Genomic DNA, 57,671 nt, shown 5'->3' on the forward strand with positions numbered 1-57,671 from the left:
TTATGCAACTTGAGAGCAGCGGCATCCCCCTTAATCCTGTGAGCCTGCTCCGCAATGACACCTAACTTAGAGCGAATTTGAGAGCTGCTTGAACCTCGCTCTTGCAATGTGTTATTAATTTCGTTTAAAGCAGCCTCAGACTCAGAGTAAAAGCGTGACAAACTGTCTTTATCTAGATGAAGGATATTCATCAACAAATCCAATTGGGCTTCTTGCTCTTCTTTATTGGACTGTAGCTCTTTCTCGAGCACCACTTCGCGAGTCACGTCGGTGACGGAGCCCAGAAGGTGTTGCAATTCACCGTCCACCATCACGCGCGCAAATTTAAAGTCAAGGTAACGACTCTCATTCGAACCGTCGCGCCGCGTAATCGTTATTTCGACTTGATTTAACGGATTGAGGTCCTTGACGAGCTTTTCTTTCACTCGGTCACCATAAAGAAGATCAAGGTAATCCTTCGCCACTGACACAGAAGAATCAGGCACGTACTGCCCAATAAAATCTAAAAAGCCGCCCTCTAAATCTCGCTCCATGCGAAACATCTGCTTAAGAGACTTGGATTGCTCAACGCCAATCTGCCCTTCTTTATCCAGTAGAAATAAACCTTCAGACACGGTGTTAAGAATATTTTCCGCTTGCTGATTGGATTCGACCTGCACTTCTTTATCTTTGCTCAATCGAAGCAACTGAGGTATTACCGCCAGCAAAAATATCATTCCAGCAATCAAACTAACGGCGATAGGCGCGATTTTGAGCAACCGATTGCGCTTGTTATCTTCGTTAGCGACGAGGCCTGTCAGCTCAGCGAGCGCCTTTGAATACGCCTCATTATCACCAGCGGTGATAGCGGACTTTAAATTAGCCAACGGAGAAGCGGCCACGCTGTTCAACCAACTCAATTCGGCTGGTTGAAACTTTTTTTCCCACTCATCAACACTGGTGGTCGAGGTTAATCCTTGATCGGCTGGAGATAACCACTCCAAGGCCGTGACGCGCTCCAGAATCGCAGTGGAAGTTCTTGCTTTACTTTGCAGACCACTGCTGACCAATGCCGACAGCACAACAAGCAACACTAAAACAAACGTCGCCACAAGCACACCCTTGTAGCGAGCTAATTCGCCCAAATTCATATAATCCCCTTGGTTTTGACGCGCTTATTTTTTGCCCACGCACGCCATTCCTATCCAAAGCAATGTGACTATCAACCACACTGCCAATATGCCCAGATGGGTGTCGACATCAATTTAAGGCCGCCACCAATCTGCAATCAAAATTTTTATGAAACTCAGTTACCACGTCGTTTATCAGACGAAGCGTTCGGCAACTGCCTTTTAAAATAGTATGGCTACCCCCAAACAATTGTAACCATGGTGACATTATAGGGCTAAATCACTGTAAATTAACAGTTTTTCAAAATGTATGACTAATATTAGTTAATTATTAGCTATTAGTGACTGGCAACCCGAAGATTTATCGTCCAATATGGGGTTGGGTCAATACAGTCAGGGGTAAGTAGCATGAGCTTAAAACATGGCTTTGCTGAGAGGAAAGGAGTGCCTCTTGATGCAGTATCTTTAAATTTGATAGCGAGGTTTGTCCGCATTGCTCGCCAAAATGGCGATCGCGACATTCACCTTCAAGACGACGATATTCTAAAGAAAGTATCAATCATTGCGCATCAATCTCACGATAGGCGATTGAGAACGATCTACGTCCGCTTACTTCAAGAAATGTATCCTGAACAGTCGACTGAAACCAAAAATCAGGCCACGGGATTTTTAAGAGGAATGGGCGATAAGTTCAAAGGTTGGACTAAAATTCTGTAGCTCTATAGCGTGACTTAAGTCTGGATCGGTAAGCAGCTACAGACAGAACCACGTTACGTAACACGATTGAGAGTGGTCCCCATCCTTGGGGGGACACTCACCTAAGAATGTTTCCCTCTTTTTGACTCAATCCTCTTACGAGGTGAGTTAACTATACGGCATTAGCGCTTTACAGCGCCTCCCCCAAATGGGTGAATTTTCAATTTATTCTAACCATCACTTATCGAATGTGAACATCTGGCCAATTATCGTTCCCGGTATGAAACGTCAGTCTGGTTGCCTTTGATGAGTCTGAGCCCACCTTCCACAAAAATATCTCGTAATCTTTAGTATCGTGCTCATGATCCTTCTTTCCTCGACTTGCTCCAAACACAAAATAATCTCCATTTGATGACTCTTTGGGCCAATACTCGTGACTAAACTCACCGGCTAAATCGATCATTGTTTCTGACGCCAACGTGTTTGCGTTCAGCTTCATTATTCGAAGGGTGTCAGCATCAGGGTTAACTTGATATAAGTAACTGCCGTTATTGGCCCAGGCCAACTCACACCCATTCATGACGCCTTGATGCTTGGATGACGATGTTAAGGCGGTTCCCCAATGCCCCGTATTTGTTCCAATATGAGACTGCCTTGCCGTGTAGGTGGTGCTTGAATTACGTGGATTGAAGGTCGGGTTTTGTAATTGAGCACCTTTAGGTAAGGGGTTGCCTACTCCACCTTCAAAAACAACCGTTGACGTCAAACTGTCAACATCAACTAGGGTCACTTTGACACCATCTTGTAAATAAGTGATTTCATTATCATTGAGCCACCTGGGCGCGGTGCCATTTTCACCCAGTTTTACCTCCTCCATCGTATCAAGATTTAGCATGTAAACATCCCATGCAACGGTATTACGTTGCGACACCCACTCTTGATGGGCTCGAGCAAATACCAGGCGCTCACCATTAGGGGAAATTCTTGGGTAGGTTTCGGTATGTGCGTGGGTAGTCAGCTTATCGAGCTCAAACGACGCCAAATCGAGTCTAAAAATATCATGATTGCCATCACGATTAGAACTGAATACAACAAAACCATCGAGACTACTTACATGGCCCTTAGACAGCTCCCGCCATTGTTCGACATTGTCCGCGACTCCTCCAGCTTGAGGAGCACTTAATGAACCAAGTTTGCTCGCCGCCCACAATTGATAGGCTAAGAAACCAGACCCCAGCGCTAACACTGAACCTGCACCGATAAAAGACACAAACGCGATGGCCTTTGCACGAGCAGGTGAGCCCGTCGCGGTTGCAAGCAATTCAGACCGTTTGCCTCGGCGATTAATCCAGATAAACAGGGCCAACAAAAGTCCCCCAATCGTATACTCCATAACTTGACTCCAAATGTGAACGCATAAAAGAGTAACCGCAGCAGCGGCCTGATCCGCAACGCCTAACAGCTGAAAGATCAACAAGCCTCCGGCTTCGTATGCCCCAAAACTCATGAAGGTAGGCACAGGCAAGCTGGCCCCGACCTCCCCACCAATTAATGCGCCAATTACATGCCCGGTTGGCAGAGACGCCAAACTCTCAAAGGAAGGCACGGCAACGGCGGTAAACAATAGATAGAATCCTAAGTACTTTAACGCTCGAATAATCACTGATACGCCGAGCACTTTGAGCGTTTGGCCAGAATCACGTACCTGCACCAAGCTGGTGGAAAACTTATTGAGCAATTCTAGAGCTTGCCCCATTCTGGTGTCAGGCCGCCACTTGGACGAAAACAACCGGTTCATTTGACCTGTAAACCAAGGTGCGATTGTGAACAAGCCCATGATGGCGAGTACTGAGACGATCACAGCCATAAACATGATTCCCCATGCCCAGTCCTGGATCCCAGCACCTGCAAATTGAGAAGTCACTATGGCAAGCACCACAACTAACAAGGCAACGAAATCAAAAGCAACACTGATGGCCAATGAACTGACGCAGTGTTCAAGTCGCACCCCATACCCACGATTGAGCAAGGCGACGTACCCCAACTCACCCAAGCGCGCCGGCAACAAATCAACCACCATGTTTCTGATACCCGTGACCAACCACATCTGACGTACTGTGGGTACGTTCGTCTCACCGCTGAGCTGTATCAATAAACGATAGCGGTAAGCTCGAATAATCAATGTTATTAAATACAAGCCCAAATACGCCGCAACCAGTGCCAATGATGTATTTTGTAATGCGGCCATGACACTGGGCCGCTCGGCGTCGTCCACCCCGGTACTAACCATCTGAAGCAGGAGAGCCAAAATAGCGAATGAGACCCCAACCGACAGGCCTAATTTGAGAATTTTTTTAAACATAAAGTGTAATAATTGTTTTTAGGTACGTCGGGTCGGCTAAATGGATGAACCAAGGTTACCTGAAAGAGATGAATGAAAGCTGAACCTAAGCGAGAGTTAAGTAAGTACAACCGAAAGATCATGACATGGGCATTACACACAGCAGGATGATTTACCAGAAAGCAGACTACTTATCCTTCCTTGACTTTAACTTCTTCATTGGCACACCCGCCACCACCTCATAGTCACCTACGTTCTTGTTGACGAGCGTGCTAGCACCAACGATGGACCCCGTCCCAACCTGAACGCCATCAAGGACCTGCACATGACTGCCAAACCACACGTTACTAGCGATGGAAACTCCACCTTGCGGAAACATACCCTGCTCTTTGAACGGCAATTCCAGGCTGTCAGTTCCGTAGGGGCCACTGCCTATAAAATAGCAGAATGCGCCAATCAATACGTCGTCACCAATTTTCACGTCACTGCCTTCTAAGGCATGCACTAAGGTACTGATCCCTACTGTGCAGTGTTTGCCAATGGTTATATCACCATTTTTACAGGAGAGAACAACACTTCGACTGATAATAGTATCGTCGCCAATGGCGATACCGCCGTTAGATCCTCCTTTAGCATCCAACACGGCTTGATCATCAATAATGACATTGTCGCCAATTATAATTTTCTCTCCATGACGAATTGCTACTCCTTGACCAAACACAACGTTGCGACCCACCGAACCGAGAATAAATGGGTAGAGAATCTTGCGTAGGACAAGGCCTAAGGCCCCTGGCACCCATGACGAAAGCAACATTATCATTTCATACTTAAATAGGTACCAAACACTGCTACTGCCTAAAGCCAGGTCTTGGTATTTACTAAATGCGGATTTGCTTGAGTCCGTTAACTGTTCGTGCAGAGTTCCCTCTGACAAGCCTTGTTTAGCCATTGTGATCGGTTCTAATTAAATAGTCTTTGCCCATTTTAGCCTATTAAGATGGTAATGTGGTGGCGCTTGTTGTTAATCACAACGTGTATAAAAACGACTCATCATGGGTTAACATCCCGACTTTAAAATCGATGTTCCAGTTTGCCCTGCAAACTAGGCGGAACAGCCAACCAAACAAGAAGATTACATGGCAGACGTTAAAAACCGAGTATTGGTCACTGGAGCAACAGGGTTCACGGGTGGTGCTCTGGCAAAAAAGCTTGTTGAGCAAGGCAATCACGTCGTTGCATTGGTACGTAAAACAGGCAATGTCTCAGTGCTAAAGGAACTGGGAGTAGAATTGGTTTTCGGTGATATCACTGACCGCAAGGCCGTCATGTCAGCCGCTAAAAACTGCCATATTATTTACCACATTGCCGCCGTCTATAGAACGGCCGGACACCCGGACTCTTATTATGAAGACGTGAATATCAAAGGGGTTAAACACGTTATTGATGCCGCCCTTGAGCATTCTGTGGGCCGCACGGTACATTGCTCAACTATCGGGGTTCATGGCGATGTTGAAGAATTACCTTCAAATGAGGATTCGCCATTTAATCCAGGCGATATTTATCAGCGCACAAAACTCGCTGGAGAAGAACTTTTCGCTGCCGCAATGGACGACGGTCTGACTGGCTCTATTTTTCGACCTGGTGCGATCTATGGCCCCGGAGACCTTCGATTACTGAAGATGTTCAAGCAGATTAAACGCGGTTTTTTTCCTCTATTTGGTGGCGGAAAAAACCTCTATCATCTTTCCTATATAGATGATCTCACGGATGGAATAATCTTATGCGCAACTCACCCAGCGGCAATCGGGCAGCGCTTTATATTGTGTTCAAATGAATACAGTTCAATGAAAGATCTAAGCGCAACCATCGCTCAAGAACTGGGAGTGAAAGCGCCAACGTTTGCACCGCCTGTCGGTCCCTTGATGTTGGCAGCCAAGCTATGCGAAGCACTTTGTAAGCCGTTCGGCATCGAACCCCCATTGCATACCCGACGGGTGGAGTTTTTCGTTAAATCCAGGGCCTTCGACAACAGCAAAGCGCGATCGCTGATTGAGTTCGAACCGAAAATAAGTACACGCGAAGGCGTCAAACGAACCATCAAGTGGTACGAAGATAACAACTTACTTTGATTCTAAAGACATAGACACGTTAATTCTGGAATTTGATCACCTAATATGCAACAGCGAGACATAAGCAAGCTGACTCAAACCGAGTTTGATGTCGTTATCATCGGAGGCGGTATCAGTGGCGCATGGCTATCTCTTCATTGTGTACAACAAGGATACAAAACGGCGTTAATCGAACGGGCCGATTTTGCGTCATCAACGTCCTCGGCGTCCTCTAAATTGCTGCATGGGGGGATTCGCTACCTACAACAATTCCAGTTTGATAAAGTGCGTGAGTCAGCGCTCGAGCGGGCGCAATATATGTACGCGGCGCCGCATCTGTCAAAAGCAGTGCCGTTTGTGGTTCCAACCTACCCTGATTTTAAACGTTCAAAGTTCTTCCTTAACTGTGGAATGATCGCTTATCGCCTCCTGTGTTTAGGAGAAAATCGCCTCATTGGCTCAAGACAAGAAAATTTACCCAGCATCCACTCCATCAAGGCTGACGCGCTCAACACACTCTGTGACCTTAGTCAGGAGAAACACACCGGCGCCGTGGTTTTTTACGAGCGGCATATGCTAGACAGCGAACGTATGGTGTTGTCCATACTTCAATCCGCTCAAGAGCTAGGAGCTCAGACGTTCAATTATGTCTCAGCCGAGGGCTTTACCGGTGAGGATGACGAAATCACGGGTATAGCAGCCAAAGACCAGCTAACTGGGAACAAATTGACCATTGCTAGCAAATTAGTAATCAACGCAGCCGGTCCATTCATTGACAACCTTAACTCGAAGCTAAAATCCGCTCGACATGCGCCGAGCATTAACGGTTTTGCTGTTGGATCACATATAGTGACTCGACAACTATGCGACCATGCCATTGCATTGACCACAAAACATCAAAGCAATGCTAAAGTCGACCGAGGCGGTCGCCATGTGTTCGTTATCCCATGGAGAGGTCATTCTCTAATTGGCACCAGCTATGATGAAATTGATTCACCCAATGGAGACATATCCATACAAGCGGACCACGTGGAGCAGCTACTAGAGGCGGTCAATGACGGCTGGCCAAGCGCCAAACTAACGCGCAGTGACATCGTCTCTGGGTATTCAGGCTTATACCCTTTGCATACCGAGAACATCAAAAACACGGTTTATCAAGGTTCGGGGGAATATCAGATTATCGATCATCAACAGGCCAATGGCGTGTCTGGCATGATAACTGCGTTAGGTGCGAAGTTTACCACTGGGCGTAAAATATCAGCGCTTACGATGACGTTGATTAACCGTCGATTGGGCGGCAGTAAAAAGATCTCCAAAACCAGATTGTGTAGCGCAGACTACGAAAACTTCACTGCCTATCGACAGAACAAGCTGAATGAATATCAAGATCAATTGGGTACCGAGTTGATTGACCACCTACTTATGCTCTATGGAAGTCAATTCGATCAATTTGTGGAAACCATCAAATCTGAACCTGCGTTACGACAAAAGATCTGCTCCTCGCAACCTGATATTCTGGGTCAGGTCACGTGGGCCATCACGCATGAGCAAGCATTGACCCTTGATGATGTTTTGTACGGCCGCACCTCGCTGGGACTGTTGGGGATTCACGCCGACGAACTCTTGCCAATCGCCGACACCATGGCTGAGCTTTTGAGGTGGAGTGAACAGGAAAGAAAGCAACAATTAGAAAGGTCGGTAAAACGCTTATTGTCTACTGATAAGGCAATCCATGGACAGCAAGCATGAGTCATTCTAGGTTAGTATTGCACATTGCTCCGACCCCTTTTTTTGCGGATAGAGGTTGTCATATTCGCATCGAAGGGATAGCAAACTGCTTAACGTCTTTGCAGTACGACAACTTAGTTTGTACTTATCATCATGGTCGCGATATTAAGGGGATTAACACATCTCGTATATCTCAGATCAAGAACTATACGCAAACCGAAGCGGGCCCGAGCAAGTTTAAGTTGTGGGCCGATTGGAAACTTCTTTGGCTCGTAGTAAGAGAATGCCTTCGAACAAAACCCGACGTAATCCACGCGCACCTGCACGAAGGACTGATGATCGGATTAATTGCAAAAGGCATTTTATTTTGGCGCCGCACTCCGTTGGTCGCTGATATGCAAGGCAGCTTATACGGAGAACTTGAGACGCATGGGACGTTCGAAAAATACTCGTTTCTCAAAGGTCCGGTTAAATTAATTGAACGCATTTTGATGATGTGTGCCAAAACCGTCATCTGTTCCTCAGAGCATGCTTTAAGCAAACTTCAATCGGAGTTCAATTTATCCAAACAAAAGCTTTCATTGGTCCAAGACGGCGCAAACCTAATCGCGCCTTTGCCGGACAAAGCCATCGCTGAACTCAAAACTAAATGGTCAATTCCCAGCACAAAAACCGTCGTTGTTTACTCTGGGGCACTGCTTGATGGCAAAGGCCTCAATGAACTCAAAGCACTCATTTTGCAGAATCAAGAATCAACCGACCTTTATTTTTTAATAATAGGCTACCCAACGGAAAATCTTGATGGTTTTTTGGCTGAACATAAAGTTAACCACCTGTGTACACTCACCGGGCAAATTCCCTTTGAGTCTCTTCCAGACTTACTCGGCATCGCTGACATCGCCGTGGACCCCAAATTCAATGAAGCCGGAGAAGGCAGTGGCAAGATGCTTAACTACCTCGCAAACGGGCTACCTGTTCTCGCTTTCGACACCCAGAATAATCGCCGTTTTCTCCCGGACGGGGCAAAACTAGCTAGCTCTGTCGAGGCAATGAATGAGCTACTCAATGACTGGATTAAGAACCCTCAACAGCTAAGCAAAATAAGCACAGACAACTTAGCTCACTTCATTCGAAATCATTCATGGAAACAAACTGAATTGCAGCTTAACGGAGTTTACCAACGGTTATACGCCGATCATTCCACGCCTAGTTAAGGGCTCCCGGCGCCCGAACCAACCATTAACTCAGCAATACTGGGTTACAGAAATCGCGCTCTTTAAGGCCATAGCCAAGCAAATACACCGGCGGTAACGCCAGCATAAATCAACGCATCGATGAGATATCGAACACAATTCGACCATGGCTGCCCCATCCAAATACTATAGGGTACTTGAGCCCACCCATAGGTTAAAAAAGACGCTAAGAACACAAGTTTAAAAACCGACATATAGTCAGCATCGGCCACTAGGGACATTGACGCTAGTACGCCGATCATCACTGAGCCAATAAGAAAAAACACCACTTGCTGAGAGAGCAGCTTACCCATCGCAGGAAGTCCGCTTGGCAGAATAGAAATCATCGCTACCGGACCGTCACTGAACTTTTTCTGCATACTCTCGCTTCCCATGTCCTTCATGTCGGCACAGTAGGGAACCGTATAGAGTGCTGGTTTAGGGCTACGAGACCCGAGTGCTTGCATGACTTCTTGCTCATTATCTAATTCTGAGTAGTCTGAATTATGATACTTAATCAACATATGAATAAGCGCACTCGCAAACCAACACATGACTCCGGCCAACAATATTGGTAGCCACAAACTTGTTACAGAAACCATCATAAGCATCTCCTTACAGTCTTAATAAGTGTAAGTCATTATGCGCCAGTCTTCGCTTCTGTCAAATAACGCTACAAAGTGGACCTCGAAAGGCACACAAACTTGAGACATTTTCCAAGAGAAGCTCTCAATCAAACTTGCTGTGAGAGCCTCAAAATAGAGCCGCTAGAATGGCTACTGATTTGCAGCCTGATATCTTTGTGCTGCCAAGGGATAAGAATCCCACACAACCCGGTCCGACAGAGACCTAAGTAGCTTAACGTACTCAGCGTGAGTCCAGGCAAGAGGAGTAGCTGAATTAGTTCCCTCACCGATGGTGTATCTACCTTTAGGGTTGACACCAACGCCGTCAAAGACTTGCTCTGGCAGCATCAAGCCTTCATTGGCGAAGTGCTCCAGGGCTTTAACGTAGGTCTGTCGAATGGATTCAACACTATCGCCATTTGCCAGCTGATAGTGAGCCCTTTCGCCGGTAAAAAATGGCCATACTCTACCACGTTGGTCTGGACTCATTCCGCCTCCGATGCCACCGTAACTGCCAGTGGCACCATAGTTCTCACCCGTCACAAAGTCCTCTCCATAGCCATCCAAACCATATCGACGCCATCCAGGGTAACGTTGGTCGTCGCCCGCAAATTCAAACTCATACTTAACTCGAACAGGATGGTTGACCGTTTGATCATCTAACTCCTCAAGTGAATCGACGATGTATTTATCTTTTGCAGACCGAACCCCATAGCGCACTAATTCTAAAAACCCACCATCGACCACGTCCTTTTCTTGCAGTACACCCCGACCATTGCGATCGTGTAACTCCCCGTTATCATTTGGATCGGTATTTTGCGTGATTCGCAAATAGTACTTACCATTCTTGTTGTGTTTACCGGTGGTAGTAAACATAAATTTTTCTATCGTTTTTTCGTAACTATCAGCCGCAGCTAAATAACGTTTGGCCGATTCGGTATCACCGGAAAAAGTCGCGATATCTGCCGCCGAAAGTAATCCGGCAATGACCGCCGCCGTTGTGGAGGGCGAATAGCCTTCTTGTTCCTCCCATCGCTCTTGCTGTGTCCATGGCAATGTCATCTCACGCTTATTCCAATCCAAATTGGTGGTTCCTCCATCAGTAAGAAAACCCGCCGCGGGCTTAAGCATCAACGCGTACCATTGCTTTATTTCATCATCATTTAGAACACCGCTCTTCCATAGTTTCCACCCCAACATAATGGGCATTCCCGTTTGGTCTGCTTGAACCGAAAACCACTCCAATTCGCCATCCACATGAGTCTTCTGCAAAAACCAACCGCCGACGCCGTTGTTTCCTGGAGTCTGATCATTAACTTGAATTTTTTTCAAATATTCAAAGGCGACCTTAGGCGTTTCTCTGTCACCGAGAGCCAATAGTGCCATCGCGCACTGATAGAAATCACGCGGCCAAACGGCTTTATATCCCGTTGCACCGCGCGCGGCGGACACGGTGTCGCCCCAAGGATTAGACAATGAAGCTATCAACGCACCGGCGTGAGTCTTGTCTTCCTGTACCTTCAATACCAGGGCACTACTGTGAGCTAACGCGCCGCCGTCCCCAGCCATTTCTGCAATCTTAGGTAATGCAGACAAGCTAGCCAGATAATCTTCCCAACCGACGTGAGCTCCCTCACCATTGTATTTTGCAAGTACACGTCGGTACCCCGTAGCCAAAGTGCTACTGGCAGCAACCTGGGCCTCGACTTTAGAGTTCGCAAAACCAAAAGCCAAATCAGTCGTCACTTTGTTGCCAGCGGGCAACTCATCCAACGCCGCTGTCAATGTAACATTCCCGCGATCTAGACCCGTAGAGGAATAGGAGTCGTTGAGTTGAAAGTCGACCGCATCTGCGATGGCATCGGAAACACCAACAAAGCCAACCGATGTCAAAGCGAATGATCGACTGCTTTGAAAAGACATGAACTTTCCAGAATCACTGGCATAGAGTGCACCATCCTCACTCCAGGCCCGATCGTTAGAGCCGTCATTATTCATGTGTGGGTTAACCGTGAACACGGGCCGTATGCCCTTTTCCCTTGCACTAAATACATAGCGCACCATCAGACTTTGCTGATCAGGGTCGGTAAACACATGTTTTTCGATACTGTATTTACCCTCTTTGTCGCTGTTCACAATTTTATACGCTGGCGACAAAGGTCGACCTTTATCATCGGTATGCAAATATGAAATTTCACTGTTCATATCATGCTGTTCAGAGTCAACAAAATCCGGCCCAATCATCAGCACCTGCATATCCTTGATTTGAGCTTCATGAATCATGCCAAACATGGTCTCAGTAATGATCCCCTCAGCCAACGAAAACCAAACTTTAGAAACGGCCCCAGTACCAGCGGCTTCAGAATATGCCCCATCGGAGTATTGCTCATACGAGCTGCCGATCCCGGTTTTACCGGAGTATGCCCAAACCGGGGCCTGACCTGGCGCACCAGGAGCCACTTTCGGATCAATTTGAATATCATTCACAGAGCCCTGAGCTCGGCTAAGCTGAGTTTGCCCAGCACAGGCAGTTAGCAAGGCTAGAGACGAAATTACGACTATTTTTTTCATGATTGTTTTCAGTTACCGTTTTTAATCTTGATACTTAACAAAAGATACCGACACCGCCGCCAACACCCACATAGCAGACGCTAGGCCTAGGACGTAAATCGCCTGCCCGTTGAATAGGTATTTCAAAAGCAACCCAAGAACACTGGCCGCCACCAATTGCGGAATCACAATAAAGAAGTTGAAAACCCCCATATAGATTCCCAGCTGTTTAGTCGGCAGTGCATTTGAAAGCATGGCGTAAGGAACCGACAGAATTGATGCCCAAGCAAAGCCCACACCAATCATTGATACCATCAAATACTTAGGATCTTCGATAACTAAAAAAGAGGCGAACCCTGCAGCCCCCAGCATCAAACTCAATTGATGAGAGCCCTTGAGGCCGATTTTTCGAACAAATACCGGAATCAATAGTGCGGCAAATATTGAAACGAAGTTATAGCCCGCAAACAACAGCCCAACCCAATTTGCCCCTTGATTGTAGAGTTCACTTGACGTGTCTGAGCTGCCGAAATGATGCGCGGTAACGGCTGGGGTTGTAAAAGTCCACATAGTGAACAAAGGGAACCAAGAAAAGAACTGAACAAAGGCCAACTGTTTCATGGTTTTAGGCATCAAGATGACACTTCTGCAAGCCTCATAAAACCCGTTATAACCATTCTTCGACTCGATATTAACAGCGTACAATTGAATCAAACCTATGACCGCAACGGCGATGGTTAAGATGTAAAGCTGGTATTCCCAGTCACCGAAAAAAACCATTGCAGACAAAACCAATCCAGCAATAAGCCACAAGCACGCTTTAAGAGCGTCAAACACGGGCTTACCTTCAAGCTCAATTTGACGCTTTATTGCCGCAGAAGCATTTTCCGGCTCTTCAAATTTTTCCAGCTCCTCAGGGCTATACTCTCGGCTGCGAAGAATTGTCCAACCAACCGAAAGCACAATAGCCAAAGCGCCCAAATAGAAGGAATAACGAACGGTATCAGGGATTACTCCTTCAGGAGCAGTGTTTGCCACACCCAGCTCGGTAAAGACATACGGCATGGCGGAGGCCACCACCGCTCCTATACCAATAAAGAACGTTTGCATGACATAGCCGAAGGTACGCTGTTTTTGCGGTAACATGTCACCAACAAACGCTCGAAATGGCTCCATAGTGACGTTAATCGATGCGTCTAATATCCAAAGCATTCCAGCCGCTACCCATAGTGACGGAGAGTTCGGCATAAACACTAGAGCTCCTGTGGTCAGTATAGCTCCCCATAGAAAATATGGTTTGCGACGCCCTAAACGATTCCAAGTCTTATCACTGAAGTACCCGACGATCGGCTGCACCAACAACCCGGTTAACGGAGCGGCGATGAACAGAATTGGTATGGTCGCCATATCCGCACCGAGGGTTTGAAAAATTCGACTAACATTGCCATTCTGCAAGGCAAAGCCGAACTGAATACCTAAAAAGCCAAAGCACATATTCCATATCTGCCAAAAATGAAGTTCAGGCTTAACCACTCGATTACTTGCTTGCTGCATGAGTTTATTCTCGTGTATTTTCTAATTCTTGTTAATGAAGTTCGTAGATCGAAGCCTTTTTACCAGGCACCGTCAGGTCACCAGACAATCGCTGTTCAACCTGAGAAAAAGCATCTTTAGCAACGTTGTAATTGGCAATCACTTCGGTAAATCTAGATAAGTCTAAGCTGAGTGGCTCTTCGTTCTTATTAACGACCACCATTACCGCCTTGTTTTCTGTGTAGCGAAAATAGACATAGACACCTTTTTTAGGCGAAAAATGCTTTAGCTTACCGTTGTGCACGGGGTCGGATGTTTTCCGCCAGTTAAGTAGGCTTCGAGTAAAACGTAAGGTTGATATCTCAAGTGCTGATAACCCAGTTTTAGTAAACACATTCTTACCGTCATCAGCCCAACCACCAGGGAAATCGCTGCGAATCAGTCCGTGCGCATCACTGCCTTTATTGCTCATGGCGATTTCAGTTCCATAAAACAATTGAGGGATACCGCGCGTTGTCATCAATACGGTTAAGGCAATTTCAAGAAGCGCTTGATCTTCACCTAGTTGGGTAAATATCCGGCTCATATCGTGATTATCACCAATAACTACAAGACTGTTAGAATCTGGGTACTGAAAATCATTTGCGATTGTCTCGTACAACTCTATTAGCCCTGAGCTCCAGCCTTCTTCATTTAGCAGAGAATTCACCAAAGCCTCTTGCAGCGGAAAATCCATTAGGCTCGGAACACCTCCATCAAAGCCATCTTGATTACGCTTTCCGCTCTGCCAATAGGATACGATGGCGGGATTAGTAGACCACTCTTCACCAACGATATTCAGGCTAGGAAATTCGGCAAGCAGGCGGCGATTGAATTCCTTCGTGAAATGCTTATCTGCATAGGGCAACGTATCTACTCGTAACCCTGAAAGACTGGCGTATTCCACCCACCAAATATTGTTTTGAATGAGATAGGTCGCCAATTCAGGGACGTGTTGATTTAAGTCCGGCATGGTGGGTACGAACCACGCATCGTTAAATTCGACTTTATCAGCATCAGACGCGTGTGGGTCCTGAATCGTTTCTCTACGATGCGATGTCGGCGTAAACTTAGTGTCGTTATTAATCCAACTTTTACTAGGTAGATCGTCCATCCACCAATGGTTCACTCCAATATGATTGGGAATCGTGTCCATGATTAACCCAATCCCCATACCATTGGCTTTTTCAACCAAACTCAGAAGTGCTTTATTGCCCCCCAATCGATCATCAATGCGATAAAGGTCACTGATCGAGTAGCCGTGATAGCTGTAAGCAGGCTCATTGTTTTCTTGCAATGGATTCAGCCAGATTTTTGTAATACCAAGGTTTCTTAAATACGTCAGACTATGTTCAAGTCCTTGCAAGTCACCGCCGTGACGCCCATCTTTATTATCGCGATTTGCTATTTCACTTAAGTGTGAAAGCGAATCATTGCTTGTATCGCCATTAACAAAACGATCTGGTGTAACCAAATAAATGACGTCTTTTGACGAGAACCCTGCCTGCTTATTCTCACCCGTGTTTCGTGCTTTTAACTCATAACTGGCCGCAACTGAGGTGTCACCCTTAGAAAAGTTTAAAGTAAACGTCAATTGGCTGTCCACGGCGCCAACATCCAAGTCTACGAATAGGTAATTCGGGTTATCCAGGCTATGGGCTCCGATCACTTTAATGTCGGTTGAACTTGAAGACACCTCACTACCTGCAAGCTCATTGCCGTGCACCATTAATTGCAGTGAGTGCTCATTCATTCCAGCCCACCAGAATGGGGGTTCTATTCTTTCGATCGATTGAGCGGATAGTGCCCCTACTTGGAGGCAGCACGTTAAGAACAATAATATTAGTAATGTTTTCATACTTAGCTTGCGTAACGAGTTATAAAGTCAGAATGAGACCCAAGTTTATTGGCCTCGCGCTTAAAAATTTGTTTTAAATCATCTAGATATTTGTCGACCTTAACAGCCTCAATTGTGTCGGCTATGGGGTGGAAACCTTTTGGGCTAATTTCTTGCCCAATAAGCACCTGAAGCCAACCAACATCGGTGAAAAGTTCGTCATTATTACGAAACAACCTTCCGTTTTCTCTAAACAACTCAATTTTGTTACTGAGACTTTCAGGAATGGTCATGTCAGCGCAGTCGCGCCAAAAATCAGTATCTGTGCGACTGTTTGCTTTGTAGTGCAAAATCAAAAAATCACGAATAGATTCAAACTCAAATGCGGTTTGGCGATTAAATTCATCGATCTCAAGCTGAGAAAATTCTTTATTCGGGAACAAGGTAAGTAGTCTGCTGATGGCTGACTGAATCAAGTGAATACTGGTGGACTCTAAGGGCTCCATAAAACCATTCGATAAACCAATCGCAACGCAATTCTTCACCCACGCCTCTCTGCGCATGCCTGTGGTGAATTTAATCAACTTAGGTTCCGCTGTCGGAGCGCCATCTAAATTCGACATCAATTGGGCCTGAGCCTCATCGTCGCTAATATACGAACTGCTGAACACGTGGCCATTCCCGATTCGATGTTGCAACGGTATGCGCCATTGCCATCCGGCAGACCGAGCCGTGGCTTTGGTGTAAGGAAGAAGCTCTCCCGCGGATTCGCAAGGCACTGCAATCGCTCTGTCGCAGGGCAAATAGTGAGTCCAATCTTCGTACCGGGATTTTAGAGCGTCATCAATGAGCAAAGCCTTAAAACCAGAACAGTCAATAAACAAATCTCCCTTGATAATGTCGTTATTCTCTAGGGACACTGACTCGATAGATCCGTCTTCGCTATTTAACGTTACTCGGTTTACTTTACCCTCAAGTCTTACCACACCTTGCTTCTCGGAGTGCTCCCTAAGATAGCGCGCGTATAAACCAGCATCAAAATGAAAAGCATGAGTCAAGCCACTTAGAGGTGTCCCTTCAATATGCTCAATTCGCTCAAATCGATTCAACCTCGCTGCCTGAGCATTAAATGAATAGTCCCATAAACTGCAATCGCGCCCTTGGTGTTTCTGCTTCAACCAATATTGATAGAACTTGGCCATTCCCAAATCCAGGCCAAGGTTGCCAAAGGCGTGTAGGTAGCTGCTCCGTAGGCGCCCCCAATTAGTAAATTCGATACCTAACTTGATCGTACCTTTTGTCTTTCTCAAGACTTCATTTTCATCCAAACCTAACAACTGATTGAAAAGTCGTATGCTTGGTATGGTGGCCTCGCCAACACCCACCGTGCCGATTTGCTCAGATTCAACCAGAGTTATCTTCGACAGAGGCCCTATTATCTTTGCCAGCGCTGCGGCAGTCATCCAGCCAGCGGTTCCACCACCGACGATTACGATGTGTTGAATATTTTCCATAACGGCCCAATGATAAAGTGATCAAACCGCCAGTTTGACACAGTTTATACCTACCTGAAAAACGGCCCCCGCTATCGAGTGATAACGGGGGCCAAACGAAGGAGATTCAGATCAAGAGTTCTTGATTAGAACTTATAGCTAGCACCAACCAAATAGGTAGGGCCATATTTTTCATAATTGACTATCTGACGAGCGTCATCCTGTGTGTTGTAAGTCACAAACGGTTCATCATTTAGATTATTGCCTTGCAAATAAAACGTAAGACCTGCGTATCGGCCTTCTTGGATTTCATAACTTAGCTGCGCATCCACAATGGATTCCTCAGCTACGGTTCTGAACTCGCGACCGGCACCAAAACCTTGAATTTCGCCCAAGAAGTCCGAGCGATAACGTTGGCTGACACGCGCTGAGAAACCGCCAATTTCATAGAACAAAGTTGCATTCCATACTTTGTCCGACAAGCCAGGCAATGTGATCGTATCTTCGTCAGTAGGGTCAGCCTTAACAGCCGAATCCGTACTAGTGTAATTGATCGTTAAGCCCAATCCAGGTAGAGCCTCTGTGAACATTTCACTGGTCACGGTGAGAGCCGCTTCAAATCCATCAACCGACCCGCCTTCACCGTTAACTGGCCTATTCAGAAAACCCGTTGTTTGCACTGGTTGGAAGTTACCGATGGTACCCAACAATGGAGTGAAATCCACCTGCTCATTCGTATTAAAGACATAGCTGTCTAAGTCTTTGTAGAAATACGCCAAGGCGAAATATCCTGCACGGTCAGCAAAGTACCACTCGTAGGAAAGGTCTAACGAGTTAGCTAACCAAGGATCTAACTCAGGATTTCCGCCACTGCCTCCCCAAGGAGACATATTGGGATCCGTGGAGTTTACCAATTGAGGATTGAAACTGAACTGGCGACTCACGCGCATCTCGTCCATACGAGGGCGAGCCATGGTCCGAGCAAGCCCAAGTTTCAAGTATTGATTGTCAGCGACGCTGTAGATCAAATTCAAACTGGGTAAAACTTCAGTGAATTTTTTGCCACCAACCAAAGGCGCCGCGATCGCAGCGTTTGCGCTGTCCGCACCTAATGCCCGTGATTCTTGGTCGGTCCGGATAACTTGAACCCCAAAATTACCAGCGAGTGATTTCCCAAAAAGCTCAGTATCCAATCCAACCTGGACGTAACCAGTCAACACATCTTCTTCGACAACCCAGCTTTTAATGGCAACATCGGCATTGGTATTGCGCAACAGTTGAAAACCACCTGAATTTAGAACGTCTCGAGGGTCATAGGTGGCCAAATTGCCAAGACCTAAAAAGCTCAAATCCGCCACTCCGCTTTGCGTTGGTAGCGCACCGGTTCTAACTGGGTTATCACGAGTATTGCCGGGTAAATCAAGAATAAATTCATCCGCTATCTTAGACTTTTCTCGATTTTTAAAATTCGCACCGATTTCGATTGAGCTAAATGGCCCATCCAAACTTCGCTCAGCACTAATCGTTATTTGATTCAAAGTGTCTTCAATTGAAGGTCTATTTAGGTACCCTACCTGTTGACCCTGTGGTGCACCCCCGCCCCAACCAAGTGGGTCGGTGAGCGAGAATTGAGATCGATCGCTGTAATTAATGTTGTTTCCGGAGAAGAACGCACCGCGTTCATTCACACGAAAATTAGCAACCCCAACGTAACCTTGGTCACTAGGTCCTAAGCCAGAATAGCTCTCTAAGATTTGGTCATCTCGATCGACGCTTGAATGACTTAAATCAACGGTAGCAGCCCATTGGTCATTAACTTGATACTCAAATTTATACCCAACGGCGAAAAGATCGGCATCTCGGCTCTCAACGTCGTTACGCACAACGTACTTTACGCCCGTGTAAGTTCCATTATTTATGAACCCATCAGTCGCATTGAAACCGGGTTGCAGCTGCGCACCAGACCATTGCAATCCACCTTCAACACCACGTAAAAGATCGGTTTCTTCAAACTTCGAATAATACAAATCAAACGTATGTGCAACACGATCTGTAGGCTGATATTCAACCACAGCCATCACAGCATCTCGTTCTAACGTTGATGTGCGCACCAATGAGTCATGGCCACCGAGCACTAAATTACCATCGACATCAGGGTAGCCCCAGCCTCGAAACTCAGTTCCTTGACTTGGGCTATTCAGGCTTGCAAAACCGACAGCAACGCCTAACGTATCGTCTAGAAATTTATCCACGTAGGTGGCATTCAGACGATACCCATCGTCATCACCATCAGAGTTAAGCGCTTCGTCGGAAACGATGTAACGCAAATTCAATGCCAATACACGCTCATTCTGAGAAAGAGGACGAATGCTTTGAAGGTCTGACGTTCCAGCTAAGCCCTGCCCTAACAGTGACGCATCTGGTGTTTTGTAAACTACGACGCCACTCAATAACTCGGAAGGGTATTGATCAAACTCAACACCGCGGTTATCGCCGACGGACACTTGTTCTCTGCCATTGAATAATGCCGTTGAAAAATCAGGCGACAGCCCACGAACTGAAATTACTTGACCACGACCATTCAACCGTTGAGCGGCTAAGCCAGGCAAACGTGCCAATGACTCCGCAATACTGACATCAGGTAATTTACCGATGTCTTCAGCCGTAACCACTTCGATAATTTGTTGTGAATCTTCTTTTAATGCAAACGAATTTTGCAGGCTACGACGGTAGCCCTTAACGACCACTTCATCCAGCTCGCCACTTTCAGATACAACATTGCTTTGTGCGTTTACAACAGCAGGAGCCGAAGCCATCAAAGCTGCCGCCACACCTAGAGCAACGCTGGTCGCACGGAAACGCTTCTTGGTCGCTTCTGCTTGAACATGAGTTATGTGATTTTTCATCATCTTCCTCTCGACAGGGTTTAATAATTATGAGGACTACATGCTATTTCATGGGGATATATCAAAGGAAGCCGTTACATACGTATTCATAATACTCGATTCAGAATGCATACGTATTCAACTGTTTTACGACTCCAAATTTTCATCAACTAGCACTAACATCAAGTGACAGCGGGGAGCCTTTGCTATTCAAAAACCACCTAACACATTGTTTTAGAACAATTTATAGGCTTTTGAGCTCACATTTCAATGACTGTAATGCGAAAGTTAGATGCAATTTTTAGCACGACTTAAACGCAACAATAATTGGAAAGACTAACCTCGCATACATAAAAGACATGTAATTATATATATAAGTAGCGCAGATATTTCTTGCTCGCCATCAATAGTCGAAATCGTATTTCATGATTTAGATCTATTAGGGTGTCACTGGCTTAACGCCAAAAACGAATGAGAATGGATGGGCTACGCAATAAAGAAGCTGTTATCGTGACTGAATTATCAAAAGTAGCAATTAAGCTTGATGCAAAGCAAAGCACCGAAACTCTGTATATTGGCGAGAACAGCCAATGGTGGCGTGGTGCCGTCATATATCAGGTCTACCCAAGAAGCTTTTGCGACACCAATGGGGATGGAATCGGCGACATTCGGGGCGTAATCAAGAAACTGGATTACATTGAGTCTTTAGGAGTCGATGCTTTATGGTTATCTCCATTTTTCAAGTCACCGATGAAAGACTTCGGTTACGACATAAGTGACTATCGAGACGTAGACCCAATATTTGGCACCTTAGAAGACTTCGATGAATTAGTGGCTCAAAGTAAGTCTAAAGGGATTCGAATAATGATTGATCAAGTGTTGAGTCACACATCAGACCAACACGCATGGTTCACAGAAAGTCGCCAGTCAAAAACTAACCCCAAGGCCGACTGGTATGTGTGGGCGGACGCGGATAGTGACGGAAATCCGCCTAATAATTGGATTTCAATTTTTGGTGGTGGCGCATGGGAGTGGGATGAAGGCCGTCAGCAATTCTACTTTCATAACTTTCTCCGATCTCAGCCCGACCTAAATTATCACTGCCCGCAAGTCAGAGCACAAATACTAGAAGAGATGGAGTTTTGGCTAAAGCGCGGAGTGGACGGATTTAGGCTGGACGCCATCAATTTTTGCTACCATGACAGCCAATTAAGAGACAACCCGTTCAAGCCTGAGAAGGAGCGCACCGGACGAGGTTTTTCTTCCGACAACCCATACGCAGCTCAATATCATCTCTACGATAATACACAAGAGGAAAATCTAGAGTTCATGGAATCGATTCGAGAATTGCTGGATCGATATGATGGGTCTGTCGCTCTCGGAGAAATAAATTCAGAGACCTCTCTCAAAACCTTAGCTGAGTACACACAAGGCAATAAACGCCTACAGATGGGCTACAACTTTGAACTCTTAGCCGATGAATTTTCGTCGAACCATATCAAAAACACGGTAAACGAACTCGAAGCCGTTATCGGAGAAGGCTGGCCTTGTTGGGCAGTAAGCAATCATGATGTCACGAGAGTGGTAACTCGTTGGGGCACTGGAGAGCATCGTAACGAGTTTGCCAAAATGATATTGGCAATGGCGGCATCCTTGCGCGGCACACTTTGCGTGTACCAGGGAGAAGAACTGGGTTACACCGAGTCTCCAATCGAGCAACATCAACTACAAGACCCATTTGGCATCGAGTTTTGGCCCGAGTTTAAAGGCAGAGATGGCTGTCGTACCCCTATTGCTTGGAATCGCGATGAGCCTCTCGCTGGATTTTCAGATAAAGCGTCATGGCTGCCAGTCGCGAAATGTCATATCGATAATTGCGTTGAGGTGCAGGACGCTAATCCTGATTCTGTCTTGAACTTTTACAGAACCTTTCTCGCGTGGAGGAAAGGTGAGCAGACCTTATTGGTTGGTGACATAGAATTTGTCGATGCCCCTGAACAACTATTGGTTTTCAAGCGCACGCACAATGCCCAGACCACCCTGGCTATTTACAATCTTAGTGACCAACCACTCGTCTGGCGCTGCAATAGTAATATTAAACCTCTGCCGTCCAGTCCTTCTCAAGGGGTCGAGAATCTTAATGGCGAGTTAACGGTTTCTAAATTTGGTTTTGGATACTTTTCTATTTGAAGTTACGCTTATCTCACAAAGACAAGCCTTCGACTCGCATCGATTCGAAGGCGTTTTGGATAGCTAACTAATGTCATATGTTTGCACTCAGCCTACCAACAATGTCTTGCTGGCAGTGATGCAACTTTAGTCGATACTTAGCTTAGCCCCAATGAAAAATATCCGAACGAGTTAAGACAGGAGAAACCTAAGTGAACCTTCTTGAAATAAAATAGCATCCTTGCTAACAACACGTCCATTCCACGAAAAACGGTCTATTTAGTTCTTATCTAACTAAATACCTGTATTTGAGAGCCCATATTGGGGAGCCCGTATTGGGGGCCCCGCAAACAACTTAATCGACCAAGTAAGAGCCTACCAACAAGCGCTCTCCAAGCTCAACTAACTGGCTTTTTGCAATTCAACAGCAGACCCTAGCTCAAGCATGCGCGCAGCGGTATCAATCATACGGTTAGAAAAACCCCATTCATTGTCATACCAAGCCAAAATTTTAACCATGTCACCAAACACACGGGTCTGTGTAATGTCGGCGATGCTAGACGCTGAGTTATGATTAAAATCGCTTGAAACTAAAGGCAACGTGTTTACCTTGAACACGCCTTTATCAGCAGAGGCCTCAGCAGCTCGCGTCAAGATGTCATTCACCTCTTCAACCGAAGTCTCACGCCCGACGGTTACCGTTAAGTCTAATAAAGAAACATTCAATGTTGGAACACGAACAGACAAGCCATCCAGCTTGCCATCTAACTCAGGAACCACCAAACCAATGGCCGCCGCCGCACCTGTCTTTGAAGGAATCATCGAATGAGCCGCAGCACGTGCTCGGCGTAAATCGGTATGATAGACATCGTTAAGGCGCTGATCATTGGTATAGGCATGGACTGTATTAGCAAGCCCCTTTTCAATACCCAGTGAGTCATGCAATGCTTTAGCGATAGGAGCCAGGCAGTTTGTAGTGCAGGACGCATTCGACACCAAACGGTCATTAGCACTCAAAACATCGTCATTAACACCAAATACCACTGTCGCATCCAAGCCCTTTCCTGGGGCCGAGACTAACACCTTGCCAGCGCCGGCATCCAAATGAGCTTGCGCGCCATCTCGAGTTGTAAAAAAACCAGTACACTCGAGCACCAAGTCTACACCCAACTCTTTCCACGGCAGCTCAGCAGGATTACGCTCTGCTAATACCTTGATGCGATCACCAGCAACGACTAAATCATCACCGTCGACTGTTACTTGCTCGGCAAATTCACCATGCACGGTATCGTACTTAAGGAGGTGCGCGTTAATCGCAGCCTCACCAAGATCATTAATTGCCACTACTTTAATGTCTGCGTGTTTCTGATACTCATACATAGCACGTAGTACATTGCGGCCAATCCGACCAAAACCATTAATAGCGATTTTATACATATCTCACCTAAAGAAAATCCGTCTTGCTTGCACTCTGTGTGAGTCACAAACACGTAGTTTAATTACAAGAACAGTGATTACTGGCCTTAATAACAGCACCCAACGAGTGCGTCGATCGAGATGAAGATTTCATCTCTGATCTTTAATTCAAGCTAAACTTTAACACAAAATGTAACTAAATTACAATTTAAAGGAAGCATTGTCTTCTTAATGTAATCTTACTACAGAGAAAGGCATTAATTATCATATATATAATATATTGAATTGAAATGTGAATCCAAACAAAAGCGCTTTTTTATTTATCAAAACTTGGTTTGTCGTTTATTATTGAAAGAAGATTACAAAAAACGACTTGAACTCAGCTTCGAGCAAAGATTGAACCAATTAATTCGTCGCCAAAGTGTCAGCATCGGACCTTCGGCTTCGAGCAAGGCTATTCGTCACGAGTAAGTGTCAGTGGCAAACAGGATATTTTGATATGCATGCTAAAGCATCATTACTACAGTTAATGCAGAGCGACACCATTCGCCTAAGCAAATCGGATAAAAAGCTATCTGCAATAATTTTGGCTGACCCGGCATCCGTAATTCATCAATCCATCGCGTTACTGGCATCAACCGCTGAGGTCAGTGAACCCACCGTTAACCGGTTTTGCCATAAACTTGGCTGTGATGGGTATCCTGATTTCAAGCTGCGTTTAGCACAAGAGATTTCATCAAATGGGCAGCTCTTTGTCGAAAACCTCACCCAAGGTGATGACAGTACGATGGTGATCCAAAAGATCATGGGGTCAATTCAGGGCAGCATTCAGTCTCTCGCGAACAGCATTGATCCAGAATCTCTAGACAAGGCCGCTGATTCCATCGCTCACTGTAAGTCTGTGAACTTTTTCGGCATGGGCGCATCCAGCTCTGTCGCGCTAGATGCGCAACACAAATTCTTTCGATTCGGAATGCCAGTCAGTTCTCACACAGACTTTATAAATCAAAGAATGATGTGTTCCATGCTAGAGTCTGACGACGTTGCGGTGTTTATTTCCTATACAGGGCGCACCGACGCGATGATCGTAAACGCGGAAATAGCACAAGATCGAGGAGCTAAACTGATAGGAATCACTTCCAATGGCTCTATATTATCGAATCAATGCGATATCGTATTGAATGCCGTTACCGCTGAAGACACAGACCTGTTCACCCCAATGACCTCAAGGATTATTCATTTGGCTGTGATTGACATGCTTGCGACTAGCGTCGCACTGAAGCTGGGCACATCAGTGGAAGACAATATTAAATCAATAAAGAAAAACCTAGCATCGACCCGTACTGATCGGTTCTAATAGCGCTCATTTGAGTGTCAAAAGATGAGCCTTTCAAACATCCGTATTGTATTAGTTCGTACGTTTCACCCAGGCAATATAGGGTCTGCTGCCAGATCAATGAAAACCATGGGGCTCAATAGTTTACATCTAGTAAACCCTAAAGAATTCCCATCGCCTGAAGCCAATAAGATGGCAGCTGGTGCTCTTGATGTTCTTGAAAATGCTCGAGTTTACGACAGCTTGGAGGAAGCCATAGCAGAGTGCACGGTTGTTGTCGCTTGTACGGCCAGACCACGCGGATACGATCTTCCCACGCTCTTGCCAGCAGAAGCAGCCGTCAGTCTAAACAGCGCGGCGCAATCCTCTCCTGTCGCGGTAATATTTGGGCCAGAGCGCATGGGTTTACATAATGACGATATTCGGCTAGCAAAATACCGCCTGACAATTCCAGCTAATCCCGATTACAGTTCGTTGAATATGGCCGCAGCGGTTCAAACTTTGAGCTATGAAATTTTCAAAACCGCGCAAACCGTGACGGCGCCTATAGCGCCGATGAGAGACCTCCCTTCATCTGAAAACATGGAGCGACTTTATAGTCACCTCGAAACAGTTCTAAAAGAAATCAGCTTTCTTCGACCGCATCAGGGTGAAACCATGCAACGCATTCGGCAATTGGTGACGCGCGCCGAGCCAGACAACTTGGAACTCAATATTTTGCGCGGTATTTTGAGCGCGATCGAACGTTACGCAAAAAAAGATTAAGCCAATCTCATGTCTAAATACGACAATTTTATGCAGACGTCGTAAGTGGTCACCAGGTTCTCTAAAAAGCGACATTAATATCACCCGTATGGGGGATGATGAATTATCAAGACCTCGCTATTATATTGGCAGTTGAATTCAAGTTGCTAAACTCGAATTCTCAAACAACAAAAACCAACCTAACCACCCTGTCATGACGACCATCTAACGTGACAAACACCTTCATATAATCGGGGAGAACCATGAAAAAGATCGGCATTATTTGTTCTGCAATTCTAATCAGTTTACTCAGCAACATAGCCACGGCGGCTGAAAAACCAACCATGGCAGTGTTGGACTTTCGCAATACGACAGGCGCCTATTGGTGGGGTTCAAATGTCGGTAGAGAGCTTGGTGGAATGCTGACTAATGAACTCGCAAGTGGTAAAAAATTCAGGATGATCGAGCGTGAAAAGCTCGCCTCAGTTCTGGGCGAACAAGACCTTGCCGCCTCCGGTCGCGTCAGTGGAAGTAAAGCCGCGAAAATGGGGAAAATGGTTGGGGCACAATATTTGGTCACGGCCACAGTAAGTTCTTTCGAATCGAATGTAAACAGCACCGGCGGCGGCCTTTCTTTTAAAGGTGTCTCGCTGGGTGGAAAACGCAAAAAAGCCTACATCGCGGTTGACCTGCGAGTTGTAGATTCTTCCACAGGAGAGATCGTTGAAACTCGCACGGTTGAGGCGCGCTCAGGTGGATTAGGCCTTAGTGTTGGCTTGAATCGAGGTGGCTTTGGCGGCTCTTTGGCGAACGAAAAGAAAACACCAGCAGGTAAAGCAATTCGAGCCGTTGTCGCCGAAATTTCAAACTACCTAGAATGCTCAATGGTAAAACGAAACAAATGTCTAGATAAATTTGAAGCAAAGGAACGCAAACGCAGAGAAGGACTAAGCAAAGGTATTTCTCTGGACTAGAAGTAAGCGCTTAACAACGCCTATCAAGGCTCGAGCCGATAACGGTTCGAGCCTTTTTGCATTATTAGATCTTTGTTTCTACCCGTATTGCTTGCGTATTTTAGCTTCGTGCTTAGGATCAATATTCACTTTATCAAGATCCCCGTTGATGTGAGGCACATTCAGTACACGCTCGTTCATCACCCTAAACCACAATGGAGGAATGTATGCCAGCACGTACATCCCGAAGTAGCTGGTAGGTAATTCAGGCAATGACTCCAAACTACGCAAACTCTGATAGCTTCTGGACGGGTTCGCATGATGGTCAGAGTGCCTCTGAAGTTGAAAAAGCAACAAGTTACTGACGTAATGGTTTGCGTTCCATGAGTGATGCGGTTGGCAACGCTCATATCGGCCATTCGATTTCTTCTCTCTCAGTAAACCATAGTGTTCTATGTAATTTGCGCTCGTTAACTGAAACCATCCGAAGAAATTATGCACTAGAAAGAACGGAATCAAAATCCAGCCAAACAAAATAATAAGACCGCCTTGTAGAACCAGTGTCATCAAATAGGATTGCAAGATATGATTGTCTAAACTCCATACTTTTTGATTGCGTTTCTTTAAACGCTTAGACTCTTCTAACCAACCTCGCTTAGCCGCCCCCGGAATTTCCCGTAATATAAACCGGTAGATCGATTCCCCCATTCGCGAGCTAGCTGGATCCAATGGCGTTGCCACGTCTCGATGATGCCCGACATTGTGCTCAATGCAAAAGTGCCCGTACCCTGTTACCGCTAACGCGACACGTGAAAGAAACCGCTCTGCTTTTGTGTTTTTATGCCCAATTTCATGCGCCGTATTAATGCTCAACCCGCTGTACATTCCCATTACGGCAGCGAAAGCAAGCACAAAAACAATTCCGATATCTTGCGTTCCCACCAGCCAAGCACTCGCTACCAAAGCAATCACGTGCGCAGGAATGCATAACCTTAACAAGGTATTGTAATGAGGGTCGGCTTCAAGCTTGGCAACTAACTCTTCAGGCGGGTTATTCTTATCGGTCCCCACTAGAAGATCCAATACAGGCAGTAATAGATAAGTGACGAACAAAGGCGCAATCAAGACCCAAGGGGTTTCATACTCTAGGTAAATGGCGATAACTGGTAACGGCATCATTATAAATAGAATGACCAACGACCAAAGCCATCGTTTGGATTCACGATACTCGATAAGCCCCTTATCAGAATGATTGACGGTGTAAAGCATGGATCTCTGCCTGTGATTAAATTCTCATGCAATCACTATAAACGCCGTTCTCAACTCCCCAAATTCAATAACTGACAAATTTATTGTCATTAATTGCCAATTACTGATTCGCGAGGTACTCTCTAATTAATGAGTTCAAACGACTACGTCATTGCCACAACCTATCTGCGCCTGTTATTAAACGAGCCTGAGCTCAAGGCCGTGCTCGAAGACACGTTTGGACCAAGGTACACCGAACTATTTGGCGCAGAGTACCTAACTGGCTCACAGCTTCAACCTGTGTTCGAGGCATTCTCCAACGCCGGGTTAGACTCTTGGGTAATAAAGTTCGGAGGTCAGTTAGGTAGTGAAACTCATGGCCCCCTGGGGTTTGCGGTACTCAGCGCTCCGCATCTTAAGGCCGCTCTCAAAGTCCTAACTAACTATTCCGGCATCCGTTCCACTGCGTACAGAAGCGAACTACTTGAACGTGATCAGCGGCTGGTTGTCACCGCCATCGATAATACTCAATCTGACCTCGCGGGGCGGTGGTTAATTGAAGCGGGAATTAGGATCACCAAACGATTGGTCGAAAATATCATGACCCACTCTTGTGGAGACCATGCAAGGATTCGTTTCGCTTACCCTAGCCCCTCTTACGCTAAAAAGCTCGACGAGTATTATGGCGTTACTTGCGAATACGGAGCTGACGAAAACTCATTCAGTATTCCAGCGTCTTGGGGGCAAATTGCCTCACCTCTTTCTGACCCAGGCACTTACCGAACCAATCTGGCTAAATGCCAACAACTCAAACAAGCCCAACACCAAAATTTGAGCCCACTAGAAACGGTGCAATTTCGCTTTGATCAATTTTTTAACGAATGCCATGCTGGAACCTGTCAACCCAAGGAGCTGCCTCGTCTAGAATGCCTCGCTAACGAATTAGCTCTTAGCCCTCGGACGTTTGCTAGAAGGTTGCATGATCAGGACAGTTCTTACAAAAAAGCTCTCGAACAAGCTCGTCGTAAGCAAGCAACAGATTTGCTACTCAATACTCACCTTAACATCGCCGACATTGCGTATTATCTCGGCTACCAAGAAACCGCCAACTTTGTGCGAGCGTTTAAGGTTTGGTTCAAAATAACGCCAACATGCTGGCGAAAACTTTCAAATAAAACAACAAGATACCATGACTGACACCTTTGAATTAGACAACAAAAAACTGGCGCAATATCTAGCCCAACACATACCAGACTTCGAAGGACCACTGAAAAGCAAAAAGTTTGCAGGCGGTCAATCAAACCCCACTTACCTACTTACTACACCCACTCTGAGTTATGTACTGCGTAGAAAGCCCCCCGGTAAATTGCTCCCTGGCGCGCACGCGGTTGACCGGGAATTCAAAGTCTTATCAGCACTCGCCAATTCAAATGTCCCCGTGGCCGCCGCGCTGCATTTGTGCGACGACGACGAAATCATAGGAAGCATGTTCTACGTTATGGAGCACATGGATGGTCGAGTACTTTGGGAACCGACCTTACCCGAGAGCACCCCGCAAGAACGAACTCAAATCTATCAGGAAATGAATCGCGTTTTAGCCGAGTTACACAAAGTAGATATTAACGCGGTCGGTCTGGGCGATTTTGGCAAAAAAGGGTCTTACTTCGAACGACAAATCCGCACTTGGACTAAACAATACCGAGCAGCAGAAACCAGTCAAATCGCCGACATGGACGCACTCATAGATTGGCTACCAACACACACGCCCGCAGACGATGGCAAAGTCTCGATATCTCATGGAGACTACAGGATCGACAACATGATGTTTCATAATGAGCGCAACGAGGTCATCGCCCTTTTAGATTGGGAACTCTCCACGATAGGTCACCCGTACGCGGATTTAGCGTATCAGTGTATGCAATACCACATGCCAGGCGGAGCAGGGTTACCTGGTTTAGCTGGTGCCAACTTAACTGAACTCGGAATTCCCAGTGAAAAAGAGTACGTTCAAACGTACTGCGAACGAATGGGCTACGACACCATCGGTAATTGGAATTTCTATCTGGCGTTCAGTCTCTTTAGACTTGCTGCGATCTGCCAAGGAATCGAAAAACGAAGACAAATGGGCACTGCTTCGAGTGCAAAAGCCGCTGAATATGGCGCCAAAGTAAAAGTATTAGCAAAAATCGCAATAGACCTTATTTAAGGTAATTGAAACCATAAATTGTAGGAAACACAATGTCAGAATTATTTTCGCCCTATTCTCTGGGCAACCTTGAACTTGCCAACCGTGTGGTAATGGCCCCTATGACCCGCAGCATGTCGCCCGGCAACGTTCCTAATGACGATGTAGTCGAATATTATCGAAGCCGAGCCGCTGGCGGCGTTGGTTTAATCATTACTGAAGGCACGTGCGTCGGACACAAAGCCGCAAGTGGTTACCCCAATGTGCCTTTTGTCGCTGGTGAAGAGGCTTTAGCTGGCTGGAAGAAGGTCATCGACGCAGTTCATGCTGAAGGTGGAAAAATTGCTCCGCAATTGTGGCACGTAGGCGGCATACGTAAACCTGGCGTGGAACCCGGCGGCGATACTCCTGGTTACAGCCCATCAGGAATGGCCTTTCCGGGCAAGGTTACTGGGCACGCGATGAGCAAAAAAGACATAGAGGAAGCCGTTGAGTCCTTTGTACAAGCCGCCGTCGATTCCGAAAAAATTGGATTTGATGCCATCGAACTGCATGGTGCCCACGGATACCTTTTAGATCAATTTTTTTGGGAGGGAACCAATGCTCGTGATGATGAGTATGGAGGCAGCCTCGAAAACAGAGTTCGATTTGCCTGTGAAATTGTGCGTGGAATACGTGCTCGTGTCAGTCCCGACTTTCCGATTATTTTTCGATTCTCTCAATGGAAGCAACAAGACTATAGCGCTCGGTTAGCCGAGTCACCTGAACAGTTGGGGGAGTTTCTATCCCATTTAGTTGACGCTGGGGTCGACATATTCCACTGCTCTCAAAGGCGTTTTTGGGAGGCTGAATTTGAAGGCAGCGACCTAAACCTGGCAGGGTGGAGTAAAAAACTCACCGGCAAAGACTCTATTACGGTTGGTTCCGTCAGTCTAAACGCTGATTTCTTACCTGAAGGCGGTGAAACAACGTTTAAAGATGGAGAAATTGCCAGTCTCGACGGTCTGTTGAAAATGTTAAATAATGATGAGTTTGATTTAGTCGCCGTCGGAAGAGCGTTGATTGCCAATCCAGATTGGGCAAACCGCGTTAAGGCTGGAGAACTCACCAGTCTAACGGCATTTGATAAACGTATGCTAATGAGCTTAAACGGATAGAAATTAGACAGTTGTATCAAAGAGCCCAATTAGAAAGCGAGTTCTAATTGGGCTGAGTTTCTGGCCCTTTTAATCATGCATCTATTCGTTTTAAGATAGAATGAGTTTGATTAAGAGACTATTCATCGAGTTCATTTGCGCGCTAGATCTCGATATATTGGTAATTAACAAAGGCAGAACTTATGAAACGAGTAGTTTTTAACCGTAAGGGTGGCGTAGGAAAGTCGACGATAACCTGTAACCTAGCAGCCATTGCCGCAAGCAAGGGCAAAAATGTTCTGGTTGTCGATCTCGATCCTCAGGCCAACACCACATCCTATTTAGGCCATGACGGCAAGGATAATGTGGTGGGTATCGCCGAATTTATGGAATCGACGATCTCTCGTAATTACCGTGATTTCACCTCTGAAGATTACATCCGAAAAACGCAATTCGAAAATCTGTCGTTGATCTCTGCAAGTTATACCCTAGTCGACCTAGAAGCAAAGTTAGAGGCAAAACATAAGATCTACAAACTTCGTGATTTTTTAAATAACCTTCATGAAGAATTTGACGAGATATACATCGATACTCCCCCTGCCTTAAATTTCTTTACACTGTCAGCATTGATCGCGGCAGATCGCTGTCTCCTACCTTACGATTGCGATGTATTCGCTCGTGATGCCATGATTGATCTTATGGATGAATTAGAAGAAATAGTAGAAGACCATAACCCAAGGCTTGAAATCGAAGGTGTAATAGTTAATCAATTTCAGGCGCGCGCCAAATTACCACAATTAGCGGTAGAGGAATTAGCTAAATCAAAGTTCAATCTGATAGAGCCTTTTATTTCCTCATCCGTCAAAGTTAAGGAATCTCATGCACAACACACGCCTCTGATTTTCCTCGATGCCAAACACAAAATCACCTTGGAGTTTATTGAACTCTATTCGGCGATAAGCAAAATATAATAAAGAAAATTTACCCACGGTAACACCCGGGGCCAACATAACATCGCTATCCGTTCAACTCTTGTTAAAGAGGATAAAGCGAGGAAAAACAACATGATAATTAGTATGTCTAGAGCACTAGAACGTAAAATGGCGGAAGCCGAAAACTACGAACAATGGAAAGAGGCTGCTATTGCGCATGACGAGCGCAGCGGGGCAGCCTCATGGAAACAAAACATTAAAAGTCGGCGATACGATTATGCGGCTATTCAACGTAGGCTTGAGATCTTGAAAGCCATGCGTCGAGATAACGACAACCATGGCTTGCTCTTTACACTCAATGAAGGCATCCATGGAAACTTAGGGGGCATGGGCAGCTCTTCACTCTACCAACGAGCCAAGTTTGGAACGAAACAACTTATCGTTGATTATGTTGACGAAGTATCCTCCGCACTCGAGCACATCGGCAAGCCAAAGGTGAAAGGAATTTCAACCGCTGAAAAAGTCGATTTTTTCCATCGAGCCCATTTGTGTTTTGGACAATCGGCTCTGATGTTCAGCGGCTCCGGAACCTTTTTGTTTTTCCACGTGGGCGTTTTCAAAGCGCTTTGGGAACAAAATCTCATTCCAGACGTAATTTCAGGCTCCAGTGGCGGCGCGTTGATCGCCGCGGTAGCCGGATCACGAGCACCAGAAGCCCTTGGTGAGATATTCGAACCCGAGTTTTTAGAGTTTGAAGATGATATTAAATCCATTGTCCGTAACCTTGCGCCGGGTAAAAAACGAAACCTCCGCAAGCAAGACCTAATTCGAATCATAGAACGAATAATCCCAGACGTTACGTTTCAAGAGGCATATCAAATCTCTGGATTGAATATCAATATTTCAATTACTCCATCAGAGACACACCAAAAGTCTCGCTTGTTGAATGCCATCACATCACCCAATGTGATGCTGCGCGAAGCTGTATTAGCTTCCTGTTGTATTCCAGGGGTATTCCCGCCAGTCTCTTTAGCGGCGAAGAACGTACATGGTGAGCGAGTCCCATATTTGCCCTCGCGAAAATGGGTAGATGGCTCTTTAAGTGAAGACCTACCAATGAAACGACTTTCGAGGCTATATGGAGTGAATCACTTTATAGTGAGCCAAACCAATCCTCTTGCCTTACCCTTCATAAGCAATGAAAAGAGTAAACAAGGCATTTTAAACACCTTGGGACAAACAGCACTAAGCACCATGAAAGACTGGGGCCTAGCCGCAGCGCATTTGCTGCAACGTCCGATTTCAAAGGATGCCTATATCAACAAAGTTATCGACGGATATATATCTCTTGTTTCCCAAACCTACATTGGCGATATCAACATCCTACCGTCGAATCGCTTCCTGAGCCCAGCCAAAGTACTCGCTGCTCGCAACAGCGAAGAGGTAATGGCGCTTTTGTCCGAAGGTGAACGCCAAACCTGGCCCTTAATTGAGCGAATTAGAATCCAAACACATATAAGTAAAAGACTAAATCGGTTAGTTGAAGAACTCGACAACAGTGTGATCAAGTCCAAAAGGTCTGCGCAACCTAAACGACGTAACGGAGATAAAACGTTAAAAATAGTTGGTGAAAAATAACGTTTTCCTAAGACTAGTTCAAACGCAAAAAAGCCATGCTAAGCATGGCTTTTTTAGACTTTCTAATTAGGTAATTCTACTTTTTCCCGCGAAGCTTCTTACCTATTTCTTCCACTTTCTCAGCCGCTTCTCGAAGACGCACAGGAATATCAACAATACTTGATAATCCACCGCCGAAACGCGTTCGAAACTCTTCTACTCGTTCTTCAAGAGTCTCTTTATTTTTGCTCACTTGCCCTTCAATATCACTTTGAATATCCTGGCCTCGTTTAACTAGGTCACCAAAGACCTTTTGGCCTTCTTCGTTGATCTCTTCAACTCGGTCTTGAACATCTTCATAGCGTTCGGACAATTCCTCATACGCTTTTGAATACGCACCAAGGCCAGCTAACCATATGTTCTTGGCTAAGGCTTCGGCTTTATCACCCGTCTCATTTAGTCCTTCGAGATTGTCTTTAATAATGTCTTGAAGCTGCGCAATCCGATCTTCCACATTTTTGGCTTCAGTCTTTGCAGCCGTCTCAGCCTTCTTTTTAGCTGAAGACACTTTTTGATCTACTGTCTTTTTAGCTTTAGTGGCTGCTTTACTTGCCTTCTTCTTAACCGTTCCTGCTTTCTTTGTGGCCGTCTTTTTAGCTGCTGTAGCCGTCTTAGCAGCCGCTTTCTTAGTAGCTGTCGCTTTTTTTGCCACCTTCTTTTTAGCGACTACCGCTTTTTTCTTAGTCTCAGCGGCAGTGTCAGAAACGGCTTTCTTAACAGCAGGCTTAGCTTTAGTCACTTTTTTGGTGACCTTCTTGGTTGCCTTTTTAGCAACCTTTTTCACTTCAGTCTTAGCCGCGCTTTTTTCAGCCGCCGGTTTAGCTTGCGTTGCGGGCTTCGCTTCTGAAGCTGGCTTAATATCTGCTTGAGGAGTTGTCTTTGTATCTGCCATTTGGGCTCACCTAGAAAATAATTGTCACGTTTAGATGACATCAGTGTAGCGTTGAACTCTAGAATTTTCCCTCTAATTAGAATGCCTATTCTAATTGCACTTAAGACCCCCCAATCATCCCAGGTATTCGTCCAACACTTTATTCATCTCAGACTCCAATTGGGGTGCAAATGCTCTGGCCATCATGCCTAATTTGACATTCACTATCAGCTCATCTTCCTTTGGTTCAACCGTGGCCGTGACCCCTGCCGTATGACGATATGAATAGTTAACGCCGGCTGGCTGATAGCTTCCACCAAACTTATCCACCAATTTATTAAGCAGCTCCTCAGCCAAGGTTTGGCACTCTTCGCCACTCAGATCGTGTGCCCTACAAACTTGAATCTTACTCACAATATTTCTTATTTCCTGTCATTATCAATCATCTATAAATGGCAAAAAGTGCAAATACAGATGTTCCTCTATCGTTGCGTCTTGGCTCTCAATACCAAGCAGGTCATTGTAGCTTCCAAAATGGATAAGCGTGTATAAAAGGTTACCGGCAAGAAGTTTGGCGGCGTTACTAGAATCAGTCACTTTCGCCCGATCCATAACAAGCCCGACGAGACCGGTTATCGTCTGGCTTAGTAGAAAGAGTAACTTTTGAATAGAATCTCGTAAACTGTTGTAACGTTCGTGTAAACCCAGCAAGTCCTGACTAATAAACTTAAACTGCTGCAATATATCTGAGATAACACTTAATCCGGCCAGTGTTTCTTTGGTATCACCTCTCGCTTGCGAGGCTATTTCCTGTAGCGCGATCAGCGTCGTAGCATGAAATTGGGCATACAGCTCCTCAACGACCTCCTCCTTTCCTTTAAAGTGGTAATAGAGGTTCCCTGGGCTTATGTTCATTTCATGAGCCAGATCCACACTTGTTACAATACTCTCTCCCCGTTCGTTTAGTAGCACCAAAGCTACTTCTAGAATCAGGTCTCGTGTTCGCATTTTCGCCATGGATGCAGTTTACCAATACTTGGCAGTCAATAGCCACCGTAGATTTTAGATACAAAAAAGGCCCGCCATACGGCGAGCCTTTATGAGTCAATAGTGCTGACTCAATAGAATGCTATGCAGACTTTTTCAAGCCTTCACGTAAACCTTCTAAACGATCAGATAAATCTTCCCAACGCGCTTTGACGTCGACTACCTGAAAGACTTTGCTTGTTGCTTCGTCGATTTTTTCTTCGATTGAAGCACGGCCTTCTTTCAAACGAGTTTCAGCTTCGTCTTGAACTTTCTCGCCACGAGAAACCAAGTCAAGTACAAAGTCTTGACCATCTTTATTTAGCTTGTTGTATCGAGACTGAACTTCCTCAGTTACTTTAGTCGCCCGAGAAGTTACTTCCTCAACAGCAAAGCCGGCAGCACCTAAATAAGCGTACCAAACATTTTTTGCCACATCTTGAGCTTGCTCAACATTTTTGCTTACTTTTGCGATCACAGACTCAGCGGCTGTTTCCACAACGTTCTCAACAGCATCTACCGCTTCGATTACTTCCTTCTTAGCTTTTACTGATGCTTTCTTTACAGGTGTTTTCTTTGTGGTTACTTTTTTTGCTGATGTTTTTTTAGCAGTTTCTTTAGCGGCCATGTTAGGTCTCCCAAAAATTAATGTGAATAACGTCGATGTGGAAATTCTATCGAACGGTTTTAGAATTCTCGCCCTAATTAGAAACTCCTTTCTAAATCATAAACAATTGGGGCGCAAAAGCCTTACACAACAATAAGTTAGATAAACCAAAGCTCAAAACATTGACTCAATCAGCCAATTAAAACTTCCTTAGCTTGATTGATTTTCTTAGCAAGTGCATCTGTTCCGCCGTGATCCGGATGGATTTTGTGCATCAGTTTTTTATGCGCTCGCCTGACTTCTTCGACTGACGCCGCTGTGTCAACCCCTAATATCTCAGCCGCCTCATCACGACTCATGGAGCCGGAGCTCTTGGTAACCGTTTGTTCAGCGCCGTTTCCATCAAATTCGCCAAAAATCTTTTTAAACATCGGCGCATACTGCGCCAATTGAACAGCTCGACCAGCCAACGCAATTAAGGTTGCCAACACGCCCATTAGCCAGTGCGCTCTGCCGGTTAATACCAAGGCTATAATAATCACCGCTGCCGCCCAAAGAACACTTTTAAAGGCAAAGCCCTTGCGCTGATCCTCGGGTAACGCCTGCCAGCGCTTCATTGCGTATAAAAGTGCCGCAACCGCAGCGATGAGTAACATTGAATAGAACATGGGCTAACGCTCTTTTGAAAAATACATGCGTATAATAGGGCCTTCTGAGCGTCATTAACACCAACCCAAACATATTTGTCATCATGCCAACTCCTTCCGCGACCGAGCAAAATCAAATTGCAAAAGGCCTATGCCACTTCATTGAGCAATCTCCCACGCCATTTCACGCGACTAAGACAGCACTCACCATGTTTTTGGAGGCGGGTTTCACGCATCTAAATGAAGATGATGAGTGGCTTATTGAAGCAAATGCCAGCTACGCGGTCACTCGTAATGATTCTTCTATTATTGCGTTTAGAACAGGAAAAGATGTCAACCTTGGACTTCAGATGGTTGGAGCACATACAGACAGCCCATGCCTTCGAATCAAGCCCAATCCTGAAATCGAGAAGTTTGACTATCTACAATTAGGCGTTGAAGTTTATGGGGGTGCACTATTCCACCCCTGGTTAGATCGCGACTTATCAATTGCAGGCCGAGTAAGCGGCGTCAATAAATTAGGAAACGTTGTGAGTGAAATTGTGGATTTCAAACGACCAGTAGCGACGATACCCAACCTCGCGATCCATCTAGACCGAGACGCAAACACCAAACGAGCTATTAATGCCCAACAACACCTCCCGCTAATTCTAGGCACTAGCAATGGAAAATCCTTCCAGGACTTACTGCTTGAGTTATGCACACAAGACTTTGATCGACTTTTTGAATTCGAATTGTCAGCTTACGACACTCAGCCCCCTAGTATTGTGGGCATCAACAATGAGTTTGTATGTGCTTCAAGACTCGATAACCTACTAAGCACCTACATTGGTGCAAGAGCCTTAATTGACACAGTCGGCGACCAAGCCAGCTTGTTTATCTCAACGGATCATGAAGAGGTCGGCTCTGCGTCAGCTTGCGGCGCTCAAGGGCCATTTTTGCGCAATGTATTAGAGCGTATCGTTGATGGTAAAGCGTCAGCATTGACCCAAGTAATCGGTCGCTCTTCCATGCTGTCATGTGACAATGCGCACGGCATCCACCCGAACTATGCTGACAAACACGACCAAAATCACGGCCCTATTATAAATAAGGGGCCAGTCATCAAAATTAATCAAAATCAACGTTACGCCACAACCAGCGTCAGTTCAGCTAAATTCCAGAAGCGATGTGAAGAAGCTGGCGTCCCAATTCAGAAGTTTGTAACTCGGTCCGATATGGGGTGTGGCAGCACAATTGGCCCAATTACAGCAACCGAACTTGGCATAGAAACCTTAGATTTGGGCGCGCCACAATGGGCTATGCATTCGATACGAGAGACAGCCGGTGTGCTCGATTGTCAGTATTTATATCAAGCCGCGTGTGCATTTATCCGTTAACTTCAAACGTCTATAAATGACAAGGTTTTAAAATGACAACTAAATTACTTCATTTCAAGTCGATAGCGATTCTTACTTTTCTGTTGTTTACGGCGAACGCCATTGCCGGAGGCTCAGCAGAGCAAACTAAGAAGAACATGCTTAGCACTGACGAGATGGCATCTAAACTCGAACAAATACATTCGAGCATCGGCTCACTTACAGAAGAAGGAACATGCGAAACAGACGCACACTGCTCGGTATTACCCATTGGGCAAAAACCGTGCGGAGGCCCGAGCTCTTATATGCCCTACTCTTTACAGCTCGAGCAATCTAACCTAGATAAGCTCAAAATTCTAGCGTCTGATTCGAAAAAGTTAGCACGAAAAATTAACGAACAAAATCAGATGATGAGTAACTGTCAATACGAACCAAAACCTGCAGCGCTATGCACCAATAGACGCTGTGAATTAGAACAACGGGACGCGAACGGCCTTAAAGTTCAATAGTTGAATGATCTCAAGATCAACGTACAGTGCCGCAGAGATAGAACATGCACTGTACGTTTAAAGCCTACTTTCAGCACCCTCCGGTTAATTTGAACGTTATTTTCTCTTGCTTTCCTACCACCATTGGCGATTGCCCAGCCGTTGCTAGCTCCGCTGGCTTGTAACGCGCTTTCTGAACCGCTCTCAGTGCATTTTTATTAAAAATTCGATTGCTGCTTTCCAAGATTGCGACATTCATTGGTACCCCGTCGTTTCCAATATCAAACTGCACCAGGACCTGACCACATAAACCCATTTGTGCAGCACGGTCTGGAAACTGAGGTGAAATGGGCACCAACGCCATGCCGCTAGGAAGCCTAAAATGATTCATATCCATTGCACTTCCAGGTTCTTCGCTAAATCGTAATCTATCTAGCCCTGTGTCTATTGCCATATCCGGAAGCGTATATTCAACCTTCATTCTAGGCGCTTCGTCCACCACCGGACGCACTATGTCAATCACCCTTACATTCTCCTCAATGACTTCAGGAGTAAACTGGGGAAGGCTAATCTCCTTCGCTATTTCAAGGGGTGCCATATCATTGTCAATTAGCTGCGTCATAACAAACAATAAGCCGAATGTGACCGCTGCAGCCCCGGTTAAACTACTCGTTCTTTTAACTATGCCAATACCTTTGGATAGTTCTAATGAGCCATTGACAACTTGGTTTGCAATCATGTTTTCTCCTTGGTGATTATTTTTTTATCAAGGATTGAGTATTGGACGATCCAGCTATGAGGTCAAAATAGGTTAGATAGCGTACGACTTCCTGACAACTGTCTCTTAATTATCTTTAAGCGCTCTGGATAAATAAGGTAAACTCATTGGTACTTTCCAACGGGCATTTCTATCGCTCACGCCCAGAAAATTGGTTCAGATAATGGAAACCTCGCTAATCGACCAAGGGGTCAGCCTCATGCTGTACGGCATGGGCACCGTCTTTGTATTTTTGACAATATTGGTATTCGCAACCAATATGATGTCGAAATTAGTTAAAGCTCTAACCCCAGAAGCACCGGACTCTCCGCAAGAACATGCGCAAAATAACGCCGCGCCTTCAAACGAATCACTGCCACCCGCTAACGTGATTTCCGCTATTGAAAAAGCCATTGCCGAGCACCGTGCAAGTAAGTAATGACGCCTCCGAACAGATTCAAACTATCATGACAAATAAAAAACTAGGCATCACCGAAGTAGTATTACGCGACGCCCATCAATCCCTACTCGCCACTCGTATGCGCATTGACGACATGCTTCCCATTGCAGAGAAACTTGATGACATTGGCTATTGGTCTATGGAATCTTGGGGTGGAGCCACGTTCGACTCTTGCATCCGCTTTTTAGGGGAAGACCCTTGGGACCGTATCCGAGAAATTAAACGCGTCATGCCCAACACACCCCAGCAGATGCTATTCAGAGGACAAAATATATTGGGCTATCGGCATTATGCGGATGACGTCGTCGAAAAATTCGTCGAGCGCTGCGCCATCAATGGAATTGATGTATTCCGCGTCTTTGATGCCATGAACGACATGCGCAACATCACAACGGCTCTCAAAGCGGTAACCAACGTAGGCAAGCACGCTCAAGGCACCCTGTCTTACACAGTGAGCCCAGTTCATACGACAAAAGTTTGGCTCGACATGGCTCGGGAGCTTGAGGACGCAGGTGCTGACTCCATTTGCATCAAAGACATGGCAGGTTTACTCAAACCGTACGTAGGGTATGAGCTCGTCACCGAACTTAAAAAGACCGTAGACATCCCGATTCAGTTGCACGCTCATGCAACCACTGGTCTATCAACCGCAACCATTACGAAATGCGTTGAAGCGGGAATCGACAATGTCGATACATCGATTTCCTCAATGTCGATGACCTACGGACACTCCGCCACAGAATCGGTGGTCTCCATTTTTGAAGGTGGCCAGCGCGATACCGGTTTAGACATCAAAAAGCTCGAAGAAATCAGTGCTTATTTTCGTGTCGTAAGAAAAAAATATGCGCAATTTGAAGGCTCCTTGCGTGGAGTAGATTCAAGAATATTAGTAGCTCAGGTACCGGGCGGAATGTTGACTAATATGGAAAATCAACTTAGACAGCAAGGTGCCGAAGATAAAATTGATGACGTGTTATCAGAGATACCTCGTGTTAGAGAGGACTTAGGATTTATTCCCTTAGTCACACCGACTTCTCAGATCGTTGGTACACAAGCCGTCATCAACGTACTCATGGGTGAGCGATACAAAAATATTGCGAAGGAAACAGCCGGAGTTCTGAAAGGTGAATACGGAGCAACCCCAGCGCCTGTGAATAAGACGATTCAATCTAAGGTCTTAAACGACGGCGAACAGCCAATCACCTGCCGACCAGCAGACTTAATTGCCCCCGAAATGGAGTCTCTTAAATCCGAGTTTAATGCCTTAGTTGGCAAACATGACCTTACAACCAAAGACGGAGACGACCTAATCGATGATGTGCTTACCTACGCACTGTTTACTCAAGTTGGGCTGAACTTTATCCAAAACCGTGGCAACCCCTCTGAGTTCGAACCAGTCCCAACAGGACGCGCCTCTAGCAACGCACCCACCGACTCAAAAGGTGATGAGATCTACACCGTGGAGGTCGAAGGCCAACAGTACACCGTCACCGTCTCAGAAGGGGGCGATGTCTCGGGAATAAAGTCGCTTACGATCCATGACTCGATCACCAACACTCAAGACGCAGTGCCGCAAACTACCCAGGCTATTAATGCCCCCTTGGCTGGAAATGTGATCAGAATCCCGGTAACGAAAGGACAACGGGTTAAAGCAGGGGAGACCGTTTTAACGTTAGAGGCGATGAAAATGGAAACCAATGTTTCCGCACCTCAAGATGGGCAAATCGTGGACATTCTTGTTCGAGAAGGTGACGCAATTACGGTGGGCGAAACGATGCTTACTATCGCATAAGGGGAATTATTCATGGAAAATCTGTTAACCCTTTGGAGCAGTTCGGGAATTGCTCAGTTGCAGCTCGGTCAATTATTTATGATGCTGATTGGGCTTGGGCTGCTCTTTCTAGCGATTAAAAAGGGGTTTGAACCTCTGTTATTAGTACCAATCGGCTTTGGCACTGTGTTAGCCAATATCCCTGGAGCAGGATTTGAATTGGCACCGGTCTACGATGCTCTAGGCAATATGCAAAGTCCAGGGGGCCTGCTCTACTACATCTATCACGCTGGCATTGAAACCGGATTGTTTCCCCTTCTCATTTTCATGGGCGTCGGAGCCATGACCGATTTCGGCCCATTGTTAGCCAACCCAAGAACACTTCTGCTTGGTGCCGCAGCGCAAGTAGGCATTTTTTCAACGGTACTTGGTGCAGTGGCTCTAGGCCATTTTGGAATACTTGACTTTAGTATTCGAGATGCAGCGTCAATTGGCATAATTGGTGGGGCAGATGGCCCTACGGCTATTTTCGTAACCAGTAAGCTATCTCCGGAGTTATTAGGAGCTGTGGCCGTGGCGGCTTACTCCTACATGGCCTTGGTTCCCATCATTCAGCCTCCAATCATGAAAGCCATGACCACACCCGCTGAGCGACAAATCAAAATGGAACAATTGCGACCTGTTTCTTCCGCCGAAAAAATCGTGTTTCCACTCACCTTACTCGTCTTGGTTGCCATGCTATTGCCTGACGCAGCCCCATTACTAGGAATGTTTTGTTTCGGTAACCTAATGAAAGAGTGTGGGGTAGTCAATCGCTTAAGCGAAACGGTGCAAAATGCACTTATTAACACAGTCACTATATTTCTAGGTTTGGGCGTCGGCTCCAAAATGAGTGCTGACAAGTTCCTCAACGTCGAGACTCTGGGTATTTTAGGACTCGGAGCGATCGCATTTTGTATCGGAACCGCCGCCGGCGTATTAATGGCTAAACTCCTAAACAGCGTCAGTCAAAACAAGATTAACCCACTCATCGGAGCCGCCGGCGTGTCCGCCGTTCCGATGGCCGCACGTGTTGCGAATAAAGTTGGGCTTGAAGCCAATCCGCAAAATTTCCTTTTAATGCACGCCATGGGCCCTAACGTCGCAGGGGTCATCGGTTCAGCAGTGGCTGCCGGCGTTATGATTAATTTGGTATCGGGAATGTAAAGATGAAATATTCACTTGGAGAGAAGTCCCCAACAATTGACGACACCTGCTTCGTCGCCCCTTCTGCCGACCTTATTGGAAACGTCGTAATGGCACCAAGTTCTAGCGTTTGGTTTAACTGTGTTCTAAGAGCCGATAATGAACCCATTTACATTGGCGAAAACAGTAATATTCAAGATGGCTCTGTCATGCACGTGGATTCAAACTATCCTATAAATATTTCGGCAAATGTAACGGTTGGCCACAAGGTGATGTTGCACGGCTGCTCCATCGGCGAAAACACGTTAATCGGCATGAATGCGGTGGTCTTAAACGGCGCTCGGATTGGGAAAAATTGCGTCATTGGTGCCAACTCGCTGGTGACGGAAAACATGCAAGTTCCCGATGGTTCAATGGTGCTTGGGTCACCCGCAAAAATCGTCAAAGAATTGGATGACAAACAAATTGCGCTGCTCAAACACGGAGCACAGCATTACGTCGAGAATAGCCTGCTCTACAATAAACTATTAAAACCCGTTAGTGAGTAAACTGATCATAGCTCCAATCAAGCACGGAATTTGATTGGGGCGATTGTCTCCGCCATGAAGTCGTACCTAATGACAGGTTTGGCTAATTCTGGGGAGAACCTCAATGACACTTTGGGTAAGAAACCCCTAACGACTCAATACCATCCAGACTAAATAACGGCCGGTGACGTCAACGTTATCTGGCCACTGCCTTTGCAATCAAATACCTCGGGTATCAACCCGTCGCCGCGTTGAATACCCACATTCATGCACTCACTCGATCGAGATTTGCACTTCCAACACCCCTTTGTTTCATATTTACCATATTTATCACTTTAAAATGGACATAGTGATAAATATTTGTTAGATTAGCGCCACTTGATTATCACTTTTATCATTTATAGAAATATTCGGGGGGATATTCTTTTGAAATCTTACAAGTCAATTCTCGCAATCATTGTTAATGTACTTATATCCGTATCGGCCTTTGGCCTTGTTACCACGGCATTGGCGGTAGATATAGACTGGCAAAACCTAGGTCAAGGAAATAGCACCGTGCTTACCAGCGGTTCCGTGGTCACGGCCACTAATAACACATGCACGGCAGGAGTAAATAGTTGTGATGCTACGGCAACCGTTACCTATCAAATAAACAACAATGGCCAAGGGGGGGAGCTGGCTTGTGGATGGAACTCCGGGGCCGTATGTGCCGCCTATTTCAATACAGAGTTTGGCGGAATCAATAATGACAACATTCGTTTTGCGCTGGATGCGACCGGAGGTGACAATAACGATCACATGAATGTATGCGTAGCATTTGATCGTGTGGTAAAGGGTCTATCATTTGACATTCTCGACGTCGACGATGCCGGTTGGGATGACGTCGTCGAGCTCTATTACACAAGCTCTCCCTCAGCCACACCAATGCAATCTAGAACAGACCTAATAAACGCTGCAGACTTTGGTGACGTCAGTACTGGTACCGATGCTAATCACGTGATAGCCCATGATCCGAGCTTTGCTGCTCCGAATAATGAAGCAAAAGGCTGGGGCGCTATTCAACCTGAAGGCGGTAATGCTGCAAATGGAGATGACGGAGGCAATATCAGCATCGATTTTGATGACACGGATGTCTGGGGCTTCTGCATGCGCTATTGGGCAGGGCCAACATCCGCGACCAACCCGCCTTTTCAATGGATTGGTATTTCTTCTCTAAGCTGGACATCCACCCTACCGGTGAATTTGGATTATTTTAGCAGCCAGCATACTGGGCAGAAACTTGAGTTCAAATGGAGCACCAGCAGCGAGAGCTTTAATGTGGGATTCAACCTTTGGGCAGAAATTGACGGCGAATGGCAGTCACTCAATAAAAACTGGATTCGGAGTAAGAGATTGAACGCTTATTCATCTTCTACTTACAAAAAGTCGATAAAAATCAACCGCAATAGAGAAAACATCGCAAAGGTCGGCATATCAAGCGTTGACTCACGTGGAAATGAAGAGTTCTACGGGCCGTTCGAGATCGGCGAAACCTACGGTGAAGTGACTCTGCCCGAGCCGATCAGCTGGGAATACGCGGTTGCTCAAAAGAGCATAAAGTTAAGAAATAAAGGCTACATCAAGGTTAATAACCGGTGGATTAAACCCCGAGCAAACATCTCGGCCAGTGAACCAAGCCACCTAAGAGCAGACATTGTTCTTAGCCAAAGCGGTATGGTTCGCATTCATCATAGAGAACTAATCAAGGCGGGGTTAGATCTTACAGGATTGAGACCCCATGAGATCGCCGTAAGTTATCAAGGCAACCCCGTCACTAGAAGAGTATCAATCGGGCGAGGAGAGCGGACCTTCAATAGACGTTCGTACATTGATTTCTATGCTGACAACGTAAAGGGAGAGCTCTCCCTTTATAACGACCAAAATATTTACCAGATTTCTGCTAATAATGAACTGGTTTCGCGCGCGAAAAAGATACGATTTAAAGGTGAACCAAATAGCTTAGAGCCAATCATAAGGACCTTAAGCTTCGAACATGATCGTCTATATGTTAACTCTAGCAAACTTGGGTCTCCGTGGGTCGACGAAGCGATAGGCTATGGAGGCTCGAGCACAATGGAGCGTAGGTTCACACTCCCTAGTGACTATATCGAAAGAAACGACATCTCGCTCAACATAGATTTAATCGGCGGGTTTGATTTCCAGGAGATTGAAAACGACCATATCGCCAGCATCCGCATTAATGGGCATACAATCTCAACCCACAAATGGGGGGGCGTCGATACTCAAAACCTATCAATAGCAATACCTGCAACATTCATTAAGAGAGGCGAAAACTCACTACAGATCGAAGTAAAGAACAATACATATGGATTTGCGCTGCAGTACTTTGATCGTTATGAAATTCACTATCCGAGTAAACCGCTTGCAATAGGAGGCACAGCGGAGTTTGCATTTAATCAAGACTCTGACAGTTCATCAGTTCAACTGAGTAAAAACACTCGGCAAAAGCTGTGGGTGTATGCCAGAGATACAATCGGCAATCTCGTTAGCCTTAGCACCAAGCCAACGAAGCACTGGCGCTCTGCAGACACCGAAACAATTGTGTTACCACGCTTATCTGCACCTGAGGCTCGTTATATGGTCTTAACAAAAAAACTCTTCAAAAAGCCGGCCTCCATTGAGGTGGTTAAAACCAAAGATCTTCAAGTGGAAGAAGCCGACTTGTACATTGTTGCAGACGCGTCATTTACCGGACAAGTGCTTGACGACTACGTAAATTTTAAGAGAACTTTAGGCATTCGCACGGTTGTTGTAACCTATCAAAGTCTCGTTGAACAATTTGGCCTTGGAATGGACAACCCGATGGTCATTCACAAATTTCTAATGCAGCAAAATGCTGCAGCCACCAATGCTTCAGTATTGATTGTGGGCGGACACACTTATGACTATCTAAATAAAACAGGTCAAGGGTCGGTCTCTTTCATACCCACTCTATATAGAAGAAGCAACATCATTGAATACTCGCCGACGGATACCCCTCTGACAGACCTAGACCTAGATGGGTTAGCTGATGTTGCCGTCGGACGGTGGCCTGTAAGGACAATAGAACAGCTTGAAGCCATTGTTAGCAAGTCAATCAAATGGGCCAGCGGTGAAGGGCTCGCGAATACCTCAAATGTCCTTTTGATTTCTGAAAATGACGACAAAAATTCAGGAGTGAGCTTCTCGCAACAACTTAATGAACTCGCATCTAGGTTCGACACACAGAACCAATCCTATCCAGATTACTGGAGTTCCATCACGCGAATTTACTCACAAGACTATGATGATGCTGCGACGCAACAACGAGACATTAGATCAAGCATGAACAGTGGAAACTCGTTGACCATCTATAACGGCCATGGCTCACCGACAAGCTGGTCCTACAAAAGACTGATGGACGTCAATGGCGTTAACAGCCTTGAGCAAAATTCAATGCCAGGAATTCTAATCCCATTGGCCTGCTATACCACCTATTACGAAACAATTTCAAATGAGTCACTGGCTAACAAATTGCTTTTCAAAAAAGACGGCGGTGCGGTAATGATCGCAGGCGCAGCCACGCTGGGAGAGTACACTCATAACGGCAAAATGCTCAACCGGATTATGAAATACCAAGCAAGGGACGGCGTGTCGATGGGCGAAGCAATAAAAATGGCCAAGAGAAGCTTTGGTAAAAATAAGACCGAGCATTCGAACTTATGGACCTTGCTGGGAGACCCAACCCTTAGGTTCAATGCAAATTATCAAAGAGAAGCACGCCGAATCATCGCGATGGAAGATTCTTTGGGCGGGCTGCAACCCGCAACTCGCAACGGAGAATCCGCTCAAGATAATTGATCACCAGGCAAGTTGGCCATAAGGTTCCGAACTTCCAGAAGTAACTTATGGCTCTAAAAGTCTGCAGGGCTAACGCTTTCCCCCCGACATGTTAGCTCTGCAGCAATTTTCAGTTTAACTCCCCTCCCTCAAGCATTGAGCACGACAGCGAGACCAATACAGCATACGGCGCAACTAGAAACCTAGCGCCAATTGAATCCAAATAGGAAAATGTCTAAGCCCTTCATTATCCTAAAGATAATTATGGACATGTCACTTATGTGACGTTATCCTCTTTGAGCCAGAAGTTGGGCACAAGTGCGAACCTTGCCCCCCGTTTGCAAAACTAAACTACCGAAATGAGGCCTAAAAAATGAAGAACCCTACTCTTCTAAAGGCGGCCTTGGTGTGTATGTTAGGTTTTAATACACAACTAAGCTATGCCGATGAGGTAACACTCAACGAAACCCTGCAGCTGTTAGAACAGGAAAAATTAACCACTAATGTATACCGCGCTTACTTCCCATCCGTGGAGTTGGCTCGAAAAGCAGCAATCACTTTTCACGCACAGCTTCTTGAAGCAAACTACAAGGACGGCTATCTGATACTGGAATTAGAAGCAAACGACATTGACCGTTTGAAGGAGTTCGATTTCACGATTTCTCCGGCAACAGAGTTTCAACGTCGCCGAGCCCTAGAACTTGAACAAAGACAACGCCAAATTAGGAGTCTGTCGAGCACTCAAAATACATCAGATATATCAATACAAACCGTACCAGGGTTTCCATGCTATGAAACAGTGGAAGAAACGTTCACGGCTGCTCAGTCACTGGTCACCGACCACCCTTCATTAGCTCAATGGATAGACGTCGGAAACTCTTGGGAAAAGAGTGTCGGCCAAGGTGGGTATGACATTAATGTGCTAAAACTCACCAATCAATCAATCAGCGGCAATAAACCCAAGCTGTTCATCAACAGTGCCATTCACGCAAGAGAGTACACCACAGCGCCTCTTAATCTCGACTTTGCTCGGTGGTTATTAGACGGCTATAACTCTGACGCTGATGCCACTTGGATCCTAGACCATCATGAAGTCCACCTGATGTTGCAAACCAACCCAGACGGACGTAAAAGAGCCGAAACTGGCATATCGTGGCGTAAAAACACCAACCAAAATCACTGTGGGCCAACAGGCAATAGCCGAGGCGTGGATTTAAATCGTAATTTTTCTTTTGGCTGGAATAGCACTAATGGCACTGGGTCCAGCGGTAACCAATGTTCTGCCACGTACCGGGGTCCACAACCAGGATCAGAACCTGAGATTCAAGCGCTAGAGACCTACGTTCGCAGCCTATGGCCCGACAACCGGGGGCCAAATAAAAACGACGCTGCACCATCAACGACGAGCGGAATACATCTGGATATTCACAGTTTTAGCGAACTGGTACTGTGGCCTTGGGGAGACGTCAATCAAGCCGCTCCGAATGGGACAGCACTACGAACCTTAGGCCGCAAATTCGCGTTCTTCAACGGATATACCCCGCAGCAATCAATTGGTTTGTACCCGACGGATGGAACCAGCGATGGCATCAGCTACGGAGAGCTCGGGGTTGCGGCATACACCTTTGAGCTAGGCACTCAGTTTTTTCAAGCCTGTAGCACCTACGAAAACACCATCAAACCCGACAACCTACCCGCGCTAATCTACGCCGCCAAAGTTGTTCGTACGCCATACATTACGCCTGCCGGGCCTGACAGCATAAGCCTCAGTCTTAGTGGAGGAGCTAGCAATGGCGGTGTGGCAGCAGGAACGCCAGTCACATTGACCGCAACGGCAATCGACACACGCTTTAACAACAGCAATGGAAGCGAAAGTACTCAAAACATTAATTCAGCAGAGTACTACATTGACACCCCCCCTTGGGAACCAGGAGCCAGCGCGCTTTCTCTATCCGCAATCGATGGAAGCTTCAATGAGCGCACGGAACCGGTCAGCGGAGTTATAAACACCTCTGGGCTGTCTAATGGCAAACACATCGTCTATGTTCGTAGCCGGGACACCACCAATACCTGGGGGGCTGTATCAGCGGTATTCCTAAATATTACCGACACACCGCCACCGAGCTGTTCATTCGAAGATGACTTTACAACTTCCACTGGATGGTCAAACTCAAGCCTATCAACCTGCTCAACAGGCGACTATGTCCGTACCAACCCCACCCAAGTCACGAATTCGGGGGTGGTAACTCAAGTGGGCGGCGACTCTGGCGGTGATGGCTTCGCGCTATTCACAGCAACAAACTCATCCGCGGGCGTCAATGACGTCGACGGAGGCGTGTGCGTAGCAGCTTCACCGGCCATAACCGTTTCAGAAAACTCAACGCTATCTTTAGATTGGTTTCACGGGCAACGTGACACGGGTGATGATTCGTCGGGCGACTTCTTTAGAATTGAGTATTCAACCAATGGTGGCTCTACCTACAATTCGTTGGTTAGTATCGGCGATGTCCGTACGCAAGCTCAATGGCAAACCATCACCGCGAACATTCCCGCCGGTTCAAATGTCTTGCTAAGAATGAGCGCCAGCGACGGTTCCGGACCAGGAGATTTAGTCGAAGGTGGAATAGATTCAGTGTCGATATGCCCGAACTAGACGCCAATTTATCTCAGTTTACTGATTCCAAGGGGATGATGTAAGCACATAACAATTCCACCGGTATAGGGCGATTCGTCGATTTGGGGGGCCTTATACGAACCGAATATTCCTATCCGGTGGGGTTGTTATCGTTTTAGACTTTATTTTAAACATCGTTTAAACATTGTTTTAAAACCACGCATAAACTGCAAACTCAGTCCGTGATGATCTTAACCCTATAAAATCTGACTACGAAGGGTTTTAGCTCGCTTATCGGGACCATCATGACTCCATCCGGGCGCCCTAATTAGATAACCTAGTTTGTCACGCCAACGAGAGGCTCGTTTTACGTCCACCAAGATCGCGTGATACTCATGCAAGGCCACGTCCAATGGCGCATATGAAGTGATATTAGTGGTCAAACCATAAATCGGTTCTTCGTCTTCTGATTGCTCTGAAAACGTACCAAACAATCGGTCCCAAATAATGAGAACACCGGCATGATTACAATCTAAGTAACGAATATTTGACGCATGGTGCACCCGATGATGGGACGGCGTATTAAAGAAATACTCCAGCAAGTTAGGAAGCCTGCTGATCAATTCAGTATGTAACCAAAATTGATAAAACAAATTTAGAGACATCATCGTAAAGATCATCAATGGGTCAAAACCCAACAGTGGTAATGGCAACCAAAATAGGTATTTATGAATCCGCTCGGTGACACCTTGTCGCAGCGCCGTAGCAAAGTTCATTTTAATCGCCGAATGATGGGAAACATGACCCGCCCAAAATAGCCGAACTTCATGATTAGAACGATGAAAAAAGTAGTAAGTAATATCGTCGAGAAAAAACAATAAAACCCATGCCCACCATTGTCGTTGTATTACGTCTGCGAGCGGGCTGATTTCATGCAACATGTAGAACGCCACAATCGCCGCAAGTTTCGGCAGCACATCAACAACACCGACCATCAGCATCATCCACAGCGAGGCTTTAGTGTCTTTGATTTCGAACAGACCTAGCCTATTTTTTCTGTCAAACCAATACTCCGCCACCAGACTCAACACAAAAATCGGCAAAAAGAAATAAATCAGATCATCTTGCGACAACGCATCAAGATAGAACTCCAGACTTTGCATGTAACAACCCACTTAAGCGCTATATTCGTAAACGAACATCGTGTCCTAGAAATGTAAAAAAGACAATGGCTTAACCCTTCGACTCCAGCACATTTATGACAATTACTTAAAATATTGAGTGGCTATAAAAGCCAATATGAGTTGAAATACAACAGTTGTCAAAAATGTGTGGCGTGTATGCCATTAAGCAGTAATCATGGACACCTTAATCATTGCGTTTCGCTTTCTAGCCGTTTCTCAAGTGCTACTCTTTCTTATCTCGATGGGCTTATCGAGTAACCCGTCTCGTGTTAAGTGCGCGGGTAGCTCCCTAATTTTAGGAATACTGGCTTATCTTATTGCGCCCGTCGCACTGAGTAATCTGGGGCTACCTTACGCGGCTATGTTCTGGACCGTAGCGGCATTGGTACCGAGTCTGATTATTTTGTTTATTTGGGTCGTATTTGAAGAACGTAAGACCATTCCAACCTGGCTAACAGCCCTTCTGGTCGGAGACATTGCTCTCGAGGTAATAGCTCACATAACATTTGTTCAATCGGACGGGCAAACCGGTTTGATGACTCAAATGATTATCTTTAAGCGGTTGCTCTTAGTGTTGTTTTCTATTTATCTTTTGTGGCGAGGTAAGGAATGTGACTTGGTCGAAGCTCGTAGCAAACTTCGATGGTGCGTCATCGCGAGTATTGCGGCTTTAACCTTTTTTATTGACCTGTCTCATATAATTACCTCTTACGTGGTTCCACCCTTCATCGAACTGCCTAGTTTAGCCGCGGTATTCCTGCTGTCGCTCACCATCAATCTGTCTTTTTTACGTCACAACCCAAGACTCATCTTAGTCGGAGACCGCAGTGCGATTAAAGAGCATTCGGATGACAACAAAATTCAACAGCTACTAGAGTTAATGGTCAAAGAGCGATTGTACGCAGATCATGACTTAAGAATTGGCACACTAGCAAAGCGTCTAGGCCTACCGGAATACCAACTTAGAAAGAAGATAAATCAAAGCTTGGGCTATCGGAATTTCAATCACTTCGTCAATCACTACCGAATTGAAGAAGCTGGCAACCGACTTAAAACCGATGAGCGATCACCCGTGCTCAGTGTCGCGATCGATGTGGGGTTCAGATCAATTTCATCCTTCAATTCTGCCTTTCAAAATCACTTTGGGCTGTCACCCACGGCATTTAGAAAACAGAGTAACTTGGAATTGTAGCAATATCATCGGATCACTCTACGATAGAAATGGTCAAGGCCAGAGTTGAATCAAAAAAGTCAAGGTTACCGATGTACTTTGGTAACCCTGACAAGCTTATTCAGCTTTTTTTACTACCACTACTTGCACTCGATGGTTTTATACAATGGATAACATTGATTTGCGCTTCCTGTGGACTTCGTTACCCAACGACTGCCGTACCAATCGTATTCAGCAAACGAAGACTCATCTTCGCCGCACGTAATTTCGCCACCGTCGCCGCTGGTGTTACGAGCGCTGTGGCCCAGCGCGCGGCAAAAAGCCGTGCCATTGGTTGATGACACAAATATCTCCTTAGAAGTGCCATATTGAGTCACCGCCATCGGCGTATGATAGATATAAGTACCGCCAGGCGTCAGATAGCTACCCGCATCTTTGACCTCAACGAAAACTTTAGTGTAGCTAACACCGACCACGTTTGGATTTGTGGTCACGTTAACGTTGGCTGCATGCGTTGACACTGTAGAGGCGAGTAGGGCTGCGCCGATTAACAGGTTTTTCATGATTTTCTCTGTGTGTGGTTTAAAGGAGAACCAAGGCTATACCGAGCGAGAGCAAAATGAATGACATCGAGATTAAGAACCCGTTAAGAAAACAAAACACCCAGATTACATTAGCCTATCAGCCCTTCAATTCGCACGGCACCACCCGATTTCATTGACTACGGGTTGTCACATTTCCTGTGGAAAAGCGTCACACGGCGAGACACTATTTTTATACTGAGCCGCAAAAGGCCATCAGGGCCAATCTAACCAAACTGACGGCGACAAGGGCTCCATCCTGAACTGTTGGCATGAAACCTGCTTTAAAAAATAGGGAGAGATGCTCTTGGAATAATGTTCGCCTATTTGCAAACGCTAATTAACCTATGAGAGCCAAATCAGGATTTAAGGTTCGAACAGAATAAAGCAAGGCGTGAATGCATTGCACCATTTTAGAGCGCGAAACGATAATTCATGCCTCACTGGAGGTGTCTAAAAGGATGGGGTTTATTGCAAACTAGGAGATAGTTTATGTCGAAGGTATTGGGTAGATACAGCGCGGTTATCTTTACGATTATCGTATTTTTGGTGCTTGTCATAGGCGTACTAGGCGTCAACTTCAATTTATCGTTTCAGACTGAAGCAAACGCTGAGGTGGTAAACATTGCTGGCCGACAACGCATGCTATCGCAAAGAATCGCTAAATCGTTGAGTAACGTGAGAGCTCGGTTTATAAGCGGAGACGGCTTCGAAGAGCAAGTTTCTGAACTTGACTCGGCGTCACAATTGTTTAACCAAACCGTGATTGCATTCCAGGTCGGCGGAACCACTAAAAGTACGAAATCCGGAAATGCCACACTGACAGCCATTACAGAAGGCCTAGGCTTAGAGGCGGTGCAGGAAGCCATCGAAATTTGGCAGCCTCTGTACCCTAAAATTGCTCAATTGGTCTCTCTATTGTCTAAAAATAATGCTCAAAATGCACGTCTAAACCCGTCCACCTTGACGGCATTGAATGAAGCTCAAGCCTACGTTGATGCAAACATTAACACGTTATTGAAGTTAATGAATGATCTAACAAACTACACCGAAGGGTTGGCCAACCAAGCCGCGGATGAATCCAGAGTGATTCAAACCGCCGGCATAATAGCCAGCCTGTTTTGCTTCTCAACCATACTGTACCTGATTTTTGGGCAACTTCGAAAAGCGGACCGCAGTGCGGCCGCAGCTCGTCAAGAAACACAACGCATCTTCGAAACGGTAGATCAAGGACTGTTTCTAATCGACAAAGACCTCAACATGGGCAATGAGCACTCTAAAGCGCTTGAATCCATTTTTTCCTCGGGCACGCTGTCGGACAGAAACCTCAAGCAGTTCTTAGGAAACCTAGTGTCGGCGGCAGACTTAGAAAAAGTGGAACGATATCTAAAACTGCTGTTCGATCCACACAAGAAGCAACGGTTGCTCACCGACTTGAATCCGCTGAACGAACTTGCCGTTCAGATCGACAACAACGGCCTGCTGCAAAATAAATATCTGAGCTTCTCGTTCAGTCGCGTGGTCAACGATGGAAAAATCGTGGGAGTGCTGTCGTCGGTTGCTGACACCACCAAGGAAGTTCAACTGGCCCAGAAACTTGAGGAAGAAACGCGACGCAATGAGCAGCAATTGGAATTAATCTCGTCGCTAATGGGAGTTGACTCAGACCTTCTTCCAGAATTTTTAGCGAAAAGCAATGAAACTTACGCTCAACTAAACGCTTTGCTCAAAACGCCCGCAAGGTCTGCTTCTGACTTTAAAGCCAAGGCAGATTCAATGATGACCCTAATCCATCGCATCAAAGGCGAAAGCGCCGCTCTAGGATTAGCGCTCATCGCTGACACATGCCACCAGTTCGAAAATCAGATTGAACAGTTGGTATCACACCCCAACTTGTCCGGTGATGAATTCTTGTCATTGACAGTGATGCTGGACCAACTCATTTTTACTAATGAAAAAATAGAGTCTGTCTTCAACGCAGTATTAGGCCACGGAGCTCAACACAACCATCAAGCCAACAACGAGATTGATGACAAAATCAATGTGCAACTCTATGAACTAACCCATCAGATCGCGGACCGACAAAGAAAACGCGTTAACCTAAATCTGGCAGGGTTTGATAACAGTGCCGTAGCTGCGGATATAAAGTTGGATATCGTCTCATTGGCGAGTCAATTACTGCGGAATGCAATTTCCCATGGCGTTGAACCCTCAGAAGAACGTCATACTCACGGAAAACCCGAGGCCGGCGAAATCACGCTGGCGCTATACGATCAAGGAACTCGTGGCCTCAGCCTTGTTTGTGAAGATGACGGGCGCGGCATCGACTTTAAGAAGCTCACACAAAATGCCTTGGCAAAAGGCCTCATCAGCGAAAGAGACTCAACGTCAATTACACCGAGTCGAATTATCAATTTATTGTTAGCGAATCGCTTATCAAGTAATGATTCAGCCGACCAAGATTCCGGACGAGGTGTTGGCCTGTCGCTGGTCAAAGAATTAACGAGCAAGCTAGGCGGGAAAATGTCGCTGCAAACCAAGCCCATGAGTGGAACAAGGTTCACCGTTCGACTCCCCAGCCTAACTACTCAATCATTGTCAAAAGCCGGATAGGCTTAGAGGTCCACATTGTTTAAGCTAATGATCGTTGATGACTCGATGTTAATTCGAAAAAAAATCGAACGTGAATGCGACCAACGTCAATTCAACGTTGTCGGCACTGCCGAAGATGGCGCAGCGGCCATCTCACTATTCAAAAAAGTATCGCCGGACGTTGTTACGATGGATCTCACGATGCCCCATCTCGATGGCATTGAATGCATAAAGGGGCTGGTTAAACTGCAGCCAAAAGTTCGCATACTGGTTATTTCAGCGCTAAACGACAAGGCAACAGGTATTAAGGCGCTTGAAAAAGGCGCAATGGGGTTCGTAACAAAACCTTTTTCGGGGCAAGAACTGCAATCCGCATTAGGTGAAATCATAGACGATGATGTGTAAGAACTATAGTTTAGGAGAACAAGCATGAAGGAAGAAAAACTGAAAATTTTTATCGACAGTATTGTTCAATACTTTCACCACACCAGTGAACCGAATGTCAAAGTTGGCAGCCCGTTTCTGATTAAAAGAATCGAAGAGGTAAGCGCTGACTACACAGGCTCTATCACCATTTCAGGGGCTTATCAGGGAGCCTGCCATTTTACCGCCCCCTCAGCGCTATTACGCCATCTTATTTTGTCCGTAGGTGAATCCGATACGTCCGAGCCCATGATGCAAGACGCCGTAGGAGAGGTCGCCAACACATTATCAGGCAACGCCAGAAGAGAGCTTGGAAAACAATTTATCATTTCCACCCCCAGAGTCTTTAAGGGGCCACCCAGTGATTTAAACAAGCAGGAAAACTCGCGCATATACGCCATACCAATTAATTGGAAGTCGTACAAAGCCACGCTGGGCATTCATCTAAATTGATACCCATCGCTTGATTTAATTCAAATCTCAGTCTATTTGAATTGACGTCTCTGTTCGGTGGTTTTACGAGCGTGGCGCCCTATTCGGTACCCTTAATTAAACAAACCCAATAATATCCGTATACTCTGTCTGATTCATATAGCAACTCAGCCTCCTTTAAAATGAAAACTTTATCTCTGCTCATCACCCTACTAGTGTGCTTGCACTCAACAGCGGCGCTTTCCGAAAGCCTTGCAAGTAAACCTGTTGCTAAACCCGCTAAGGTAATGTTGTTTGGGTCTTTTCATTTTTCGAATCCAGGTTTGGACTACGTTAAGAACAAACAAATTGACGTAACAACCGAGGAAAACCAAACGTATTTAATTAACCTCAGTAAACGCATTGCGAACGAGTTTAAACCCACTGCCGTGCTATTGGAGTGCGATCCAAAACAACAAACGGCCATCAATCAGAACTTCAATAAATACCTCACCGACAATTACGAACTACCGGTAAACGAATCAAACCAAATCGGCTTTCGGGTTGCCAAAGAAGCCAAGATAGAGAAAGTCGTTTGTTTTGATGAACGCAATGTTCAATGGCAAGCGGAAGCGTTGATGAAATCGATGCCGGAGTCCAACCCTGACATACACGCCGATTTTCAGACGCTCATTTCGAACATCACGTCCGAAATTGAAGACTGGCACAAACAGGGCTCACTCAGCGGTGTTTTGAAAAAACTAAACCAACGAGAATACGAAGATAAAAACAAATCACTGTACATTCTGACAAACGGCGTAGGGGCAGGAGACAACTTTGCAGGCGCAGACGCCGCCGCCAGTTGGTGGCACCGAAATTTTCGAATGTACGCCAACATCCAAAAGGCAGCTGCCACAAATAAAAGGGTGCTTGTGATAGCAGGTCACGGCCACACCTCCGTGTTGAGAGACTTTATCGCGCTTGATAAAAACGCAATTCAGGTTGATACGTTAGATGTTCTTTAATTAGGCTTCGTGGCTTTAGCCGAGGCACGTTCTTATGTTTTGCTTTAACCCTTGAGAGATCTGACTTAAGAATGAAAGCTCTATAAGCGTTCCAGGCCGACATTTTTGTTTTCTAGCAATGAAAACCGAGAGTGATAGACGT

The 57,671-nt window shown here is 45.9% G+C and carries 45 protein-coding genes (1 of these 45 only partly in view); 26 read left to right on the top strand and 19 right to left on the bottom strand.

Annotated elements, in window-relative coordinates; translation table 11 throughout:
• Positions 1 to 1,130 carry the 5' portion of an ATP-binding protein gene (locus ABWW54_RS14590; RefSeq protein ID WP_353413229.1) on the bottom strand. The gene continues 802 nt to the left of window position 1, outside the view, so the window shows 1,130 of its 1,932 coding nt (coding positions 1-1,130); it begins with the start codon at positions 1,128 to 1,130; its stop codon lies beyond the left edge, outside the window.
• A 387-nt stretch (positions 1,131 to 1,517) separates the two neighbouring features.
• Between ABWW54_RS14590 and ABWW54_RS14595 the strand changes: the two genes are divergently transcribed.
• Positions 1,518 to 1,826 carry a hypothetical protein gene (locus ABWW54_RS14595; protein ID WP_353413231.1) on the top strand — a complete coding sequence of 103 codons (309 nt, stop codon included), beginning with the start codon at positions 1,518 to 1,520 and terminating at the stop codon, positions 1,824 to 1,826.
• Positions 1,827 to 2,046: 220 nt separating this feature from the next.
• Here ABWW54_RS14595 and ABWW54_RS14600 read toward each other — a convergent pair whose 3' ends face one another.
• On the bottom strand, positions 2,047 to 4,167 hold the full coding sequence (locus ABWW54_RS14600) for a lysylphosphatidylglycerol synthase domain-containing protein (RefSeq protein WP_353413233.1): 2,121 nt from the start codon (positions 4,165 to 4,167) through the stop codon (positions 2,047 to 2,049).
• A gap of 166 nt (positions 4,168 to 4,333) precedes the next feature.
• The gene (locus ABWW54_RS14605; RefSeq protein WP_353413235.1) at positions 4,334 to 5,095 is read right to left on the bottom strand and encodes an acyltransferase; all 762 of its coding nucleotides are present in this window, start codon (positions 5,093 to 5,095) and stop codon (positions 4,334 to 4,336) included.
• 187 nt (positions 5,096 to 5,282) lie between these two features.
• Between ABWW54_RS14605 and ABWW54_RS14610 the strand changes: the two genes are divergently transcribed.
• The 3 genes from ABWW54_RS14610 to ABWW54_RS14620 are packed head-to-tail and all read left to right on the top strand — an operon-like array spanning position 5,283 to position 9,196.
• Entirely contained in the window at positions 5,283 to 6,275 is a 993-nt protein-coding gene (locus ABWW54_RS14610; protein WP_353413237.1) for an NAD-dependent epimerase/dehydratase family protein, read from the top strand.
• Between the two features lie 45 nt (positions 6,276 to 6,320).
• A complete protein-coding gene (locus tag ABWW54_RS14615; RefSeq protein WP_353413239.1) occupies positions 6,321 to 8,003 on the top strand; it encodes a glycerol-3-phosphate dehydrogenase/oxidase in 1,683 nt (560 codons plus the stop codon).
• Positions 8,000 to 9,196 (top strand): glycosyltransferase family 4 protein, encoded by a 1,197-nt coding sequence (locus ABWW54_RS14620; RefSeq protein WP_353413241.1) that lies wholly within the window; start codon positions 8,000 to 8,002, stop codon positions 9,194 to 9,196. Before ABWW54_RS14615 ends, ABWW54_RS14620 begins: the two co-directional genes overlap by 4 nt.
• A 62-nt stretch (positions 9,197 to 9,258) precedes the next feature.
• Here ABWW54_RS14620 and ABWW54_RS14625 read toward each other — a convergent pair whose 3' ends face one another.
• The 6 genes from ABWW54_RS14625 to ABWW54_RS14650 form a co-directional block, all read right to left on the bottom strand.
• Positions 9,259 to 9,819, bottom strand: a complete 561-nt coding sequence (locus ABWW54_RS14625; RefSeq protein WP_353413242.1) for a hypothetical protein — start codon at positions 9,817 to 9,819, stop codon at positions 9,259 to 9,261.
• A gap of 171 nt (positions 9,820 to 9,990) precedes the next feature.
• Positions 9,991 to 12,411, bottom strand: coding sequence for a glycoside hydrolase family 15 protein (locus tag ABWW54_RS14630; protein WP_353413244.1), 2,421 nt, complete (start codon positions 12,409 to 12,411; stop codon positions 9,991 to 9,993).
• A 21-nt stretch (positions 12,412 to 12,432) separates the two neighbouring features.
• Positions 12,433 to 13,944: an MFS transporter gene (locus tag ABWW54_RS14635; RefSeq protein WP_353413246.1), complete on the bottom strand. Its 1,512-nt coding sequence runs from the start codon at positions 13,942 to 13,944 to the stop codon at positions 12,433 to 12,435.
• A gap of 31 nt (positions 13,945 to 13,975) precedes the next feature.
• Positions 13,976 to 15,820 (bottom strand): glycoside hydrolase family 13 protein, encoded by a 1,845-nt coding sequence (locus tag ABWW54_RS14640; RefSeq protein WP_353413248.1) that lies wholly within the window; start codon positions 15,818 to 15,820, stop codon positions 13,976 to 13,978.
• Positions 15,821 to 15,822: 2 nt separating this feature from the next.
• Positions 15,823 to 17,313 (bottom strand): tryptophan halogenase family protein, encoded by a 1,491-nt coding sequence (locus ABWW54_RS14645; protein WP_353413250.1) that lies wholly within the window; start codon positions 17,311 to 17,313, stop codon positions 15,823 to 15,825.
• 125 nt (positions 17,314 to 17,438) lie between these two features.
• The gene (locus tag ABWW54_RS14650) at positions 17,439 to 20,201 is read right to left on the bottom strand and encodes a TonB-dependent receptor (protein WP_353413252.1); all 2,763 of its coding nucleotides are present in this window, start codon (positions 20,199 to 20,201) and stop codon (positions 17,439 to 17,441) included.
• A 549-nt stretch (positions 20,202 to 20,750) separates the two neighbouring features.
• Here ABWW54_RS14650 and ABWW54_RS14655 point away from each other — a divergent pair.
• A complete protein-coding gene (locus tag ABWW54_RS14655; RefSeq protein WP_353413491.1) occupies positions 20,751 to 22,367 on the top strand; it encodes an alpha-glucosidase in 1,617 nt (538 codons plus the stop codon).
• A gap of 381 nt (positions 22,368 to 22,748) precedes the next feature.
• Here the strand turns inward: ABWW54_RS14655 and gap are convergent, their stop codons facing one another.
• On the bottom strand, positions 22,749 to 23,783 hold the full coding sequence (gene gap / locus ABWW54_RS14660) for a type I glyceraldehyde-3-phosphate dehydrogenase (RefSeq protein ID WP_353413254.1): 1,035 nt from the start codon (positions 23,781 to 23,783) through the stop codon (positions 22,749 to 22,751).
• 478 nt (positions 23,784 to 24,261) lie between these two features.
• Here gap and hexR point away from each other — a divergent pair, with 478 nt between their 5' ends.
• The 3 genes from hexR to ABWW54_RS14675 all read left to right on the top strand — a co-directional run bounded on the left by hexR (position 24,262) and on the right by ABWW54_RS14675 (position 26,816).
• The gene (gene hexR, locus ABWW54_RS14665; RefSeq protein WP_353413256.1) at positions 24,262 to 25,119 is read left to right on the top strand and encodes a transcriptional regulator HexR; all 858 of its coding nucleotides are present in this window, start codon (positions 24,262 to 24,264) and stop codon (positions 25,117 to 25,119) included.
• Between the two features lie 24 nt (positions 25,120 to 25,143).
• The gene (locus tag ABWW54_RS14670; RefSeq protein ID WP_353413258.1) at positions 25,144 to 25,863 is read left to right on the top strand and encodes an RNA methyltransferase; all 720 of its coding nucleotides are present in this window, start codon (positions 25,144 to 25,146) and stop codon (positions 25,861 to 25,863) included.
• Between the two features lie 242 nt (positions 25,864 to 26,105).
• Positions 26,106 to 26,816 carry a CsgG/HfaB family protein gene (locus ABWW54_RS14675; protein WP_353413260.1) on the top strand — a complete coding sequence of 237 codons (711 nt, stop codon included), beginning with the start codon at positions 26,106 to 26,108 and terminating at the stop codon, positions 26,814 to 26,816.
• A 78-nt stretch (positions 26,817 to 26,894) separates the two neighbouring features.
• On the opposite strand, the gene ABWW54_RS14680 is transcribed toward ABWW54_RS14675, so the two are convergent.
• A complete protein-coding gene (locus ABWW54_RS14680; protein WP_353413262.1) occupies positions 26,895 to 28,064 on the bottom strand; it encodes an alkane 1-monooxygenase in 1,170 nt (389 codons plus the stop codon).
• A 129-nt stretch (positions 28,065 to 28,193) separates the two neighbouring features.
• Between ABWW54_RS14680 and ABWW54_RS14685 the strand changes: the two genes are divergently transcribed.
• The 5 genes from ABWW54_RS14685 (at position 28,194) to ABWW54_RS14705 (ending at position 33,934) form a co-directional block, all read left to right on the top strand.
• Positions 28,194 to 29,240, top strand: a complete 1,047-nt coding sequence (locus tag ABWW54_RS14685) for an AraC family transcriptional regulator (protein ID WP_353413264.1) — start codon at positions 28,194 to 28,196, stop codon at positions 29,238 to 29,240.
• Positions 29,233 to 30,249 carry a phosphotransferase family protein gene (locus tag ABWW54_RS14690; protein ID WP_353413266.1) on the top strand — a complete coding sequence of 339 codons (1,017 nt, stop codon included), beginning with the start codon at positions 29,233 to 29,235 and terminating at the stop codon, positions 30,247 to 30,249. The genes ABWW54_RS14685 and ABWW54_RS14690 overlap by 8 nt, the downstream gene beginning before the upstream one ends.
• Before the next feature lie 32 nt (positions 30,250 to 30,281).
• Positions 30,282 to 31,385 (top strand): NADH:flavin oxidoreductase, encoded by a 1,104-nt coding sequence (locus tag ABWW54_RS14695; RefSeq protein WP_353413268.1) that lies wholly within the window; start codon positions 30,282 to 30,284, stop codon positions 31,383 to 31,385.
• Positions 31,386 to 31,567: 182 nt separating this feature from the next.
• Entirely contained in the window at positions 31,568 to 32,335 is a 768-nt protein-coding gene (locus ABWW54_RS14700; protein WP_353413270.1) for a ParA family protein, read from the top strand.
• A 105-nt stretch (positions 32,336 to 32,440) separates the two neighbouring features.
• Positions 32,441 to 33,934 carry a DUF3336 domain-containing protein gene (locus ABWW54_RS14705; RefSeq protein WP_353413272.1) on the top strand — a complete coding sequence of 498 codons (1,494 nt, stop codon included), beginning with the start codon at positions 32,441 to 32,443 and terminating at the stop codon, positions 33,932 to 33,934.
• Positions 33,935 to 34,010: 76 nt separating this feature from the next.
• On the opposite strand, the gene ABWW54_RS14710 is transcribed toward ABWW54_RS14705, so the two are convergent.
• From ABWW54_RS14710 to ABWW54_RS14730, 5 genes are all read right to left on the bottom strand, one after another.
• On the bottom strand, positions 34,011 to 34,865 hold the full coding sequence (locus ABWW54_RS14710; RefSeq protein WP_353413274.1) for a hypothetical protein: 855 nt from the start codon (positions 34,863 to 34,865) through the stop codon (positions 34,011 to 34,013).
• 114 nt (positions 34,866 to 34,979) lie between these two features.
• Positions 34,980 to 35,258 carry a polyhydroxyalkanoic acid system family protein gene (locus tag ABWW54_RS14715; protein ID WP_353413276.1) on the bottom strand — a complete coding sequence of 93 codons (279 nt, stop codon included), beginning with the start codon at positions 35,256 to 35,258 and terminating at the stop codon, positions 34,980 to 34,982.
• Between the two features lie 24 nt (positions 35,259 to 35,282).
• Complete coding sequence (locus ABWW54_RS14720; RefSeq protein ID WP_353413278.1) at positions 35,283 to 35,861, bottom strand: TetR/AcrR family transcriptional regulator; 579 nt, start codon at positions 35,859 to 35,861, stop codon at positions 35,283 to 35,285.
• A gap of 112 nt (positions 35,862 to 35,973) precedes the next feature.
• Complete coding sequence (locus ABWW54_RS14725; RefSeq protein WP_353413280.1) at positions 35,974 to 36,498, bottom strand: hypothetical protein; 525 nt, start codon at positions 36,496 to 36,498, stop codon at positions 35,974 to 35,976.
• A gap of 170 nt (positions 36,499 to 36,668) precedes the next feature.
• Complete coding sequence (locus ABWW54_RS14730; protein ID WP_353413281.1) at positions 36,669 to 37,145, bottom strand: DnaJ domain-containing protein; 477 nt, start codon at positions 37,143 to 37,145, stop codon at positions 36,669 to 36,671.
• Positions 37,146 to 37,228: 83 nt separating this feature from the next.
• Between ABWW54_RS14730 and ABWW54_RS14735 the strand changes: the two genes are divergently transcribed.
• Together ABWW54_RS14735 and ABWW54_RS14740 are read left to right on the top strand one after the other, a co-directional pair.
• On the top strand, positions 37,229 to 38,503 hold the full coding sequence (locus ABWW54_RS14735; RefSeq protein ID WP_353413283.1) for a M18 family aminopeptidase: 1,275 nt from the start codon (positions 37,229 to 37,231) through the stop codon (positions 38,501 to 38,503).
• A 32-nt stretch (positions 38,504 to 38,535) separates the two neighbouring features.
• Positions 38,536 to 38,991 carry a hypothetical protein gene (locus ABWW54_RS14740; protein WP_353413285.1) on the top strand — a complete coding sequence of 152 codons (456 nt, stop codon included), beginning with the start codon at positions 38,536 to 38,538 and terminating at the stop codon, positions 38,989 to 38,991.
• Between the two features lie 70 nt (positions 38,992 to 39,061).
• Here ABWW54_RS14740 and ABWW54_RS14745 read toward each other — a convergent pair whose 3' ends face one another.
• Positions 39,062 to 39,709: an energy transducer TonB gene (locus ABWW54_RS14745; protein WP_353413287.1), complete on the bottom strand. Its 648-nt coding sequence runs from the start codon at positions 39,707 to 39,709 to the stop codon at positions 39,062 to 39,064.
• 202 nt (positions 39,710 to 39,911) lie between these two features.
• Here ABWW54_RS14745 and ABWW54_RS14750 point away from each other — a divergent pair, with 202 nt between their 5' ends.
• The 6 genes from ABWW54_RS14750 (at position 39,912) to ABWW54_RS14775 (ending at position 50,181) form a co-directional block, all read left to right on the top strand.
• On the top strand, positions 39,912 to 40,166 hold the full coding sequence (locus ABWW54_RS14750) for an OadG family protein (RefSeq protein ID WP_353413289.1): 255 nt from the start codon (positions 39,912 to 39,914) through the stop codon (positions 40,164 to 40,166).
• A 28-nt stretch (positions 40,167 to 40,194) separates the two neighbouring features.
• On the top strand, positions 40,195 to 41,979 hold the full coding sequence (gene oadA / locus ABWW54_RS14755) for a sodium-extruding oxaloacetate decarboxylase subunit alpha (RefSeq protein WP_353413291.1): 1,785 nt from the start codon (positions 40,195 to 40,197) through the stop codon (positions 41,977 to 41,979).
• A 12-nt stretch (positions 41,980 to 41,991) separates the two neighbouring features.
• Positions 41,992 to 43,164 carry a sodium ion-translocating decarboxylase subunit beta gene (locus ABWW54_RS14760; protein WP_353413293.1) on the top strand — a complete coding sequence of 391 codons (1,173 nt, stop codon included), beginning with the start codon at positions 41,992 to 41,994 and terminating at the stop codon, positions 43,162 to 43,164.
• 2 nt (positions 43,165 to 43,166) lie between these two features.
• Positions 43,167 to 43,691 (top strand): gamma carbonic anhydrase family protein, encoded by a 525-nt coding sequence (locus tag ABWW54_RS14765; RefSeq protein WP_353413295.1) that lies wholly within the window; start codon positions 43,167 to 43,169, stop codon positions 43,689 to 43,691.
• Between the two features lie 405 nt (positions 43,692 to 44,096).
• On the top strand, positions 44,097 to 47,549 hold the full coding sequence (locus ABWW54_RS14770; protein WP_353413297.1) for a C25 family cysteine peptidase: 3,453 nt from the start codon (positions 44,097 to 44,099) through the stop codon (positions 47,547 to 47,549).
• Positions 47,550 to 47,901: 352 nt separating this feature from the next.
• Positions 47,902 to 50,181 carry a M14 family metallopeptidase gene (locus ABWW54_RS14775; protein WP_353413299.1) on the top strand — a complete coding sequence of 760 codons (2,280 nt, stop codon included), beginning with the start codon at positions 47,902 to 47,904 and terminating at the stop codon, positions 50,179 to 50,181.
• Between the two features lie 218 nt (positions 50,182 to 50,399).
• Here the strand turns inward: ABWW54_RS14775 and ABWW54_RS14780 are convergent, their stop codons facing one another.
• Positions 50,400 to 51,305, bottom strand: a complete 906-nt coding sequence (locus ABWW54_RS14780) for a sterol desaturase family protein (RefSeq protein ID WP_353413301.1) — start codon at positions 51,303 to 51,305, stop codon at positions 50,400 to 50,402.
• Between the two features lie 196 nt (positions 51,306 to 51,501).
• On the opposite strand from ABWW54_RS14780, the gene ABWW54_RS14785 reads away from it, so the two are divergent.
• Positions 51,502 to 52,518 (top strand): AraC family transcriptional regulator, encoded by a 1,017-nt coding sequence (locus tag ABWW54_RS14785; protein WP_353413303.1) that lies wholly within the window; start codon positions 51,502 to 51,504, stop codon positions 52,516 to 52,518.
• Positions 52,519 to 52,637: 119 nt separating this feature from the next.
• Here ABWW54_RS14785 and ABWW54_RS14790 read toward each other — a convergent pair whose 3' ends face one another.
• Entirely contained in the window at positions 52,638 to 53,060 is a 423-nt protein-coding gene (locus ABWW54_RS14790) for a hypothetical protein (protein ID WP_353413305.1), read from the bottom strand.
• Positions 53,061 to 53,570: 510 nt separating this feature from the next.
• Between ABWW54_RS14790 and ABWW54_RS14795 the strand changes: the two genes are divergently transcribed.
• The 4 genes from ABWW54_RS14795 (at position 53,571) to ABWW54_RS14810 (ending at position 57,529) form a co-directional block, all read left to right on the top strand.
• The gene (locus ABWW54_RS14795) at positions 53,571 to 55,691 is read left to right on the top strand and encodes an ATP-binding protein (RefSeq protein ID WP_353413306.1); all 2,121 of its coding nucleotides are present in this window, start codon (positions 53,571 to 53,573) and stop codon (positions 55,689 to 55,691) included.
• Between the two features lie 15 nt (positions 55,692 to 55,706).
• Positions 55,707 to 56,075: a response regulator gene (locus ABWW54_RS14800; protein WP_353413308.1), complete on the top strand. Its 369-nt coding sequence runs from the start codon at positions 55,707 to 55,709 to the stop codon at positions 56,073 to 56,075.
• 24 nt (positions 56,076 to 56,099) lie between these two features.
• Positions 56,100 to 56,546, top strand: a complete 447-nt coding sequence (locus tag ABWW54_RS14805) for a chemotaxis protein CheX (RefSeq protein ID WP_353413310.1) — start codon at positions 56,100 to 56,102, stop codon at positions 56,544 to 56,546.
• Positions 56,547 to 56,707: 161 nt separating this feature from the next.
• Positions 56,708 to 57,529 carry a DUF5694 domain-containing protein gene (locus ABWW54_RS14810; RefSeq protein WP_353413312.1) on the top strand — a complete coding sequence of 274 codons (822 nt, stop codon included), beginning with the start codon at positions 56,708 to 56,710 and terminating at the stop codon, positions 57,527 to 57,529.
• Positions 57,530 to 57,671: the final 142 nt, after the last annotated feature.

The sequence above is a fragment of the Arenicella sp. 4NH20-0111 genome, assembly GCF_040366405.1.
GTDB lineage: Bacteria > Pseudomonadota > Gammaproteobacteria > Arenicellales > Arenicellaceae > Arenicella.

Excerpts from the sequence above, each read along its gene's own strand:
- ABWW54_RS14595 (WP_353413231.1), top strand. The coding sequence starts at position 1,518 with ATGAGCTTAAAACATGGCTTTGCTGAGAGGAAAGGAGTGCCTCTTGAT.
- ABWW54_RS14600 (WP_353413233.1), bottom strand. The coding sequence starts at position 4,167 with ATGTTTAAAAAAATTCTCAAATTAGGCCTGTCGGTTGGGGTCTCATTC.
- ABWW54_RS14605 (WP_353413235.1), bottom strand. The coding sequence starts at position 5,095 with ATGGCTAAACAAGGCTTGTCAGAGGGAACTCTGCACGAACAGTTAACG.
- ABWW54_RS14610 (WP_353413237.1), top strand. The coding sequence starts at position 5,283 with ATGGCAGACGTTAAAAACCGAGTATTGGTCACTGGAGCAACAGGGTTC.
- ABWW54_RS14615 (WP_353413239.1), top strand. The coding sequence starts at position 6,321 with ATGCAACAGCGAGACATAAGCAAGCTGACTCAAACCGAGTTTGATGTC.
- ABWW54_RS14620 (WP_353413241.1), top strand. The coding sequence starts at position 8,000 with ATGAGTCATTCTAGGTTAGTATTGCACATTGCTCCGACCCCTTTTTTT.
- ABWW54_RS14625 (WP_353413242.1), bottom strand. The coding sequence starts at position 9,819 with ATGATGGTTTCTGTAACAAGTTTGTGGCTACCAATATTGTTGGCCGGA.
- ABWW54_RS14630 (WP_353413244.1), bottom strand. The coding sequence starts at position 12,411 with ATGAAAAAAATAGTCGTAATTTCGTCTCTAGCCTTGCTAACTGCCTGT.
- ABWW54_RS14635 (WP_353413246.1), bottom strand. The coding sequence starts at position 13,944 with ATGCAGCAAGCAAGTAATCGAGTGGTTAAGCCTGAACTTCATTTTTGG.
- ABWW54_RS14640 (WP_353413248.1), bottom strand. The coding sequence starts at position 15,820 with ATGAAAACATTACTAATATTATTGTTCTTAACGTGCTGCCTCCAAGTA.
- ABWW54_RS14645 (WP_353413250.1), bottom strand. The coding sequence starts at position 17,313 with ATGGAAAATATTCAACACATCGTAATCGTCGGTGGTGGAACCGCTGGC.
- ABWW54_RS14650 (WP_353413252.1), bottom strand. The coding sequence starts at position 20,201 with ATGATGAAAAATCACATAACTCATGTTCAAGCAGAAGCGACCAAGAAG.
- gap (WP_353413254.1), bottom strand. The coding sequence starts at position 23,783 with ATGTATAAAATCGCTATTAATGGTTTTGGTCGGATTGGCCGCAATGTA.
- hexR (WP_353413256.1), top strand. The coding sequence starts at position 24,262 with ATGCATGCTAAAGCATCATTACTACAGTTAATGCAGAGCGACACCATT.
- ABWW54_RS14670 (WP_353413258.1), top strand. The coding sequence starts at position 25,144 with ATGAGCCTTTCAAACATCCGTATTGTATTAGTTCGTACGTTTCACCCA.
- ABWW54_RS14675 (WP_353413260.1), top strand. The coding sequence starts at position 26,106 with ATGAAAAAGATCGGCATTATTTGTTCTGCAATTCTAATCAGTTTACTC.
- ABWW54_RS14680 (WP_353413262.1), bottom strand. The coding sequence starts at position 28,064 with ATGCTTTACACCGTCAATCATTCTGATAAGGGGCTTATCGAGTATCGT.
- ABWW54_RS14685 (WP_353413264.1), top strand. The coding sequence starts at position 28,194 with ATGAGTTCAAACGACTACGTCATTGCCACAACCTATCTGCGCCTGTTA.
- ABWW54_RS14690 (WP_353413266.1), top strand. The coding sequence starts at position 29,233 with ATGACTGACACCTTTGAATTAGACAACAAAAAACTGGCGCAATATCTA.
- ABWW54_RS14695 (WP_353413268.1), top strand. The coding sequence starts at position 30,282 with ATGTCAGAATTATTTTCGCCCTATTCTCTGGGCAACCTTGAACTTGCC.
- ABWW54_RS14700 (WP_353413270.1), top strand. The coding sequence starts at position 31,568 with ATGAAACGAGTAGTTTTTAACCGTAAGGGTGGCGTAGGAAAGTCGACG.
- ABWW54_RS14705 (WP_353413272.1), top strand. The coding sequence starts at position 32,441 with ATGTCTAGAGCACTAGAACGTAAAATGGCGGAAGCCGAAAACTACGAA.
- ABWW54_RS14710 (WP_353413274.1), bottom strand. The coding sequence starts at position 34,865 with ATGGCAGATACAAAGACAACTCCTCAAGCAGATATTAAGCCAGCTTCA.
- ABWW54_RS14720 (WP_353413278.1), bottom strand. The coding sequence starts at position 35,861 with ATGGCGAAAATGCGAACACGAGACCTGATTCTAGAAGTAGCTTTGGTG.
- ABWW54_RS14725 (WP_353413280.1), bottom strand. The coding sequence starts at position 36,498 with ATGGCCGCTAAAGAAACTGCTAAAAAAACATCAGCAAAAAAAGTAACC.
- ABWW54_RS14730 (WP_353413281.1), bottom strand. The coding sequence starts at position 37,145 with ATGTTCTATTCAATGTTACTCATCGCTGCGGTTGCGGCACTTTTATAC.
- ABWW54_RS14735 (WP_353413283.1), top strand. The coding sequence starts at position 37,229 with ATGCCAACTCCTTCCGCGACCGAGCAAAATCAAATTGCAAAAGGCCTA.
- ABWW54_RS14740 (WP_353413285.1), top strand. The coding sequence starts at position 38,536 with ATGACAACTAAATTACTTCATTTCAAGTCGATAGCGATTCTTACTTTT.
- ABWW54_RS14745 (WP_353413287.1), bottom strand. The coding sequence starts at position 39,709 with ATGATTGCAAACCAAGTTGTCAATGGCTCATTAGAACTATCCAAAGGT.
- ABWW54_RS14750 (WP_353413289.1), top strand. The coding sequence starts at position 39,912 with ATGGAAACCTCGCTAATCGACCAAGGGGTCAGCCTCATGCTGTACGGC.
- oadA (WP_353413291.1), top strand. The coding sequence starts at position 40,195 with ATGACAAATAAAAAACTAGGCATCACCGAAGTAGTATTACGCGACGCC.
- ABWW54_RS14760 (WP_353413293.1), top strand. The coding sequence starts at position 41,992 with ATGGAAAATCTGTTAACCCTTTGGAGCAGTTCGGGAATTGCTCAGTTG.
- ABWW54_RS14765 (WP_353413295.1), top strand. The coding sequence starts at position 43,167 with ATGAAATATTCACTTGGAGAGAAGTCCCCAACAATTGACGACACCTGC.
- ABWW54_RS14775 (WP_353413299.1), top strand. The coding sequence starts at position 47,902 with ATGAAGAACCCTACTCTTCTAAAGGCGGCCTTGGTGTGTATGTTAGGT.
- ABWW54_RS14780 (WP_353413301.1), bottom strand. The coding sequence starts at position 51,305 with ATGCAAAGTCTGGAGTTCTATCTTGATGCGTTGTCGCAAGATGATCTG.
- ABWW54_RS14785 (WP_353413303.1), top strand. The coding sequence starts at position 51,502 with ATGGACACCTTAATCATTGCGTTTCGCTTTCTAGCCGTTTCTCAAGTG.
- ABWW54_RS14790 (WP_353413305.1), bottom strand. The coding sequence starts at position 53,060 with ATGAAAAACCTGTTAATCGGCGCAGCCCTACTCGCCTCTACAGTGTCA.
- ABWW54_RS14795 (WP_353413306.1), top strand. The coding sequence starts at position 53,571 with ATGTCGAAGGTATTGGGTAGATACAGCGCGGTTATCTTTACGATTATC.
- ABWW54_RS14805 (WP_353413310.1), top strand. The coding sequence starts at position 56,100 with ATGAAGGAAGAAAAACTGAAAATTTTTATCGACAGTATTGTTCAATAC.
- ABWW54_RS14810 (WP_353413312.1), top strand. The coding sequence starts at position 56,708 with ATGAAAACTTTATCTCTGCTCATCACCCTACTAGTGTGCTTGCACTCA.